Origin of the sequence: Streptomyces termitum, assembly GCF_014650175.1 — a bacterium.
Lineage (GTDB): Bacteria > Actinomycetota > Actinomycetes > Streptomycetales > Streptomycetaceae > Streptomyces > Streptomyces termitum.
In genome coordinates this window covers 170,729-227,171 of the sequence record NZ_BMUL01000004.1, presented here as the reverse complement: position 1 = coordinate 227,171, position 56,443 = coordinate 170,729, and the positions used below count along the sequence as shown (strand labels likewise).

Annotated in this window: 50 protein-coding genes; 27 read left to right on the top strand and 23 right to left on the bottom strand. The window is 74.8% G+C overall.

The window, feature by feature from the left end:
• Positions 1-101 precede the first annotated feature (101 nt).
• Positions 102-896, top strand: a complete 795-nt coding sequence (locus tag IE219_RS09570) for an aldo/keto reductase (RefSeq protein ID WP_189976410.1) — start codon at positions 102-104, stop codon at positions 894-896.
• Positions 897-967: 71 nt separating this feature from the next.
• Here IE219_RS09570 and IE219_RS09565 read toward each other — a convergent pair whose 3' ends face one another.
• Together IE219_RS09565 and IE219_RS09560 are read right to left on the bottom strand one after the other, a co-directional pair.
• Positions 968-1,930 carry a class I SAM-dependent methyltransferase gene (locus IE219_RS09565; RefSeq protein WP_189976165.1) on the bottom strand — a complete coding sequence of 321 codons (963 nt, stop codon included), beginning with the start codon at positions 1,928-1,930 and terminating at the stop codon, positions 968-970.
• Positions 1,931-2,079: 149 nt separating this feature from the next.
• A complete protein-coding gene (locus IE219_RS09560; protein WP_189976164.1) occupies positions 2,080-3,012 on the bottom strand; it encodes an AraC family transcriptional regulator in 933 nt (310 codons plus the stop codon).
• Positions 3,013-3,161: 149 nt separating this feature from the next.
• Here IE219_RS09560 and IE219_RS09555 point away from each other — a divergent pair, with 149 nt between their 5' ends.
• Together IE219_RS09555 and IE219_RS09550 are read left to right on the top strand one after the other, a co-directional pair.
• Positions 3,162-4,085 carry a Rossmann-fold NAD(P)-binding domain-containing protein gene (locus IE219_RS09555; RefSeq protein WP_189976163.1) on the top strand — a complete coding sequence of 308 codons (924 nt, stop codon included), beginning with the start codon at positions 3,162-3,164 and terminating at the stop codon, positions 4,083-4,085.
• Positions 4,086-4,273: 188 nt separating this feature from the next.
• Complete coding sequence (locus tag IE219_RS09550; protein WP_189976162.1) at positions 4,274-5,956, top strand: ABC-F family ATP-binding cassette domain-containing protein; 1,683 nt, start codon at positions 4,274-4,276, stop codon at positions 5,954-5,956.
• Positions 5,957-6,010: 54 nt separating this feature from the next.
• On the opposite strand, the gene IE219_RS09545 is transcribed toward IE219_RS09550, so the two are convergent.
• Both IE219_RS09545 and IE219_RS09540 read right to left on the bottom strand, forming a co-directional pair.
• Complete coding sequence (locus IE219_RS09545) at positions 6,011-6,745, bottom strand: class I SAM-dependent methyltransferase (protein WP_189976409.1); 735 nt, start codon at positions 6,743-6,745, stop codon at positions 6,011-6,013.
• A 44-nt stretch (positions 6,746-6,789) separates the two neighbouring features.
• A complete protein-coding gene (locus IE219_RS09540; protein WP_189976161.1) occupies positions 6,790-7,095 on the bottom strand; it encodes a 4a-hydroxytetrahydrobiopterin dehydratase in 306 nt (101 codons plus the stop codon).
• A gap of 76 nt (positions 7,096-7,171) precedes the next feature.
• Here IE219_RS09540 and IE219_RS09535 point away from each other — a divergent pair, with 76 nt between their 5' ends.
• Positions 7,172-7,975, top strand: coding sequence for a helix-turn-helix transcriptional regulator (locus IE219_RS09535; protein WP_189976160.1), 804 nt, complete (start codon positions 7,172-7,174; stop codon positions 7,973-7,975).
• Here the strand turns inward: IE219_RS09535 and IE219_RS09530 are convergent.
• From IE219_RS09530 to IE219_RS09520, 3 genes are all read right to left on the bottom strand, one after another.
• Positions 7,965-8,381, bottom strand: a complete 417-nt coding sequence (locus tag IE219_RS09530) for a hypothetical protein (RefSeq protein ID WP_189976159.1) — start codon at positions 8,379-8,381, stop codon at positions 7,965-7,967. The two genes, IE219_RS09535 and IE219_RS09530, sit on opposite strands and share 11 nt — an antisense overlap.
• A gap of 223 nt (positions 8,382-8,604) precedes the next feature.
• Positions 8,605-10,767 (bottom strand): phage holin family protein, encoded by a 2,163-nt coding sequence (locus IE219_RS09525; protein ID WP_189976158.1) that lies wholly within the window; start codon positions 10,765-10,767, stop codon positions 8,605-8,607.
• Between the two features lie 101 nt (positions 10,768-10,868).
• Positions 10,869-11,273: a recombinase family protein gene (locus IE219_RS09520; RefSeq protein ID WP_189976157.1), complete on the bottom strand. Its 405-nt coding sequence runs from the start codon at positions 11,271-11,273 to the stop codon at positions 10,869-10,871.
• Positions 11,274-11,381: 108 nt separating this feature from the next.
• Between IE219_RS09520 and IE219_RS09515 the strand changes: the two genes are divergently transcribed.
• Both IE219_RS09515 and IE219_RS09510 read left to right on the top strand, forming a co-directional pair.
• A complete protein-coding gene (locus IE219_RS09515) occupies positions 11,382-12,161 on the top strand; it encodes an MBL fold metallo-hydrolase (protein ID WP_189976407.1) in 780 nt (259 codons plus the stop codon).
• A complete protein-coding gene (locus tag IE219_RS09510) occupies positions 12,158-12,820 on the top strand; it encodes a DedA family protein (protein ID WP_229849681.1) in 663 nt (220 codons plus the stop codon). The genes IE219_RS09515 and IE219_RS09510 overlap by 4 nt, the downstream gene beginning before the upstream one ends.
• On the opposite strand, the gene IE219_RS09505 is transcribed toward IE219_RS09510, so the two are convergent.
• The 3 genes from IE219_RS09505 to IE219_RS09495 all read right to left on the bottom strand — a co-directional run bounded on the left by IE219_RS09505 (position 12,800) and on the right by IE219_RS09495 (position 16,423).
• The gene (locus IE219_RS09505; RefSeq protein WP_189976156.1) at positions 12,800-13,834 is read right to left on the bottom strand and encodes an MBL fold metallo-hydrolase; all 1,035 of its coding nucleotides are present in this window, start codon (positions 13,832-13,834) and stop codon (positions 12,800-12,802) included. The genes IE219_RS09510 and IE219_RS09505 overlap by 21 nt on opposite strands.
• 74 nt (positions 13,835-13,908) lie before the next feature.
• Complete coding sequence (locus tag IE219_RS09500; protein WP_189976155.1) at positions 13,909-15,144, bottom strand: aminotransferase class I/II-fold pyridoxal phosphate-dependent enzyme; 1,236 nt, start codon at positions 15,142-15,144, stop codon at positions 13,909-13,911.
• An 82-nt stretch (positions 15,145-15,226) separates the two neighbouring features.
• Entirely contained in the window at positions 15,227-16,423 is a 1,197-nt protein-coding gene (locus IE219_RS09495) for a sulfite oxidase (protein WP_189976154.1), read from the bottom strand.
• Positions 16,424-16,913: 490 nt separating this feature from the next.
• Between IE219_RS09495 and IE219_RS09490 the strand changes: the two genes are divergently transcribed.
• Both IE219_RS09490 and IE219_RS09485 read left to right on the top strand, forming a co-directional pair.
• Positions 16,914-17,735 (top strand): methyltransferase domain-containing protein, encoded by an 822-nt coding sequence (locus IE219_RS09490; protein ID WP_189976153.1) that lies wholly within the window; start codon positions 16,914-16,916, stop codon positions 17,733-17,735.
• A gap of 107 nt (positions 17,736-17,842) precedes the next feature.
• A complete protein-coding gene (locus IE219_RS09485) occupies positions 17,843-18,178 on the top strand; it encodes a DUF6204 family protein (protein WP_189976152.1) in 336 nt (111 codons plus the stop codon).
• Here IE219_RS09485 and IE219_RS09480 read toward each other — a convergent pair.
• The 3 genes from IE219_RS09480 to IE219_RS09470 form a co-directional block, all read right to left on the bottom strand.
• Entirely contained in the window at positions 18,159-18,719 is a 561-nt protein-coding gene (locus IE219_RS09480) for a GNAT family N-acetyltransferase (protein ID WP_189976151.1), read from the bottom strand. The genes IE219_RS09485 and IE219_RS09480 overlap by 20 nt on opposite strands.
• A gap of 156 nt (positions 18,720-18,875) precedes the next feature.
• Entirely contained in the window at positions 18,876-19,292 is a 417-nt protein-coding gene (locus tag IE219_RS09475) for a hypothetical protein (protein WP_189976150.1), read from the bottom strand.
• On the bottom strand, positions 19,289-19,540 hold the full coding sequence (locus IE219_RS09470) for a lipopolysaccharide assembly protein LapA domain-containing protein (protein ID WP_189976149.1): 252 nt from the start codon (positions 19,538-19,540) through the stop codon (positions 19,289-19,291). Before IE219_RS09470 ends, IE219_RS09475 begins: the two co-directional genes overlap by 4 nt.
• A 156-nt stretch (positions 19,541-19,696) precedes the next feature.
• Between IE219_RS09470 and IE219_RS09465 the strand changes: the two genes are divergently transcribed.
• The gene (locus IE219_RS09465) at positions 19,697-20,491 is read left to right on the top strand and encodes a GntR family transcriptional regulator (protein ID WP_189976148.1); all 795 of its coding nucleotides are present in this window, start codon (positions 19,697-19,699) and stop codon (positions 20,489-20,491) included.
• Between the two features lie 114 nt (positions 20,492-20,605).
• Complete coding sequence (locus IE219_RS09460) at positions 20,606-21,694, top strand: adenosine deaminase (protein ID WP_189976147.1); 1,089 nt, start codon at positions 20,606-20,608, stop codon at positions 21,692-21,694.
• Positions 21,695-21,709: 15 nt separating this feature from the next.
• On the opposite strand, the gene IE219_RS09455 is transcribed toward IE219_RS09460, so the two are convergent.
• Positions 21,710-23,476, bottom strand: a complete 1,767-nt coding sequence (locus tag IE219_RS09455) for a serine/threonine-protein kinase (protein ID WP_189976146.1) — start codon at positions 23,474-23,476, stop codon at positions 21,710-21,712.
• A 126-nt stretch (positions 23,477-23,602) separates the two neighbouring features.
• Between IE219_RS09455 and IE219_RS09450 the strand changes: the two genes are divergently transcribed.
• On the top strand, positions 23,603-24,304 hold the full coding sequence (locus IE219_RS09450; protein ID WP_189976145.1) for a GntR family transcriptional regulator: 702 nt from the start codon (positions 23,603-23,605) through the stop codon (positions 24,302-24,304).
• A 100-nt stretch (positions 24,305-24,404) separates the two neighbouring features.
• Here the strand turns inward: IE219_RS09450 and IE219_RS09445 are convergent, their stop codons facing one another.
• A complete protein-coding gene (locus IE219_RS09445) occupies positions 24,405-25,340 on the bottom strand; it encodes a carbamate kinase (RefSeq protein WP_189976144.1) in 936 nt (311 codons plus the stop codon).
• A gap of 136 nt (positions 25,341-25,476) precedes the next feature.
• Between IE219_RS09445 and IE219_RS09440 the strand changes: the two genes are divergently transcribed.
• The 4 genes from IE219_RS09440 to IE219_RS09425 are packed head-to-tail and all read left to right on the top strand — an operon-like array spanning position 25,477 to position 30,857.
• Complete coding sequence (locus IE219_RS09440; RefSeq protein ID WP_189976143.1) at positions 25,477-26,481, top strand: oxamate carbamoyltransferase subunit AllH family protein; 1,005 nt, start codon at positions 25,477-25,479, stop codon at positions 26,479-26,481.
• Complete coding sequence (gene fdrA, locus IE219_RS09435; protein WP_229849680.1) at positions 26,478-28,028, top strand: acyl-CoA synthetase FdrA; 1,551 nt, start codon at positions 26,478-26,480, stop codon at positions 28,026-28,028. The genes IE219_RS09440 and fdrA overlap by 4 nt, the downstream gene beginning before the upstream one ends.
• Positions 28,025-29,467, top strand: coding sequence for a YlbE family protein (locus IE219_RS09430; RefSeq protein WP_189976142.1), 1,443 nt, complete (start codon positions 28,025-28,027; stop codon positions 29,465-29,467). Before fdrA ends, IE219_RS09430 begins: the two co-directional genes overlap by 4 nt.
• A 34-nt stretch (positions 29,468-29,501) precedes the next feature.
• On the top strand, positions 29,502-30,857 hold the full coding sequence (locus IE219_RS09425) for a cytosine permease (protein ID WP_189976141.1): 1,356 nt from the start codon (positions 29,502-29,504) through the stop codon (positions 30,855-30,857).
• An 87-nt stretch (positions 30,858-30,944) separates the two neighbouring features.
• Here the strand turns inward: IE219_RS09425 and IE219_RS09420 are convergent, their stop codons facing one another.
• Genes IE219_RS09420 through IE219_RS09405 form a run of 4 tightly spaced genes read right to left on the bottom strand, consistent with a single transcriptional unit; the run spans position 30,945 to position 36,098 of the window.
• Positions 30,945-31,901, bottom strand: a complete 957-nt coding sequence (locus IE219_RS09420; RefSeq protein WP_189976140.1) for a S66 peptidase family protein — start codon at positions 31,899-31,901, stop codon at positions 30,945-30,947.
• Positions 31,898-33,898, bottom strand: a complete 2,001-nt coding sequence (locus tag IE219_RS09415) for a S9 family peptidase (protein ID WP_189976139.1) — start codon at positions 33,896-33,898, stop codon at positions 31,898-31,900. The genes IE219_RS09420 and IE219_RS09415 overlap by 4 nt, the downstream gene beginning before the upstream one ends.
• Positions 33,899-33,931: 33 nt before the next feature.
• The gene (locus IE219_RS09410) at positions 33,932-35,272 is read right to left on the bottom strand and encodes a M20/M25/M40 family metallo-hydrolase (protein WP_189976138.1); all 1,341 of its coding nucleotides are present in this window, start codon (positions 35,270-35,272) and stop codon (positions 33,932-33,934) included.
• Complete coding sequence (locus tag IE219_RS09405; protein ID WP_189976137.1) at positions 35,265-36,098, bottom strand: M55 family metallopeptidase; 834 nt, start codon at positions 36,096-36,098, stop codon at positions 35,265-35,267. The genes IE219_RS09410 and IE219_RS09405 overlap by 8 nt, the downstream gene beginning before the upstream one ends.
• Before the next feature lie 169 nt (positions 36,099-36,267).
• Between IE219_RS09405 and IE219_RS09400 the strand changes: the two genes are divergently transcribed.
• Positions 36,268-37,491, top strand: a complete 1,224-nt coding sequence (locus IE219_RS09400; RefSeq protein ID WP_189976136.1) for a hypothetical protein — start codon at positions 36,268-36,270, stop codon at positions 37,489-37,491.
• A gap of 13 nt (positions 37,492-37,504) precedes the next feature.
• Here IE219_RS09400 and IE219_RS09395 read toward each other — a convergent pair whose 3' ends face one another.
• Together IE219_RS09395 and IE219_RS09390 are read right to left on the bottom strand one after the other, a co-directional pair.
• Complete coding sequence (locus tag IE219_RS09395; RefSeq protein ID WP_229849679.1) at positions 37,505-40,006, bottom strand: MFS transporter; 2,502 nt, start codon at positions 40,004-40,006, stop codon at positions 37,505-37,507.
• Positions 40,007-40,244: 238 nt separating this feature from the next.
• Positions 40,245-40,688 carry an SRPBCC family protein gene (locus IE219_RS09390; protein WP_189976135.1) on the bottom strand — a complete coding sequence of 148 codons (444 nt, stop codon included), beginning with the start codon at positions 40,686-40,688 and terminating at the stop codon, positions 40,245-40,247.
• A 182-nt stretch (positions 40,689-40,870) separates the two neighbouring features.
• Between IE219_RS09390 and IE219_RS09385 the strand changes: the two genes are divergently transcribed.
• Entirely contained in the window at positions 40,871-42,016 is a 1,146-nt protein-coding gene (locus tag IE219_RS09385; protein ID WP_189976134.1) for an Rv2578c family radical SAM protein, read from the top strand.
• 83 nt (positions 42,017-42,099) lie between these two features.
• Positions 42,100-43,728, top strand: coding sequence for an alpha/beta hydrolase (locus IE219_RS09380; protein WP_189976133.1), 1,629 nt, complete (start codon positions 42,100-42,102; stop codon positions 43,726-43,728).
• 31 nt (positions 43,729-43,759) lie between these two features.
• Here IE219_RS09380 and IE219_RS09375 read toward each other — a convergent pair whose 3' ends face one another.
• Positions 43,760-44,395, bottom strand: coding sequence for a HEAT repeat domain-containing protein (locus IE219_RS09375; protein ID WP_189976132.1), 636 nt, complete (start codon positions 44,393-44,395; stop codon positions 43,760-43,762).
• Between the two features lie 405 nt (positions 44,396-44,800).
• Here IE219_RS09375 and IE219_RS09370 point away from each other — a divergent pair, with 405 nt between their 5' ends.
• The 9 genes from IE219_RS09370 (at position 44,801) to pssA (ending at position 55,827) form a co-directional block, all read left to right on the top strand.
• The gene (locus tag IE219_RS09370) at positions 44,801-46,582 is read left to right on the top strand and encodes a 3-hydroxyacyl-CoA dehydrogenase family protein (protein WP_189976131.1); all 1,782 of its coding nucleotides are present in this window, start codon (positions 44,801-44,803) and stop codon (positions 46,580-46,582) included.
• Positions 46,583-46,682: 100 nt separating this feature from the next.
• Entirely contained in the window at positions 46,683-47,567 is an 885-nt protein-coding gene (locus IE219_RS09365; protein ID WP_189976130.1) for a TetR family transcriptional regulator, read from the top strand.
• A 418-nt stretch (positions 47,568-47,985) separates the two neighbouring features.
• Positions 47,986-49,323, top strand: a complete 1,338-nt coding sequence (gene ccrA / locus IE219_RS09360; protein WP_189976129.1) for a crotonyl-CoA carboxylase/reductase — start codon at positions 47,986-47,988, stop codon at positions 49,321-49,323.
• A 14-nt stretch (positions 49,324-49,337) separates the two neighbouring features.
• Positions 49,338-51,389 (top strand): ethylmalonyl-CoA mutase, encoded by a 2,052-nt coding sequence (locus tag IE219_RS09355; protein WP_189976128.1) that lies wholly within the window; start codon positions 49,338-49,340, stop codon positions 51,387-51,389.
• Positions 51,386-52,408: an HpcH/HpaI aldolase/citrate lyase family protein gene (locus IE219_RS09350; RefSeq protein WP_229849678.1), complete on the top strand. Its 1,023-nt coding sequence runs from the start codon at positions 51,386-51,388 to the stop codon at positions 52,406-52,408. The genes IE219_RS09355 and IE219_RS09350 overlap by 4 nt, the downstream gene beginning before the upstream one ends.
• A gap of 4 nt (positions 52,409-52,412) precedes the next feature.
• Entirely contained in the window at positions 52,413-52,925 is a 513-nt protein-coding gene (locus IE219_RS09345) for a MaoC family dehydratase (protein ID WP_189976127.1), read from the top strand.
• Between the two features lie 2 nt (positions 52,926-52,927).
• On the top strand, positions 52,928-54,133 hold the full coding sequence (locus IE219_RS09340; RefSeq protein WP_189976126.1) for an acyl-CoA dehydrogenase family protein: 1,206 nt from the start codon (positions 52,928-52,930) through the stop codon (positions 54,131-54,133).
• Between the two features lie 169 nt (positions 54,134-54,302).
• On the top strand, positions 54,303-54,959 hold the full coding sequence (locus IE219_RS09335) for a phosphatidylserine decarboxylase (protein WP_189976125.1): 657 nt from the start codon (positions 54,303-54,305) through the stop codon (positions 54,957-54,959).
• A complete protein-coding gene (gene pssA, locus IE219_RS09330; protein ID WP_189976403.1) occupies positions 54,952-55,827 on the top strand; it encodes a CDP-diacylglycerol--serine O-phosphatidyltransferase in 876 nt (291 codons plus the stop codon). The genes IE219_RS09335 and pssA overlap by 8 nt, the downstream gene beginning before the upstream one ends.
• 78 nt (positions 55,828-55,905) lie before the next feature.
• Here pssA and IE219_RS31650 read toward each other — a convergent pair whose 3' ends face one another.
• The gene (locus IE219_RS31650; protein ID WP_229849705.1) at positions 55,906-56,415 is read right to left on the bottom strand and encodes a GNAT family N-acetyltransferase; all 510 of its coding nucleotides are present in this window, start codon (positions 56,413-56,415) and stop codon (positions 55,906-55,908) included.
• Between the last annotated feature and the right edge of the window lie 28 nt (positions 56,416-56,443).

Below are 56,443 nucleotides of genomic sequence, written 5' to 3'. Positions count from 1 at the left end.
GGGCCGCGCCCGTCCCCGTACGACCACGACGACGTAAGGATCCTTCCCACGTGAGCACGGACAACAAGGTCCCCTCTGTCCTCCTCAACAACGGCGTGGCGATGCCGCAGCTCGGCTTCGGCGTCTGGCAGGTGCCGGACGACGAGGCGGAGAAGGCCGTGGCCACCGCGCTGGAGGCGGGCTACCGCTCCATCGACACGGCGGCGATCTACGAGAACGAGCGGGGCACCGGCCGGGCCCTGGCCGCCTCCGGGCTCCCCCGCGAGGAACTGTTCGTCACGACGAAGCTGTGGAACAGCGAGCAGGGGTACGACTCCACGCTGCGCGCCTTCGACGCCTCGCTGGAGCTCCTCGGCCTCGACCACGTCGACCTGTACCTGATCCACTGGCCGGTGCCGGCGAAGGACGCGTACGTCGACACCTACCGGGCCCTGGAGAAGATCCTCGCCGACGGCCGGGCCCGCGCGATCGGCGTCTCCAACTTCCTGCCCGAGCACCTGGAGCGGCTGACCGGGGAGACCTCGGTGGTGCCGGCGGTGAACCAGATCGAGCTGCACCCGCAGCTCGCGCAGGCCGGGTCCCGCGCGGTCCACGCCGAGCTGGGCATCGCGACCGAGGCGTGGTCGCCGCTGGGCCAGGGCCGGGGCCTGCTGGACGTCCCCGCGCTCGTCGCCGTCGCCCGCAAGCACGACCGGACCCCGGCCCAGGTGGTGCTGCGCTGGCACCTCCAGCTGGGCAACGTGGTGATCCCGAAGTCGGTGACCCCGTCCCGCATCCGGGAGAACATCGACGTCTTCGACTTCGAGCTGGACGCCGAGGACCTGGCCGCGATCGCGGCGCTCGACGAGGGCCGCCGCCTGGGCCCGAACCCGGGCGAGTTCAACGTGGGCGCCTGAGCCCCGGACGACGGGAGGAGGGGGCACCGGCCGCGCCGGTGCCCCCTCCTCCCTTTTCCGCGCGCCCGCGCTCAGCCCTTGCGGGCGGTGTGGACCGTGTGGGCGGTGAGGTGGAAGAGGTCCGTGCGGTGGTGCAGGGACTGCTCGTCCGCCGGGTCGAGGAGCCGGTCCAGGGTGGCCCGGTCCTCGGCGCCGAGGCTGTCGCCGAAGCCCTCCCGCAGCCGGCCGAAGTGGCTGACGGCCAGCTCGCGGACGACCTGCGGGACGGGGGCCGGGACGTCCACGAGGAAGGTGCGGGTGCCGGCCGGGACGAGGCCGGCGGAGGCGAACAGGGCCCGCCAGTCGTCCGGCTCGCGGACCGCGCCGGGCAGCTCGGACCGCATCCGGGCGAACCAGTCGGCGTGCTCGGCGTCGAAGCGGGCCTCCAGGCCGGGGCGGCCGATGCCGATGTCCCGGGGCAGGTGCCGGGGGGTGAGCCCGCCCTCGACGAGGGCGACCAGGCCGCCGGGGCGCAGTACCTTCGCGAAGTCGGCGAGCGCGGCGCGCTGGTCGCCGATGTGGTGCAGCGAGTTGCCCGCCCACACCAGGTCGGCCTCGCCGAGCGCGGCGGCCTCGCCGGGGAGTTCGGCGCGCAGGGTGGTGACGCGGGCGCCGAGCCCCCGGGCCTCGGCGCGGGCGCGGGCGCGCTCCAGGAGTTCGGGGGTGCCGTCGACGGCGACGGCCTCGGCGTACGGGAACGCCTCGGCGAGCATCGCGGTGATGACGCCGGGGCCGCTGCCGACGTCGAGGAGGCGGCGGACGCCGCTCGCCGGGAGCAGGGTGCCGAGCCAGGCGGCGGCCTCGCGGTAGGCGGTGCCGGCGACCTCGGCCTGCCGCTCCAGGAGCGGGGCGAGCTCGCTCCAGGCGAGCCCGGTGTCGTGCCCGTGGCCGTGTCCGTGGCCCGGTCCGTGCCCGTGGCCCTCTCCGTGGCCGCCCTGGTGGCCGTGGCCGGAGTGGTCGCCGTGGTGGTCGTGGGGTGCGCGCTGCTGGGTCATGGCACCAGCGTGCGGGGAAGGTCGCCGAAAACGCGAGAAAAGTTGCCGGTACGGCAAACGTGTCGCGGCCCGGGAGCGACCGGGACCGGTCAGGGCCGGTCGGGGGCCGATCCGGGTCCGGGCCGGGTCCGGCCGGGGTCCGGGGCGGGTCAGGTGCCGGAGCGGTAGGTGCTCGGGCTGACGCCCCGGACCCGTTTGAAGGCGGCGCTGAGGGCGAAGGCGCCGCTGTAGCCGACCCGCCGGGCGACGGACTCCAGGGTGGCGTCGCCCTCGCGCAGCAGGTCGGCGGCGAGCGCGAGGCGCCAGTCGGTCAGGTACGTCATCGGGGGCTCCCCCACCAGGGCGGTGAAGCGGCGGGCGAGCGCCGCCCGGGACACCCCGGCCTTCGCGGCGAGCGAGGCCACCGTCCACGGATGGGCGGGATCGTCCTGGAGGAGGCGCAGGGTGCGGCCCACCACCGGGTCGGCCATCGCCCGGTACCAGGCGGGCGCCTCGGCGCCGGGCCGGGCGAACCAGGCGCGGACGGCGGCGATGAGCAGCAGGTCGAGGACCCGGTCGAGGACGGCGCTCTGGCCCGGCTCGTCGCGGGCGATCTCCTCCTCCAGGAACGGCATCAGCGGGCAGCGCCACAGCTCGGCCGGGAGGTGGACGAGGGGCGGCAGCGCGTCGAGCAGCCGCCGTCCGACCTCGCCGTCCACCAGGTAGGTGCCGACGAGGACGGTCGTGCCGCCGTCGAGGGCGTTGCCCCAGGTCCGTACGCCCAGGCGCAGGGTCTCGGCGAGCGGTTCGCCGGAGAGGGTGGCGCACTCCCCGCCGGGTCCGATGCGGGCGCGCGGCGTCCGGCCGGCGGCGTCCGCGACGGTGTACGGCTCCGGGCCGCGCGCGATGGCGAGGTCGCCGGGGCGCAGCGGGACGGGCTCGCCGGAGGGCGGCGTGATCCACGCCTCGCCCTCGGTGACGCACATCAGGCACAGCGGGGCGCCGTCCTCGATCCGCACCGACCACGGGGGCTCCATCACCATCCGCAGCAGGAAGGCGCCCTTGGCGCGGGGCCCGTCGAGGAGTCCGGCGAGTGCGTCCATGCCCGCAGCGTAGACGCACGCGCATGCGGCCGAGCCGCCGGAGCATGGGCGCGGGGGCCGCCGGGCGGAAGGCTGGAGGCAGCGGGGAGGACCCCGAAAAGGGAGCACGAGGGAGCGCGGCGAGCGGGCCGCGGGACGAGGAGCCGATCATGACGAACACCACGAACACCACGGGCACGACGGGCACGACGGGCACGACGGGCACGACGGGCACGACGGGCACGACGGGCACGACGGGGACGGACGCGGGGGCCGCGGCCGTGCGGACGGTCCTGGTGACGGGGGCGACGGGCAAGACGGGCCGCCGGGTGGCGGAGCGGCTCGCGGCGCGCGGAACGGCCGTCCTGGCGGGCTCGCGGTCCGGTCCGGTCCGCTTCGACTGGGAGGACCCGGAGAGCTGGGCGCCGGCCCTGGCGGGCGCGGACGCGGCCTATGTGAACTACTACCCGGACCTGGCCGCGCCGGGCGCGGTGGCCGCGATGACCGCCTTCGGCGGGGCGGCGGCCCGGGCGGGCGTGCGGCGGCTGACGCTGCTGTCGGGGCGCGGGGAGCCGACGGCGGTGGCGGCCGAGGAGGCGCTGCGGGCGGCGGCGGACGGCATCCCGCTGACCGTGGTCAGGGCGGCGTTCTTCGCCCAGAACTTCACCGAGGGGCTGCTCGCGGAGGGGGTCGCGGCGGGCGAGCTGGTCTTCCCCGCCGGGGAGACGGCGGAGCCGTTCGTGGACGTGGCGGACCTCGCGGACGTGGTGGTGGAGACGCTGCTGTCGGACGCGCACGCGGGCCTCGTCCACGAGCTGACCGGCCCCCGCCCGGTGACCTTCGCGGAGGTCGCGGCGGAGCTGTCCCGCGCCTCGGGGCGGCCGGTGGCGTACGTGCCGGTGGGGCGGGAGCGGTACGCGGCCCTGCTGACCGGCTTCGGTCTGCCCGGGCCGGAGGCGGAGTGGCTGGCGGACCTCTTCGCGACGCTGCTCGACGGCCACAACGCGTCGGCGACGGACGGCGTGAAGCGCGTCCTGGGCCGCGACCCGCGCTCCTTCGGGCGGTTCGCGGCGGAGGCGGCACGGGACGCCTGACCTCCGCCCCGGGGGGCGTGCGGGCGCCGGAGAAATCATCGGCGGGCGTACCGGGACGGCTGTTAGCCTCGATCCCATGGGCGCGTTGTACTTCTTCCTCTGATCCGGTTCACCGGCCCGGCCGCCCGCGCGGCCGAGGGCCGGTTTCGTGTGCCCTTCTTCCACGAACCCGTCAGAGGAACCCTCCCATGCGTGCTCGCGCCCAGCTCTCCCTCCGTTCCGTCGGCCTCGCCTTCGGGGACCGCCGCGTCCTCGACCAGGTCTCCTTCACCGTCCGGCCCGGTGAGAAGGCCGTCGTCGTCGGCGAGAACGGCTCCGGCAAGTCGACCCTGCTGCGGCTGCTCGACGGCGGCCTGACCCCCGACGAAGGCGAGCTCCTCGTCGACTTCCCGGGCTCCGTCGCCCGGCTCGCCCAGACGCTGCCGGAGACGTACCCGGTCGGCCCCGACCACACCGTGCGGGACACCGTCGATCTCGCGCTCGCCGAACTGCGCTCCATGGAAGCGGAGTTGCGGGCGGCGGAGGCGGGCCTCGGGGAGGCCGACGCGGACGGGCTCGCCGCGTACGGCGCGCTCCTGGACCGCTTCGAGGAGCGCGGCGGCTACCGGGCCGACGCCGGGACCGCCGCCGCCCTGCACGCCCTCGGGCTCGGGCACGTCACGCCCGGGCGGCGGCTCGGCTCGCTGTCCGGCGGCGAGCAGGCCCGGCTCGCGCTGGCCTGCGTTCTCTCCTCCGGGGCCGAACTGCTGCTGCTCGACGAGCCGACGAACCACCTCGACGGGGACGCCGTCGACTGGCTGCGCGGGCGGCTCGCCGCGCACCGGGGCACCGCCCTGGTCGTCACCCACGACCGGGCCTTCCTGTCCGGCTTCGCCACCACCGTCCTGGAGGTGGACCGCGACACCCGGTCCGTGCGGCGGTACGGGGACGGCTGGACCGGCTACCGGTCCGCGAAGGCCGCCGAGCGGCGCCGCCTGGAGCGGGAGCACCTGGAGTGGCGGGAGGAGGTGGACCGCACGGAGGAGCTGGTCGCGGCGGCGGGGCAGCGGCTCGCCGTGACCGGGAGGGACCCGCGCCAGGGCTTCGGCAAGCACCGGCGCTCCAGCGAGAACAAGCTGTCGGGGCAGGTGCGGGCGGCCCGCCGCAGGCTGGAGGAGCTGCGGCGGGAGCCGGTGGCGGCGCCGCCGGAGCCGCTCCGCTTCGGCGGCCGGTTCGCGGCCCCGGCCGGGCCCCCCGCGCCGCCCGGTGCCCCGGTCCCCGCCCCCGCTCCCGCTCCCGTCGGCGGGGTGGAGTTGGCGGGGGTGGTCGTCGGCGGGCGGCTGGCCGTGGCCGGGCTGCGGGTGGAGGCCGGGGAGCGGCTGCTCGTCTCCGGGCCCAACGGGGCCGGGAAGACGACCCTGCTGCGGGTCCTCGCGGGCGACCTGGTGCCGGACGAGGGCGCGGTGCGCCGTACCGGCCGGGTCGGGTACCTGGCGCAGGAGCTGCCCCACTCCCCCACCCGCCGGACCGCCCTCGCGGTCTGGGCGGCGGGCCGGCCGGGCCCGCCGGAGGAGCACGCGGACGCGCTGCTGGCGCTGGGGCTGCTGCGCGAGGAGGACCTGGCGGTGCCGGTGGCGGCCCTGTCGGCCGGGCAGCGGCGGCGGCTCGACCTGGCCCGGCTGCTGGACCGCCCAGCGGACCTGCTGGTCCTGGACGAGCCGACCAACCACCTCGCGCCCGCGCTCCTGGAGGAGGTCGAGGAGGCCCTCGCCGCCTTCCCCGGCACGGTGGTCGCGGTCTCCCACGACCGCGCCTTCCGCACGGCCTTCGCCGGCCGCCGGCTGGAACTGGCGGCGGGCCGGATCCGCGAGGAGGCGGCCCGGGGCGCGTGACCGGGGCCGTACGACCGGGAAGGCCCGGCCCCGGAAGGGCACCGCCCGGCGGGGTCAGTCCGTGCGGGTGTAGGCGCGCAGGCGGTAGACCGGGGCCGGTCGGGGGGCGGTCGGGCCGGGGAGGGCGGCCAGGGCGCGGGTCAGGGTCTCGACGGCGGCGGCGTCGCCCCGGAACCAGGAGGCGTAGTGCCCGGCGCGCAGCCGACGGGCGACGGCCTCGGGGGTGGCGCCCTGGCCGTGGCCGGTGAAGGCGGCGGTGCCGGCGGGGGCGAGGCCGTGGGCGGCGGCGAGGGCGTCGACCCGGCCGGTGCGGTCGTGGGCGGTGGCGGGCGTCCGGTACGGGCGGAGCAGGGCGTCGATGTCGCTGCCGACGTCGTGGCAGGCGTCCTTGTCGACGGTGGTGACGAGGACGCCGCCGGGGCGCAGGACGCGGGCGGCCTCGGCGAGGACCTCGCCGGTGAACGGCACCAGGTGGAGGAGCCAGACGGCGGTGACCGCGTCCAGGCTCGCGCCGGGGAGCGGGAGCCGGCGGGCGTCGGCGCGGACGGTGCGGCCGGGGAGCCGGCCGGCGGCGGTCCTGGCCATGGCGTGGGCGGCGTCGGCGCCGAGGACGCGCAGTCCGGGCCGGGTCAGCCGCTCGGTGACGAGGCCGGTGCCGCAGGCCAGGTCGAGGAGGGTGCGCGCGGCGGGCGGCACCAGCGTCAGGACGGCGGCGGCCGCCGCTCCGGCCCGGGGCACGCCGCCGCGCGTCTCGTCGTAGTGGGCCGCCTCGGTCTCGTAGTCGAGCAGGGTGTCCGCCATGCGGGGAGCCTACGGGGCGGGCGGCCCGGCGGTCAGCGGGCGCCGTGGGCGGTGGCGGCGGCCTCGACCCGTTCGGCGAGGGCGAAGTCCTTCTCGGTGAGGGCGCCCCCGGCGGAGTGGGTGTGGACGGAGAGGGCCACCGTGTCGTAGCCGAGGGTGAGGTCGGAGTGGTGGTCCAACTCCTGCTGGATCTGGGCGACGTGGACGACGAGGGCGGTGGCGGCGAAGTGGTCGGGGAGGCGGTAGGAGCGGGTCAGGCGGGCGTTCTCGACGGACCAGCCGGGGAGTTCCCGCAGTCGGTCCTCGATCTCCTTCTGCGACAGCGGCTGTACGGGCACGGGGGCGCTCCCTCCGGTCGGTGGTGCGGGGTACGGGGTTCGTACCCGGGTGGCTCCTCTGGGATACCGTCTGGGCATGGCGACGGTCGTGAGCGACACGGGTGTGGGGCCGCTGCTGCGCCGCTGGCGCGAGCGGCGGCGGTTGAGCCAGCTGGAGCTGGCGCTGCGGGCGGAGTCGTCCTCGCGGCACATCTCCTTCGTGGAGACGGGCCGGTCGCGGCCGAGCGAGGAGATGGTCCTGCGGCTGGCCGAGCACCTGGAGGTGCCGGTGCGGGACCGCAACGCGCTGCTGCTGGCGGCCGGTTACGCGCCCCGCTATCCGGAGTCGGCGCTGGACGCGCCGGAGCTGGAGACGCTGCGGGAGGGCATCGGGCGGCTGCTGCGGGGGTACGAGCCGTATCCGGCGCTGGTGGTGGACGGCTCGTACACGGTGGTGGCGGCCAACCGGGCGCTGGAGCGGCTGCTCGCCGGGCTGCCGGAGCACCTGCTGGCCCCGCCGGCGAACGCGATGCGGATCACCCTGCACCCGGAGGGGCTGGCGCCCCGGATCCGCAATCTGCGGGCCTGGCGGGGGCACCTGGTGGAGCAGATGGAGCGTCAGATCGCCTTCGGCCGTTCGGAATCGCTGCGGGCGCTCCACGCGGAGGTGACGGGGTATCCGCTGCCGCCGGAGCGGCCCGACGAGGAGCCGGCGGAGGAGCCGTACGCCTACTTCGCGCTGCCGCTGCGGATCGAGCACGACGGGCGGGTGCTGTCGTTCGTGTCGTCGATCTCGACCTTCAACACTCCGCTGGACGTGACCGTCGCCGAGCTGGCCATCGAGACGATGCTCCCGGCCGACCCGGCGACGGCGGAGTACCTGCGGACCCTCAGCGACTGACGGCCCGCAGGGCGGTCCACTGGAGGACGGCGAAGCCCGCGACGGTGGCGGCCTGGAGCGGGATCCAGACGGCTCCGGCGGTGGTGGGGTCGAGCCAGGCGGCGAGAGCGACGAGGCTGAGCACGACCCAGAGCAGATTGGCGTCCACGACCAGCTTCACGGCGGCGGCCGGCGGCTGCGGGCGGCTCGCCGGCCAGGCGACGCCGGCGGCGTAGGCGGTGAGGAAGAGGCCGAGGCCGAGGAGGAGGCCGGACCCGACGCCGAGGAGTTCGCCGAGCGGGCCGGGGGCGAGGGCGTAGGCGAGGCCGTTGGCGCCGGTGACGACCGCGTCGAGGGCGAGGAGGCGGCGGATCGTCGCGTCCGGCCGGGTGGTGCGAGTGAGACCGGCGAGCAGGTTCCGGGACATGGCGGATCACCCTCCTGGGGGTCGTGCGCGGGATGGGCCCGGTCCCCGGGCGGAGTGCGCCGCCCGGGTCCCGGTGCCCCGAAGCCTGCCGCCGGACCGGGGTCCGGGTCGATTACCCCGGAGGTCATGGCGGAGAGGGACGGGGGGGCGCGGGCGCCCGGGTCACGCCTCCCCCGGCGGGGGGCGTCCTCCTCTGCGGGACGGTGGCGACGGGCAGCCCGGATCAGCGGTTCTCGTCCGGTACGGCCGCCCCCTCGGCCGGAAGGACTGATTCCGTCTTTCCCTCGGGCAGGGAGGTCTCCGGTACCCCCGCCCGCCGTTCCACCGGCACCTGCGGCCCCTCGCCGCCCTCGCCCAGCCAGCGCCGCAGCACCCGGTGGACCTGTTCGGCGCCCACCGGTTCCGCCCCTTCCGGGACCGGCGGCGACAGCTCCGGCGGTGACAGCAGGAAGGGCCGCGTCTGCTCGCCGCCGAGGCCGCCGTGCGAGCCGATCTGCTCCTCGAAGGCGTGCACCGCCCCGGTCGCCGGGTCGTACATCGAATTGACCATCACGTCGGCGACGTGCGGGAAGCCGTCGGTGCGCCGCACCGCGTCGGCCGCGCCGGGACCGAAGACCGCGAGCGGCCCCTCGCCGTCCGCCAGCTCCGCCACCGGCACCTCCACCCCGTCCGCGGCCAGCACCACCGAGCCGTGCCGCTCGCTCGCCACCAGCAGGAAGCCGACGCCCGGGTGCTGGGCGAGGGCCCGCAGCAGCGCCGGGTGGCGCCGGTCGATCTCCTCCCGCGTCAGCCGGTGCGGCACGTCCGGGAAGGAGACCAGGCCCAGGTTCCCGGAGGCCAGGACGATCGGCTCGGACGGCCGGGCGGGCAGCTCCCCGGTGTGCTCGCCGCCCGGGTCCACCGGCCGGTGCAGGGCGCTGCGCAGCGCGTCCCGGGCGGCGTCCCGGGCCTCCGCGCCGCTGCGGGTGCGGCGGACCCGGCGCGGCACCGGCAGCCCGCAGCCCGCCCGTACCAGCTCCTTCAGCGTCAGCCCGTACGCCCCCTCGAAGGTCTCCCCCGGGCTCTGCCCGTGGTCGGAGAGGAGCACGATCCGGTACGGCCGCGGGGCGTGCTCGGCGACCGTCGCGATCAGGCCGACCGCCCGGTCGAGGCGGCGCAGCACCTGGTCGGTGTCGCGCCCGCGCGGCCCGGAGTGGTGGGCCACCTCGTCGTAGGCCACCAGGTCGGCGTAGACCGCGGTGCGGCCCGCGAGCATGTCGCCCATCACCGCGGCCACCACCACGTCCCGCTCGACGACGGTGGCGAAGGCACGGACCAGGGGGTAGGTGCCGCCGCGCGGGACGCGGGGGGTCTCGTGGCGCAGCCGGGCGCGGAGCGACTGGAGGACCTCGCGCACCACCTCGTTGACGAAGGAGCCGGCGGTGCGGACGCCGTTGGCCGGGTCGGCGAAGTAGGCGAAGTAGCCGGCCCGTGAGCGGTTGCGCCGGCCGCGCCGGGCGGCGACCGTCAGCACCAGCGCGACCTCGTCGGCGCCGCCGCTGAAGAGGTTGCCGCGCGAGGCGCCGTCGAGGGTGAGCAGCCCGCCGTCGCCGGTGCGGCGGACCGCGCGGCGCTGGAGCTCGACGGCGGAGGCGGGCCGGTTCGACACCATCAGGCGGCCGGTGTCCTTCTCGTACCAGCGGAAGGCGGGCACGTCCTCGTTGCTGCCGTGCAGGATGCCGAGCTGGCTGGCGCCGGTCTGGCTGGACCAGTCGGTGCGCCAGCCGGTGAGCCGGTGCCCGTCCTCCAGCCATCCGGCCACCGTCGGCATCAGCCCGGCGTCGACGGCCTCGCGCAGCACCGCGTGGCCGACGCCGTCGAGTTGGAGGAAGACCGTGCCGGGCGCGGAGCCGGAGCCCGGGTCGCGGGGGCGGGTGCGGCCGGTGAGCCGGTAGAGCCGGCGGCGGTACGCCTCGTCGTCCCGGACGGCCAGCGCGGTGGAGGTGGCGGAGGCGACGGCCGACATGACGGCCGCGACGACGACCGCCGTCTCGGGGTCGGCGGCGCCCCGGCCGTCCGGGATCAGCCAGAGCGCGAACAGCAGCAGCGAGCCGTTGAGGAAGAACGAGAGCAGGCCGAGCACCAGGGCGGGCACCAGCAGCAGGGCCCGTACCAGGAGCGGCCAGACGAGGGCGGTGAGGAGGCCGAAGGCCCCGGCGGCCCAGGCGGCGGTCAGGGCCGTCCGGGTGAGGCTGTCGCCGTCGGCGGACTGGAGCTGGAAGGCCGGCAGGAGGCCGGCGAGCACCAGCAGGGTGAGGGTGGACACCGCCCACACGACGACCACCCGCAGGGCCGTCCGGCCCGCCGTGCGCCAGCGTCCGGCGCCTCCCCCTCGACCCTCGGCCACGCCCGTGTCACCTTTCGCCCGGATCCTCCCCCCAGCGTGGCACACCGGCACCCGGCCCGCGCCCACCGGGCGCGGGAGCGTGTTCCCCGGGGCGGAGGGGGTCAGCCGCCGTCGTAGCCGGCGGTGGGCATGGAGAGGCGGCGGTGGACGGCGGCGCGGGAGGCGGCGTCGTAGCCCGTCCCCTCGACACCGGCGGTCTCCAGCCGGACGCCGCGCCGGGCGCACTCGGCGCGGAAGTCCGGCACCGAGGTCAGCGCGCGGGCGAGGACCCGCTCGTTGGCGGCGACGAAGAGGTCGACCTCGCCGGACTCCACGTCGGCCCACAGTTCGTCGTGGTCGGGGCGGATGCCGTAGAAGAGGAGCTCGCGGGCGAGGACGTAGCCCCGCTCGTCCGCCCAGCGGGCGCACGCGTCGCGCTGGCCCCGGGTGTCGACGAGGAAGGGCGCGGAGTCGAGTTCTTCGAGCGGGGTGAGGCTGGCGATCGCCGCCACCCGGACGTCGTTCATGCGCCGAACCCTACTGCTCCGGCGGGGGCGCGGGGAGGTGGGGGAACGCGCCGGACGGCCCTACCCTCGGGGGGAAGGCCCGTGCGGGGCACCCCTGAGGAAGGACGGCTGCCGGTGGAGGTCACCTGGTGGGGGCACGCGACCTGCACGGTCGAGGACTCCGGGGTCCGCGTCCTGACCGATCCGCTGTTCGCGCGGCGGCTCGCGCACCTGCGCCGCCGGCGGGGTGCTCCGCCGCCGCCCGAGGCGGCCGTCGCGGAGGCGGTCCTCGTCTCGCACCTGCACTCCGACCACCTGCACCTGCCGTCGCTGGCCCGGCTGGCGCCGGGGACCCGGCTGGTGGTGCCGCGCGGCGCGCCGGACGCGGTGCCGGGGCTGCGCCGGCTCGCCGCGCGCGGGCTGCGGCTGACCGAGGTGGAGGCCGGGGACGCGCTGGTCGTGGAGGGGGTGACGGTGCGGGCGGTGCCCGCGCTGCACGACGGGCGGCGGCTGCCGGTGGGGCGGCACCGCTCCCCCGCGCTGGGGTACGTCGTCGAGGGCGAGGCGCGGACGTACTTCGCCGGGGACACCGGTCTCTTCGACGGGATGGCGGAGGCGGTCGGGCCGGTGGACGTGGCGCTGCTGCCGGTCGGCGGCTGGGGGCCCTACCTGGGGCACGGGCACCTGGACGCGGGGCGGGCGGCGCAGGCGCTGGCGGAGCTGGCGCCTGCGGCGGCGGTGCCGGTGCACTACGGGACGTACTGGCCGATCGGGCTGGACGGGGTGCGGCCGCACGAGTTCCACGCGCCGGGCGACGAGTTCGTCAGGAAGGCGGCCCGGCTGGCGCCGAAGGTGGCGGTGCACCGGCTGGGGCACGGCGAGCGGGTGCGGCCGGAGGTCGCCCGGTGACCGGTGGTCTGCTGGCGGCGGTGCGGGACCTGCCGCCGGAGTCGACGCAGCAGGCGGTCGGCTATCCGTCGCTGTTCCTCCTGGTGGCGCTGGGGGCGCTGGTGCCGGTGGTGCCGACCGGGGCGATCGTCAGCTCGGCCGCGGTGGTGGCCTTCCACCAGTCGTCGCCGTTCGCGCTCCTCGTGGTCTTCCTGCTGGCCTCCTCGGCGGCCTTCCTCGGCGACCTGGCGCTGTACGGGCTGGGGCTGCGCGGGGTCCGCTCCCGCAACGGCTCGCGGTGGCTGGACGCGCTGCGGGCCCGGGCGGCGCCGGACCGGCTGGCGCACGCCCAGGAGCGGCTGGACACCCACCAGGTGTCGGTGCTCGTGCTGTCCCGGCTGGTGCCGGCCGGGCGGATCCCGGTGATGCTGGCCTGTCTGCTGTCGCGGATGCCGCTGCGCCGGTTCGCGCGGGGCGACGCGGCGGCCTGTCTGGCGTGGGCGGCGACGTACCAGCTGATCGGCGTCCTGGGCGGGTCGCTGTTCCCGGAGCCGTGGCAGGGCGTGGTGGCGGCGGTGGGGCTGACGGTCCTGGTGAGCGGGGCGCCGGCGGTGTGGCGGCGGCTGCGGGGCCGCCGCCGCGACGGGAAGCGCGGGGGGCTACGGCGCGAGGACGCGTGACCCGCCGACCGGCAGGTCCCACAGGTCGTCCCGGGGCAGTCCGGCCCGCTGCCAGGCGGCCCGGACCCGGGTGAGGGGTTCGAGGACGGGCTCGCAGGAGAGGACGAAGGTGGCCCAGTGCATGGGGGCCATCCGGCGGGCGCCGAGGTCCTGGTGGGCGCGGACGGCCTCCTCGGGGTCGGTGTGGACGTCGCGGAGCCACCAGCGGGGGTCGTAGGCGCCGATGGGCAGGAGCGCCAGGTCGATGCCGGGGTGGCGGCGGCCGATCTCGGCGAACCAGTGGCCGTATCCGGTGTCCCCGGCGAAGTAGATCCGCCGGCCGGCCGGGTCGGTGAGGACCCAGCCGCCCCACAGGGAGCGGCAGGTGTCCAGGAGGGTCCGCTTGGACCAGTGGTGGGCGGGGACGAAGTCGAAGCGGACGCCGTCGAGTTCGGCCGCCTCCCACCAGTCGAGCTCGGTGACGCGGGTGAAGCCGCGGCGGGTGAACCAGCGGCCGAGGCCGGCCGGGACGAGGACGGGGGTGGCGCGCGGGAGCCGTTTGAGGGTGGGGGCGTCGAGGTGGTCGAAGTGGTTGTGGCTGATGACGACCGCGTCGACGGGCGGCAGGTCCTCCCAGCGGACGCCGACGGGGGTGAGCCGGGCGGGGGTGCCGAAGATGCGGCGGGACCAGACGGGGTCGGTGAGGACGGTGAGGCCGCCGACCCGCAGGATCCAGCTGGCGTGCCCGGCCCAGGTGACGGCGAGGGTGCCGGGTCCTGCGGGCGGCGGCGGGCCCGGTTCGAAGGGCAGCAGCGGCACGTCCCGCAGTCCTTCGGGGCGGGGGCGTACGGCTCCTTCGCGGGCGAGCCGGGCCAGGGCCCGGACGCCGGGCAGGGGGGCGGTGAGCCGGTCGGCGAAGCTGCGGGGCCAGTCGTGCCGGAGCCGGCCGAGCGGCCGGAGCACGGAGGGGGCCGGGGCGGGGGGCGGGTACGGGGCCCCGGCCGCCGGGGCGGGGCGGGCCGTCCGTTCGGTCATCTGCGGGCTCCGTTCTGCGCGGTGGGGCGTCTGCCCGGGGGCTTTCCCGGGCGGCTTTCCGGGGACGGGTTCGGTCAGGCGGGGCCGGTCAGGGCGGCGGTGATCTCCGCCAGACCGCGAACGGCCGCGGGGAGGGTCTCGGGGGCGCGGGCGGCGAGGGCGTCGGCGCGTTCGTGCGGGGTGGGGCCGAGCAGGGGCGCGGTGTCGAGGCGGACGCGCAGGGCGCCGGGTTCGTCGCCGAAGCGGTGGCCGCCGGGGACGGGGCGGCCGAGGCGGGCGGTGAGGTGCTGTTCGAGTTCGGGGGAGTCGGTGACGCCGCGGGCGGCGAGGGCGTCGCGGAGCGGTCCGAGGTCGGCGTAGAGGTGGCGGCCTGCCCTCGGCGGGCGGGCGAGGGCTCCGGCGGCGAGGACGGTGCGGTGCAGGGCGGCGGCGAGCCGGCCGTGGGCGGCGGCGGCGCGCAGGGCGGGGACGGCGACGTCCTCGGGTTCGTCGAGGGCGTGGGCGGCGGCGGGGGCGACCGGGCCGGGCAGGAGCGCGCCGAGGGCGGTGAGGACGTCGAGGGCGCGGGCGCGGGGGTCGCGGTAGCGGTCGGCGCGGTCGGCCCCGGCGGGCGGGAAGCGGGCGACGGCGCAGGGCCAGGCGGCGGGGACGAGGCCGCCGCCGGCGAGGTCGGCGAGGACGGTGACGTGGTCGGGGTGGGTCTCGGCGGGGCTGACGAGGACGGTGCCGCGCGGGTCGTGGAGGGTGTCGCGCCAGGTCTCGTCGCTGATGACGTGGAGTCCTTCGGCGACGGCGGCCTCGCAGCTCTCGCGGACCAGTTCGGGCGGGGCGACGGTGGCGGTGGGGTCGTCGGCGACGCAGAGCAGCAGGACGCGGGGGTCGCCGCCCTCGGTGCGGATGCGGCGGACGGTCTCCAGGAGGGCGTACGGGTCGGGGACGCCGCCCGCCTCGGCGGGGGTGGGCACGTGGTAGGCGGGCCGGCCCAGGAGGCGGATCTGCGGGGTCCACCAGGCGGGGCAGGGGCGGGGCAGCAGCACGTCGCCGCCGTGGGCGGCGAGCAGGGCGAGGAGCAGGGCGGGGGCGCCGGGGGCGGCGAGGGCGTCCTCGGCGTGGCCGCGCAGGCCGCGGCGCCACCAGTAGCCGGCGGCGGCCTCGCGCAGCACGGGTCCGCCGCCGGGCGGTTCGGGGGCGGTCCGGCCGGCGGCGGCCGCGAGGAGGGCGGCGAGTCCCGGGGGGACGGGCCGGCCGCTCTCGGGCGCGGGAGGGCCGTAGCGCACCGGGCCGCGGCCTTCCGGAGCCGTCTCCCGCATGTCCCGTACCTCCTGAGCGCGGGGGGCGCCGGGCACGGCGTCCCCGTGTTCTTTATACGGAGGTTCGCGGTGGTTCGCCCGCTCAGACGACGGTGACCGGGTGACGGACGACGGCGTCGAAGAGGTAGCCCTGGGTGTTGGGGACGGCGGTGTCGGGCTGGGTGTGGCCGACGGCGTCGGTGGTGCGGGAGAGGAGGGTGGCGGGGCCGGGGCGGTCGGGGCGCCAGGGCAGTGACCAGCGGACCCAGGCGCCGCGCCGGGGGCCGTCGTGGAGGCGGGCGGGGCGCCAGGTGGCGCCGCCGTCGGTGGAGACGTCGACGGCGCGGACGGGGGCGTGGGCGGACCAGGCGCGGCCGGTGAGCCGGTGGGTCCGGCCGGCCTCCAGGGTGGCGCCGAAGGGCAGGTGGTGGGCGGACTTGAGGGTCTGCCGGGTGAGCGGGGCGCTGCCGCCGGCCGGGTGGGCGGCGCCGAAGAGGCGGTACCAGTCGGTGGACCAGGGGCTGGTGAGGGGGCGGGTGGAGACCTCGATGTCGCCGAGCCACTTGATGGAGGCGATGCCGATCCAGTGCGGCACGATGAGCCGGACGGGGTGCCCGTGGTCGTACGGGAGGGGCTCGCCGTTCATCTCGTACGCGAGGATCACGTCGTCCAGCGCCTTGGCGACGGGCAGCGGGCGGCGGACCCGGCCGTGGTCGGTGCCGCCGGAGATGTACGGGTCGTCGAGGCCGCGCGGCAGCAGGTCGACGGCGTCGTGGGCGAGTCCGGCGCGGTGCAGGACGTCGGCGAGGCGGACGCCGCGCCAGCGGGCGGCGCCGACGGCGCCGAGGGTCCAGGCGGTGCCGGAGACGGTCTGGCCCTGCTGGGTGGTGTAGAGGCCGCGGCCGTTGCCGGCGCATTCGACCAGGGCCGTCCGGGTGACGGAGGGCAGGGAGCGGAGCTGTCCGTAGCCGAAGGTGACGGGAGCGCGGCCGTGGAGTCCGTCGCCCCAGAGGGTGAGCTTCCAGTCGGCGGCGTCGAGGACGGGGGTGGAGGTGTGGTTGCGGACGAAGAAGCGGTCGGCGGGGGTGAGGGGGCCGGTGTCGGCGAAGGTCTCGAAGCGGGCCTCGGCGTTGGTGCCGCGCACGGTGAAGTACGCCTCGGGGAGCGGCTTGACGATGCCGGGGGCGGCGGGTGCGGCGGCGGCCGGGGTGGCGGCGAGTCCGCCGAGCGCGGCGGCGGCCGGTCCGGCGGCGAGGGCCTTGAGGAGGGAACGGCGGGCGGGCGCGGGCGGGTGCGGCACGGGACTCCTCGGCGCGGTCGCGGGTCGGGCCGCCGGGCGGCGGCGGGCCGATCGTAGGGGCGCGCGGGGCGTCCGGCCGGGTTCCGGGCGGCCTGTTCACGAGGCTGTCACGTGGACGGGCGTCCGGGCGGGGCGCGGGAGGGGCCGCGGGAGGGGTACGGATACCGGTACGGGAGCGGCGGGGGTACGGGAGCGGCGGCGGGCCGGGAAGCACGGCGGCGGTCCGGTCTCCCCAGGAAACCGGACCGCCCCGCGGTACGCGCCCCCCGTTGCGCGTCCCCCCGGGCGGAAAGATATAGAAATCTTTTCTAGAAACCAACTTCAATCCGTTCCGCTTCCGGGCCGGACCCCCCGCCCCTCCCCCGAACTCCCGCCCGCGCTTCCGCCGTTCACCCCCCTCCCTATGTCCATATCCCAAGACGCCCATCTCACGATTCGGCGTTTGGCCCTACCGTGGAGGACACGCACCCACACCGAGGGAGTCGCTTCCATGACGCACGCCCGTGAGACCGCCGTCTACACCCACGGCCACCACGAGTCGGTCCTGCGCTCGCACAGCTGGCGCACCGCCGCCAACTCGGCGGCCTACCTGCTGGACGAGCTGCGCCCGGGGCTCGACGTCCTGGACATCGGCTGCGGCCCCGGCACCATCACCGCCGACCTGGCCGCCCTGGTCGGTCCCGGCGGCCGGGTGACCGGCGTGGACGCCGCCGAGGACGTCCTCGCCAAGGCGCGCGCCACGGCGGACGGACGGGGGCTTGAGAACGTGGAGTTCGCGGTCGCCGACGTCCACGCCCTGGACTTCCCCGACGACTCCTTCGACGTCGTCCACGCCCACCAGGTGCTCCAGCACGTGGGCGACCCGGTCCGGGCGCTGCGCGAGATGCGCCGGGTGTGCCGGCCGGGCGGGGTCGTCGCCGCCCGCGACAGCGACTACGGCGCCTTCACCTGGTACCCCGAACTCCCCGTGCTGGACGGATGGCAGGAGCTGTACCGGCGGGTGGCCCGCGCCAACGGCGGCGAACCGGACGCCGGGCGGCGGCTGTTCGCCTGGGCGCGGGAGGCCGGCTTCACCGACGTCACCGCCTCGGCGGCCGCCTGGTGCTTCGCCGCCCCCGACGAGCGGGCCTGGTGGAGCGGCCTGTGGGCGGACCGCACCGTCGCCTCCTCCTACGCGGGCCTGGCCGTCGAGGGCGGCCACACCACGCGCGCCGCGCTGGAGGAGATCGCAGCGGGCTGGCGCGCCTGGGGCGAGCGGGAGGACGCCTGGTTCATGGTCCCGCACGGCGAGATCCTCTGCCGGGTCCCCTGACCCGGGACCCCGCGCTTAATCACGGGCGCCCCGGCGGGATCGGTGCCTAGGGTGGAGGGTCGCCCGCCGCCGTGGCGGGCGGCGGGAGCGAGCACGGGAGTACGAGGATGGGCACGCCGCACACCTACCGGGTCATCGTCCGGGGCACCTTCGACGGGCTGTCGGAGGCGAGCCGGACACGGCTGCTGGCCGAGGTCGAGGAGCACGGCATGGCCGCGATGCGGTTCACCGAGGAGGGTTCGCTCGCCTACGACCGGACGCTCAAGCACTTCTCGTACCGGCTGGTCGTCGAGTCGGACGCCGAGGACGGCGACGAGATGGCGGGCGCGCTCGCCGAGGAGCGGGTGGAGGCGGCGCTGGCCGCCCTGGGGCACGGCTACAAGGGCCTCAAGTCGAAGGTGACCGACCTCGACACCATGAAGATCAACCGCAAGGGGCGGTGACCGCCCAGCGCTCGTGGTCCCGCCAGGCGCCGTCGATGAACAGCATCGCGGGCGAGAAGCCCTCCAGGCGGAAGCCGGCCCGGCGGACCAGGGCGCGGGACGGGGCGTTGCCCGGCTGGATGTTCGCCTCCAGCCGGTGCAGGTCCATCGGCCCGAAGGCGTGCGCCAGGAGCAGGCCGAGCGCCTCGCCCATCAGCCCGCGCCCGGCGGCGTGCGCGAAGGCCCCGTAGCCGAGGGCGCCGCTGCGGAAGGCGCCCCGGACGATGTTGTTGACGGTGAGGAAGCCGGCGATCGGGCCGCCCGCGCCCGGGTCCCCGCCGTGCTCGCAGACGAGGAAGCCCGCGCGGGACGGGTCGCCGGTCAGCGCGCCCGCGTAGGCGGCGTACCGCTCGGCCGTCAGCGGCGGGAACAGCCACGGCCGGTGCAGTGCGGTGCTCTCCGCCGCGCGGGCGGTGAACTCGGCGGCGTCGCCGGGGGTGAAGGGCCGCAGCCCCACCCGGGGCCCGGCCGTGACGTGGGGCGTGGGGGCGTCGATCGGCACCGGTCCAGGTTAACGGCGCACCGGAACCGATCCGTTCGGCCCCGCCGGGCCCGGCCCTGTTCGATCCGGTCCGGTCCGCTCCGGTGGTCCCGGTCCGGTCCGCCCCGGCGGTTCCCGTCCGTTCCGCCCCGGCGGTCCCGGTGGTCCCCGTCCCGTTCAGCGGCGCGCCGTCGTCACCCGGACGGGGCAGGGTTCGCCCTTGCGGAGGACGCCGATCACGACCGTCGTACGGCGGTCGAGGCCCTCGCCCGCGGCCGGGTACTGGGTGCAGACCCGCCAGTGCGGCGGCCACAGCACCCGCCGGTCGCGGCCGCTCGCATCGTGGACATCGAGCCGGGTGCGGTGGTCCAGACGGGTGAAGACCCGCCACAGGCCCCGGCCCCGGAAGTCCGGCATCCGCGGCCACCCGGGGACGGCCTCGCGGGCCCGCCGGGCGCGGGCGCCCGCGCCGGTGGCGCGGGGCCGCGCGCGGCCGCCGGCCCGTCCGGTGTCCGTGCCTCCGGTCGCGCCCGCCGCCGCGGCCGCGGCGGCGGCCAGCGCGGCCCCGGCTCCGATCAGCGCCCCGCGTCTCACTTGCGCCCCCTCGCGCCCCTCCGGCCCACGTACCAGCCGCAGGCCGCGCCCAGCAGGGCGGTGCCGAGCAGCGCCAGGTAGAGCGGCATCGTGACCTCGGGGATCAGCAGCCGGATCTTGACGTCGCGGGTGTTCTCGAAGATGAAGACGAGCAGGAGGACCGCGACGACCGCCATCCCGATCCGTCCGGGCGTGATGCCTCCGAACCGGTCTCCCCTGCGCGTGCCTGCCGTGTCCTTGGGACTCATGCCCGGTCCTCCTCCGTCGTCCGTCTCGGGCGTACCCGTGGGACCAGAATGGGGGGACCGGCCCGCCGAGGGGCGGTGGACGACTCCGTCCGGGTGACTTGTCAGACAACGTGCGGCCGCTACGGTGGAGGCCGGACCACAGTACGAGGAGGGGCCTTGGCGGTCAGCGGGCACCGGCGGCGGCCGGTGGTGGCGCTCTACGAGCGGATCGCGGACGCCGTCCACGACGGCACCTACCCGCCCGGCTCGACCCTCCCCTCCGAGCCGAGGCTCGCCGCCGAGCTGGGGGTGAGCCGGCCGGCCCTGCGGGAGGCGCTGCTGCTGCTCCAGGAGGACGGGCTGCTGACGGTGCGCCGGGGCGTGGGCCGGACGGTGAACGCCCGGCCGCCGCGCCGCGGCTTCGAGCACCTCCAGCCGCTGGAGGACCTGATCGGCGGCGGTACGGGTCCCCGGGTACGGGCGCTGCTGCGCACCCTGGAGGAGCCCACCGACTTCACCACCCAGCACCTGCTGGCCCCGGCCCGCGCCGAGCTGCGGTTCTGGGAGTCCCTGCTGGGCGGGGAGGCGGGCCCGGCGGCGCTGTGCCACGAGTGGGCGGCGGCCGACGAGGTCCTGGACCGGGTCCATCCGGCCTTCGCCCGCGCCCTGCGCGCGACCGGGGCGGACGGGGCCGCCGAGGCGCACGGCGGGGCGGACGGCGGGGCGGACGGCGGGGCGGTCTCCATGCTGTCGGTCCTGCTCGGGGCCTCGCGCGAGGTGGCGCTGCGGGCCGGCGGCGGGATCACGGCGACGCTGCTCGGGCGGCGGCGCGGCGAGCAGCTGGGCCGCCCGGCGGACACCCCGGCGGTGCTGGTCACGCAGGTGGTGCGGGTCGGGGACGTCCCGGTGCTGGCCGCCAAGCACATGCTTCCGACGGGCTCTCCGGCGCTCCCCGTGCTCCAGTCCCACTGAGACCGGGGCGGGGCCGCGCGCCGCCGGACGCCGCGCGGCCCGGGCCCCCGCCCTCGGAGCCGTACCTCTGCGTCCTCTCCCCCGGGCGGTGGTGATGACGTACACTTCCCGGCCATGCACTTGTCTGACAACTCTGCCGTTCCTGCCCCGGTCGCCGTCTCCGACTGGATCCGCCGCGCGCCGAAGGCCGTCCTCCACGACCACCTCGACGGCGGGCTGCGCCCGGCCACCATCGTCGAGCTGGCCCGCGCGTGCGGCTACACGGCGCTGCCCACCGAGGACCCGGCCGCGCTGGCCGTCTGGTTCCGGGACGCCGCCGACTCCGGCTCCCTGGAGCGCTACCTGGAGACCTTCGCCCACACCTGCGCCGTCATGCAGACCCGCGAGGCGCTTCTCCGGGTCGCCGCCGAGTGCGCCGAGGACCTGGCCGAGGACGGCGTCGTCTACGCCGAGGTGCGCTACGCCCCCGAACAGCACCTGGAGGCCGGACTCACCCTCGAAGAGGTCGTCGAGGCCGTCAACGAGGGCTTCCGCGAGGGCGAGCGGCGGGCCGGCGGCCGGATCACCGTCCGCACCCTGCTCACCGGCATGCGGCACACCGACCGCTCCCTGGAGATCGCCGAACTGACCGTCGCCCACCGCGACAACGGCGTGGCCGGCTTCGACATCGCCGGCGGCGAGATCGGCAACCCGCCCGCCCGCCACCTGCCCGCCTTCCAGCACCTGAAGCGGGAGAACTGCCACTTCACCATCCACGCGGGCGAGGCCGTCGGCGCCGAGTCGATCCACGAGGCGGTGCAGGTCTGCGGCACCGAGCGGATCGGGCACGGCGTGCGGATCACCGACGACATCGCCGAGGACGGCACGCTCGGCCGGCTGGCCGCGTACGTCCGCGACAACCGGATCGCGCTGGAGGTCTGCCCGACCTCCAACCTCCAGACCGGCGCGGCCAAGGACTACGCCTCGCACCCGATCGACGAGCTGCGCCGCCTCGGCTTCCGCATCACCCTCAACACCGACAACCGCCTCGTCTCCGGCACCACCATGAGCGAGGAGTTCCAGCACATGGCGGACGCCTTCGGGTACGGCCCCGAGGTCTTCGAGGAGTTCACGGTCGCCGCCCTGGAGGCCGCCTTCCTGCCGCTCCCGGAGCGCCTGCGGCTGATCGAGGAGACCGTGCGCCCGGGGTACGCGGCGCTGTAGCCGCGGGGGCGGCGGCTACCGCCATCTCTGGTAGTCGCCCGTGTTGGACACGTGGGTGTAGACCTCCCCGTAGGCGTTGGAGTCGAGGAAGAAGCCGGTGGCCTTGTTCTCGAAGCGGTACGCGCCGTCGCTCCGGCGGAGGTACCACTCCTGGTAACTGCCGTCGTTGCAGGGCAGCGTGTAGACCTCCTGGTCGGCGTTGCTGTCCAGGCACCGGGAGGTGGCCACGTCCTCCAGGGCGTACTCGCCCGCGTCCCGGGCGACCACCCGCCACCGCTGGTAGTCGCCGCCGTTGCAGTCGAGGGTGTACACCCGCCCGTAGGCGTCGCTGTCCAGGCAGAGGCCCGTGGCGACGTCCACGAACTCGCCCTCGCGGGGGACGGCGGGCCGCTGCGCCGGGGGCGGCGGGGTGGTGGTGTCCGGGTCCGGCTCCCCGCTCGTCGACGGGGCCGGGGGCTCGGACGCCGGGGTCGTGGCCGGGGTGGTCGTGGGCGCGGGCTCGGTCGTCGGGTCCGGGGACTCCGTGGACGGCTCGACGGAAGCCGGGGTTCCGGTGTCCGGTGCGACGGTGCCGGTGCGGCTCGCGGTGCCGCCGGGGCGGCCCGCGGCGCCGTCCTGGTCGGTGAGGCCGAGGGGCGCCAGTTTCCAGACGGCGAGGGCGAGTACGGACACGACGGCCGCCGCCGCGACGGGCGCGAGCGCCTTCCGCCCCGACCGGACCGCCGGGACCGGACCGGTCGGCGCGGGGGCGGCCGGGACGGGGGCGGTCGGGACGGGGGCGGTCGGCGCGGCGGGGGCGGGACGGGGCCCGGGGCCGGCCGCGTCCTCGGGCGGTGGGGCGGCGGGCGCGCGACCGGGCGGTGGGACGGCGGGGGCCGGACCGGGGGGTGGGACGGGTGTCGGGGTGCGGGGCCGGGCGGGCGGCGGTCCCGTGACCGTCCGGGTCGCCGCCGCGGTCCGCATCGCCCGCAGCCGGCGGGCGACCTCCCGCGCGTCGCCCGGCCGGTCCCCGGGGTCCTTGGCCAGCAGTTCCGCGACCAGGGCGTCCAGCGCCGCCGGGAGCCCGGGGCGTAACGCGCTGGGGACGGGAGGTTCGGCCGTGGTGTGCCGGACCCACAGCTCCTGCCACTCGCCCTCCGGGAACGGCAGGCGTCCCGCGCAGAGTTCCATGAGCACGCAGCCCAGCGCGTACAGGTCGGCCCGGCCGTCGACGCTCTGCCCGGTCCACCGCTCGGGGGCCATGTAGGGGAGCGAGCCGACGATGGTGCCCTCGGTCGTGACCCGGGGCGCGTCGGGCCGTTCGACCTGCTGTCGGGCGAGGCCGAAGTCGAGGATCCTGACCTCGCCGGAGCGCGTGATCATCACGTTCGCCGGCTTCACGTCCCGGTGGACGATCCCCGCGTCGTGCGCGACGGCCAGCCCCTCGCAGATCTGCTCGGCCCACGTCAGCGCGGTCTCCAGCGGCGGCGGGCCCTCCTGGAGGACGTCCGCCAGCGGGGCGCCGTCCACGAGCTCCATGACCAGGTAGAACGTGCGCCGCCCGGCGTGCTCCGTCTCGCCGAAGTCGTACACCGTCGCGATGTACGGGTGGCGCAGACCGCCGCTGAGGCGGGCCTCCCGCACCATCCGCAGCCCCTCGACCGGGGAGCGGGGCACCATCGTCTTCACGGCGACGTCCCGCTGGATCCGCGGGTCGCGGGCCCGCCAGACGATCCCGAACCCCCCGGCGCCGAGCCGCTCCTCCAGCCGGTACCGCCCCGCCAGCACCTCACCCCGCCGCATGCGCCCCCCCAGCTCTCGACAGTGCTCCCAGCGTACTTCTCCCGGCGGTCCGCCGGAGGGGGCGCGACGGGGACGGACGGGCAGGTGGCGGCCGGTGCGGCGGCGGACCGGTGGAAGAATGACCGCATGACAGGTGCTGAGGAGTTCAAACCCGAATCGGAGCGGGTCACGCGCACGCTGCGCGACCAGATCATCGACGGAACCCGGGCACCCGGCAGCAAGCTGGTGGAGCGCGAGATCGCGGCCGAGCTGAACGTGAGCCGGCTGCCCGTCCGCGACGCCCTGCGGGACCTGGTCGCCGAGGGGCTCGTGACGCCCCGCCCGCGCACCTGGGCCGTGGTCCGCGAGTTCTCTCCCTCCGACATCGCCGACCTCGTGGACGTCCGGTCCGCCCTGGAGGTCCTCGGGTTCCGGCTGGCCGCGCAGCGCCGCACCCGGGCCGGGCTCGCCAGACTCCGCGCCGACCTCGACGCCGAACTGGCCGCCGCCGCCCGGGGCGACGGGCCGGCCGCCCGGCGGGCGGCGGCCGACTTCCACGAGACGGTGACCGAGCTCGCCGACAACGTGCTGCTCAGCGAGTTGAACTCGACGCTGAGCAGCCGGATGCGCTGGCTGCTGGGGCAGCACGACGCCTTCGCCGCCGTCGCCGAGGAGCACGAGGAGCTCTACCGGTGCATCGAGGCGCGGGACGTGGAGCGGGTCGAGAAGCTGGCCCTGCGTCACCTGGAGACCAGCCGGAGCGAGGCGACCGCGCATCAGTTCCGTACGGCGCCCGAGACGGAGGCGGAGTCCGGAACCGGGTCCGGGTCCGGGTCCGGGTCCGGGTAGACGGGAGGACGGGGCTCCCCGCTCGTACCCGTGAACGGCCGGGGGTTCCGGCATACGGACCGGCCGGAGAATGGCATACCAAACGATCTAGGCGCGTCCGTCACTCACCGACGTAGACGACGCCGCCCGGGACGTCGGCGCGGATCTCGGTGCCGACCCGGCGCTCCATCAGGTCGTCGAGGCGCTCCAGCGGGCCGATGAGGGTACGGCCGCCGGCCCGGGCGACGCGGATCGCGGCGTCCACCTTCGGCTTCATCGAGCCCTCGGCGAAGGCGAGTTCGGCCAGGCCCTCGGGCGAGGCGGTGAGGATGTCCCGCTGCTCGGGCGTGCCCCAGTCCTGGCTGACGAAGTCACCGTCGGTCAGCATGATCAGCATGTCGGCGTTCAGGTCGGCGGTGAGCGCGGCGCTGGCGGCGTCCTTGTCGACGACGGCCTGCATGCCGATCTGGCGGCCCTTGGAGTCGGTGCGCACCGGTACGCCGCCGCCGCCCACGCAGACGACGAGGGTGCCGCCGTCGAGCAGGCGGGAGACCAGCGGGGCCTGCATGACGCGCAGCGGCTCGGGGGACGGCACCACCCGGCGGAAGGCGCCGCCGTCACGGGCGATCGTCCACCGGTACTCGGCGGCGGCTTCGGCGGCGTCCCGCGCCGAGTAGGTCGGGCCGATGAGCTTGGTCGGGCGCTCGAAGGCCGGGTCGGCCTCGTCGACCTCGGTGGTGGTGAGGACCGCGGCGACCTCGCGCTCACCCGCCAGGGCGTTGGACAGCTCCTGCTGGATGACGTAGCCGATCATGCCCTGGGTCTCGGCGCCGAGGATGTCCAGCGGGTAGGCCGCGACGTCCTGGTAGGCGAGGTTCTGGAGGGCGAGGAGGCCGACCTGCGGGCCGTTGCCGTGGGTGATGACGACCTCGTGCTCGCGGGCCAGCCCGGCGAGGGCCTGGCAGGCGCCCCGCACGTTGGCGCGCAGCCGGTCGGCGGTCATGGGCTCCCCGCGGCGGGCGAGGGCGTTTCCTCCGAGTGCGACGACGATGCGCATGCGTTTTCCCTTGTGACTCTTGCGTTCGCTTATGGGACTCAGAATGGTATACCAATAGAGGTACACCGGAAGGAGTACCGCCGACCGCGCCGACCGCGCGACGGTCGTACGACAGCCACAGGACGAGGAGGACGAGGTGGAGGACCCCATCGGCGCCCCCTCGATCCCGGTGCTCTCCGGCGACGGCCGCCTGCTCGACCTGCTGTCCTCCTTGCGGGGCACGGGTTCCGTCCACTCGGTCTTCACCCGCGTGGTGAACCTGCTGACGCCCGGCGGGACGCTGATCGCCCTCGCCGCCCGCGGTTCCGGCGACGCGCCCCGCACCCTGGTCGCCGACGTCGCCGCCTGGTCGGCATACCAACTGGGCGCCGGCCTGGGTGTGACGTTCGCGACCGGGAACATCGCGCTCGACCGCTCCCCGGCCCTCCGCCGTCCGCTGCGCCTGGCCACCGCCGGGGCGCGCGCCTGGCGTCCCGCCGCCCCCTCCCTCGCCCCGCTCCCCCCGGGCGCCCTCGCCCGCGCCGCCGACGCCGTCGCACGGATCTGCCGCGTCCACGGCCCGCTCGGCGGCATGCTCGGCGCCCGCCCCGGCGCCGGCCCGATGGAGGCCGCCGTCGTGCGCGCCCTGCACACCGGCCGGGACCTCCTCCTCGCGGGCCTGCGGACCGGCGAGGAGGAGCGGACCCGGGACGGCGTCCTCGCCCTCCTCGGCCTGGGCCCCGGCCTCACCCCCGCCGGGGACGACTTCCTCACCGGCCTCGTCCTCGTCGCCGCCCTCCCCGGCAGCCGGCTCGACGGCTTCCCGCCGCTGCTGCGCGACCTCCTCGCCGTCCGGGGCGACCGGACCACGGCCCTCTCCCTCGCCACCCTGAGCGAGGCCGCCGAGGGCCGGGTCCGCTCCGAACTCCTCGGCCTGGTCGCCCTGCTGGCGCACGGGAACCCCACCGGCGCCGGCCCCGCCGCCACCGGCCCCCGGCCCGGCACGGCCCCCGCCGCCACCCCCGGCGGCGGACCCCGCCCCGGGGAACTCCACGCTTCCGTCCGCGAGGTGCTGGCCATCGGCCACAGCTCGGGCGGGGACCTTCTGTCCGGCCTGGTGGCCGGGCTCCGTCTGGAAGAAGAACTGCGAGGTCCGCTGTGAGTACCACCACAGCCGTCGTACGAAAGAACACGTACTTCGACTCCGTGTCCCTGATGTCCGTCTCGACCAAGGCCAACGGCCTGGACGGGGTGGAGCAGGCGTTCACCGCCATGGGCACCGAGATGAACAAGGGGGTGCTGGAGAACCTGGGCCTGCTCACCGACGAGCTGCGGGCCGCCGAGAGCGGCGACCTCATGATCGTGGTGGTGGCCGCGGACGGCTCCGACACCGAGGCGCTGCTCGCCGAGGTCGAGGACCTGCTGACCCGCAAGGCCCCCGCCTCCGCCGGCGCCGCCGAGGTCACCTACCGGACCGTCGCCTCCGCCGCCGCCGGCATCGAGGGCGCCAACCTCGCCGTGATCGCCGTGAACGGCGCGTACGCCGCCCGCGAGGCCCGCAAGGCCCTCGAAAGCGGCCTGCACGTGATGATGTTCAGCGACAACGTCGCCGTCGAGGACGAGATCGCGCTCAAGAACCTCGCCCACGACAAGGGCCTGTTCATGATGGGCCCGGACTGCGGCACCGCGATCATCAACAACGTCGCGCTCTGCTTCGGCAACAAGGTCCGCCCCGGCTCCGTCGGCATCGTCGCCGCCTCCGGCACCGGCTCGCAGGAGGTCTCCGTCCGCGTCCACGCGCTCGGCGGCGGCGTCTCGCAGCTCATCGGCACCGGCGGCCGCGACCTGTCCGAGCGGGTCGGCGGCATCATGATGGTCGACGGCATCCGCGCCCTCGCCGCCGACCCGGCCACCGACGTCATCGTCCTGGTCTCCAAGCCGCCGGCCGCCTCGGTCGAGAAGAAGGTCCTCGCCGAGGTCGCCGCCGCCGGCAAGCCGGTCGTCGTCTGGTTCATCGACGGCTCCGAGGAGGCGGTCACCGCCGCCGGCGGCCACTTCGCCGCCGACAGCCTCCAGGCCGCCCGCAAGGCCGTCGAACTCGCCGGGATCACCGGCCCCGCCGTCGAGGAGTTCGACGCCGGGGCGGCCGCCGCCGAGGTCGTCGCCCGCCTCGCCGAGGGCCAGAAGTACGTCCGCGGCCTGTTCTGCGGCGGCACCCTCTGCGACGAGACCATGTACGCCGTCCGCGACGCCGGGCTCGACGTGTGGTCGAACATCCAGAAGGACCCCGGCTTCCGCCTCCCGGCCGGCTCCGCCTCGCGCGGCCACACCTTCCTCGACTTCGGCGACGACGACTTCACCAACGGCCGTCCGCACCCGATGATCGACCCCGCCCTGCGCATCGAGCGGATCGTCGAGGAGGCCGGGGACCCCGAGGTCGCCGCGATCGTCCTGGACTTCGTCCTCGGCTTCGGCTCCCACGAGGACCCGGTCGGCACCACCCTGCCCGCCCTCCGGGAGGCCCGGCGGATCGCCCGGGAGGCCGGCCGCCACCTGGAGATCGTCGCGTACGTCCTCGGCACCGACCTGGACACCCCGTCGGTCGTCGCCCAGAGCGACGCCCTGCGCGCCGCGGGCGTCACCGTCACCCTCAGCTCCACCGAGACGGGCCGGTTCGCCCGCGAGATCGCGAAGAAGGCACAGGCATGAGCACCGAGAACACCGAACCCACCCCGGCCGCCCGGCTGTTCGCCTCCGACCTGAGCGTCGTCAACGTCGGCCTCGCCCTGTTCGACGCGGACATCGCGGCCCAGGGCGCCCAGGTCTCCACCCTGGACTGGACCCCGCCCGGCGGCGGCAACGCCGACGCCGTCCGCGCCCTCGACGCCCTGGAGCGGGCCGGGGTCGCCGAGCGGATCGAGGCCGCCAACGCCGAGGCCGTCGAGCGCGTCATGGCCGCCCGCCCGATGCTCGTCGGCTTCGACCGCGCCCTCGACGTGGTCCCCGGCATGACCCCGACCACCATCCTCCACTCGGGCCCGCCCATCGCCTGGGAGGACATGAACGGCCCGATGAAGGGCGCCGTCACCGGCGCGATCGTCTTCGAGGGCCTGGCGAAGGACCTGGAGGAGGCCGCCGAGGTCGCCGCCTCCGGCCGGATCACCTTCAAGCCCTGCCACGAGGCGGACTCCGTCGGCTCGATGGCCGGCGTGACCTCCGCGTCGATGTACGTGCACATCGTGCGCAACGAGACGCACGGCAACACCGCCTTCACCAACCTGTCCGAGCAGATGGCGAAGATCCTGCGGATGGGCGCCAACGACCAGAGCGTCATCGACCGCCTGGTCTGGATGCGGGACGTCTTCGGCCCGATGCTGAAGGAGGCCGTCGAGTTCACCGGCCCCGTCGACCTGCGCCTGCTGCTCTCCCAGGCCCTCCACATGGGCGACGAGTGCCACAACCGCAACGGCGCCGGCACCCTGCTCCTCTTCCAGGCGCTCGCCCCGGGCCTGCTCCGGTCGTCCTTCACGACCGAGCAGAAGAAGGAGGTCTTCGACTTCGTCGCGTCCTCCGACTACTTCTCCGGCCCGACCTGGATGGCGATGGCCAAGGCCGCCCTCGACGCCGCCAACGGCGTCGCGGACTCCACCGTCGTCACCACCATGGCCCGCAACGGCGTCGAGTTCGGCATCCGCGTCGCCGGTCTGCCCGGCCAGTGGTTCACCGGCCCGGCCCAGCGGGTCGTCGGCCCGATGTTCGCCGGCTACAAGCCCGAGGACTCCGGCCTCGACATCGGCGACAGCGCCATCACCGAGACCTACGGCTTCGGCGGCTTCGCCATGTCGGCGGCCCCGGCCATCGTCGCCCTCGTCGGCGGCACCGTGGCCGACGCCATGGGCTACACCCGGGACATGGGCGAGATCACCACCGCCCGAAACCCCAACGTCACCATCCCCGCGCTCGACTTCCAGGGCATCCCGACCGGCATCGACGTCCGCAAGGTCATCGACACCGGCATCCTCCCGGTCATCAACACGGCCATCGCCCACAGGGAAGCCGGCATCGGCATGATCGGCGCCGGGATCACGCACCCGCCCGCCGAGGCGTTCACCAAGGCAGCCACCGCCCTCGCCGCCGCCCTCGCCTGATCCGCGACGGCCCTCCCGGAAACCCGCAGAAACGATGAACACACAGCGCACCCCCGCGGCGGACCCCGCGGGGGCCGGCGGGGAGCAGGACTCCCCGACCGGCCTCGAACCCGACTCGGAGTTCGAGCACGGCCCCGTCCCGGCCGGCAGCCGCAAGTCGCTCCTGACCGTCTCGGCGGTCTGGTTCGGATTCCCCATGATCCTGACCAACGCCGTCCCGGGCGGCGTGGTCGTCGCGCTCCTGGGCTTCTGGCGGGGGCTGGCCGCCATCGCGGTCGCCAACCTGGTGATGCTCCTGTACGTCGGCGTCCTCAGCCACCGCGCGGGCAGCAGCGGCGAGAGCTTCTCGCTCCAGGCCACCCGCACCTTCGGCCGGACCGGCTACATCGTCGCCTCGGCGTTCCTCGCCACCATCGTGGTCGGCTGGTTCGCCTTCAACACCGGCGCCACCGGCGCCACCCTGCACAAGGCGTTCGGCTGGCACGAGCGGCTCGTCGCGGTCCTCGCCGGCCTCGGCTTCATCGCCCTGACCTATCTGGGCATCAGGGCGCTGTCGTGGCTGGGCGCGGTCGCCGCCCCGCTCTTCGTCATCGCCGGCGGCGCCGCCCTGATCATCGCCGCGAAGGACCACGACCTCGGCGCGGTCTTCTCGTACCAGGGCGTGGGCGGCGACGCCACGCTCACCTTCGGCGCCGCGATCTCCATGATCATGGCGACCTTCGCGGACTCCGGCACCATGACCGCCGACTTCACCCGCTGGTCGAAGAACGGCCGGCAGGCCGTCCTCGCCACCGTCAGCGCCTTCCCGGTGGCCAGCGTCATCGCCCAGGTCACCGGCGGTCTGGTGGTCGCGGCGGGCGCGGTCGCCCTGCCGGCCACGGCGGGCGGCGACTTCCTGCCGATCCTCACCGGCGAGGGCTCCTCGGCGCTCGACGTGCTGGCGGCGGTCTTCGTCTTCGTCAACCTCGGCTCGGTGTGCAGCCACTGCCTGTACAACGGCGCGCTGGGCTGGTCCCACCTGACCGGCCGCACCATGCGGCTGATGACGGTGGTCCTCGGCCTCATCGGCACGCTCGCCGCGCTCGCGGGCGTCTGGAACCACTTCCTGGACTGGCTGGTCGTCCTGAGCGTCTTCGTCCCGCCGCTGGGCGGCGTGCTCATCGCCGACCAGTTCTTCGCCCGGGGCGGCCGGGGCGCCATGGACCGCCGCCCCACCGCGAAGGTCCGGCCCACCGCCTTCCTCGCCTGGGCCGTCGGCGCGGCGGGCGCGGGCATCGCCCACTGGTTCGCCCCCCAGCTCTCGGACGCCGTCACCGGCCTGGTCGTCGCGATCGCCGCGTACGCCGTCCTGGAGCGGGCCCTCCCGCGGGCCGGGGTCGCGGCGGCCTGAGCCCCGCCTCCCCGGCCGCCGAGTGCCCCCGTCCCCCGTCCGGGCCGGGGGCACTCCCTTTCCCCCGATCCCGTACGGCTCCGATCCTCACCGCCCCGCCCCGTGCGGGCCCGTCCCGTCCGGGTCCGGGGCGGCCGGGGCGAGGGTCCCCGCGTCGGCGTCGAGCACGGCGGGGACCCCGAGCGGAACGGTGAGGGCACCGGGCCCGTGGCCGAAGCCCAGCTCCTCCACCACCGGGACGCCGAGCCCGCCGAGCCGGTCGGCGAGGAGCGCCCGCACCTCCTCGTAGGGCCCGCACTCCGCCCAGGAGCCGAGGGCGATCCCGGCGACCCCGTCCAGCCAGCCGGAGCGGAGCAGCTGGGTGAGGACGCGGTCCAGGCGGTACGGCTCCTCCCCCACGTCCTCCAGGAGCAGCAGCCCGCCCGCGGCGGACGGCCGGGCGTGCGGGGTGCCCAGCTCGGCGGCGAGGAGGCTGGCGCAGCCGCCCAGGGTCACCCCCTCCGCCCGGCCCGGCACCAGCGCCCGGCCCCGGCCCAGGGCCCGCACCGTCTCCGGCGCGAGGAGCGCGGCCCGCAGGGACTCCCGGGCGGCCGGCTCGTCGAGGAAGGAGGCGGTCGCGGTCATCGGCCCGTGCAGGGTGGCGAACCCGGCGCGCCGGGCGAACGCCTCGTGCAGGACGGTGACGTCGCTGAAGCCGACGAAGGGCTTGGGCCCGGCCGCCCGGACGGCGGCCCAGTCGACCAGGTCCACCATGCGCTGGGCGCCGTAGCCGCCGCGCGCGCAGAGGACGGCGGCGACGGAGGGGTCCGCGTACGCCTCCGTCAGGTCGCGGGCGCGGTCCCGGTCGGCGCCCGCGAGGTGGCCCAGCGGATGGGTGTCGAGGACGTGCGGGGCGACGACCGGGTCGAGGCCCCACTCCCGCAGGTGGCCGAGCCCGGCGAGCAGCCGGTCCTCGGCGACGGGACCGCAGGGGGCGACGACGGCGACGCGGTCGCCGGGCCGCAGCCGGCCGGGCCGGACCAGGGCGGGCACCGCGGCGGTCACGTGCGCAGCTCCAGCTCCGGCACGTCCGGCCGGTCGAAGCCGAACACTCTGGCGTAGAGGGCGAGTTCGGCCTCCAGGGCGCGGACCATGGTGTCGGCGCCGCGGAAGCCGTGGCCCTCGCCGGGGAAGGAGAGGTAGGCGTGCGGGACGCCCCGGCCGGCGGTGCGGGCGAGGAAGCGCTCGGCCTGGGCGGGCGGGCAGATAACGTCGTCGAGGCCCTGGAGGAGCAGGAAGGGGGCGGTGATCCGGTCGACGTGCTCGATCGGCGAGCGCTCCGCGTACCGCTCGGGGACCTCGTCGAGGGGGCCGACGAGCCCGTCGAGGTAGCGGGACTCGAAGTCGTGGGTCTCGCCGGTGGCCCAGCCCTTCAGGTCGAGGACGGGGTAGATGATCGTGCCGCAGGCGTAGACGTCGGTGCGGACGAGGGAGGCGGCGCTGGTCCAGCCGCCGGCGCTGCCGCCGCGCACGGCGAGCCGGGCCGGGTCGGCGGTGCCCTCGGCGGCGAGGGCGAGGGCGACGGCGGCGCAGTCCTCGACGTCGACCACGCCCCACTCGCCGCGCAGCCGCTCCCGGTAGGCGCGGCCGTAGCCGGTGGAGCCGCCGTAGTTCACCTCGACGACGCCGATGCCCCGGGAGGTGAAGTAGGCGATCTCCAGGTCGAGGACGAGGGCGGCGTGGCCGGTGGGGCCGCCGTGGGCGTGGACGACGTAGGGCGGGAGGGCGCCTTCGGGGCCGGTGAAGGCGGGGTTGCGGGGCGGGTGGACGTGGGCGTGGACCTCGCGGCCGCCGGGGCCGGTGAAGACGCGGGCGGTGGACTCGGGGTAGTGGGCGGGGTCGACGGGGTCGGTGTGCGGGGAGCCGACGACACGGGTGCGGCCGGTGGCGGTGTCGAGTTCGACGATCTCGGCGCCCCGGTGGATCCCGGCGGCGACGCCGTACACCCGGGTGCCGTGCGCGGCGAGGGTCGGGGACCAGGCGGTCCAGGGGCCGGGGGCGTCGGCGAGGGTGCCGGTCTCGGGGTCGAGGAGGCCGAGGACGGCGTCGCCGCGCCCGTGCAGGACGGCGACGGGTCCGCTGTCGAGGGCGCGGAACCAGGTGAGTCCGGTCTGCCAGAGCGGTCCGGCGAACTCCTCCTCGCGGGGGCAGAGGGCGCGGGCCGGGCCGAGGGTGCCGTCGGCGGCGAGTTCGGCGCGGTAGAGGTTCCACCAGCCGCCGCGGTCGGAGGCGAGGAGGAGCCGGCCGGCCGCGTCCCAGTCGGCCTGCGGCACGGATTCCTCCGGCCCGCCGGCGACGGTCCTGGCGTTCTCCAGGCGGCCGTCGGGGGTGACGTCGGCGAGGATCGCCTCGGTGCCGTCCCAGGGCATCCGGGGGTGGTCCCAGCCGAGCCAGACGGCGTGCCGGCCGTCCGGGGAGAGCCGTGGTCCGGTGACGAAGCGGTGGCGGCCGTCGGAGAGTTCGCGGACGGCCGCGCGGTCCTCGGCGGCGGAGCCGTCGAGGGGGACGGCGGCCAGGACGCGGCGGACGTCGCCGGGGCCCGGTCCGGTGTACTCCTCCAGGACGCACCAGACCTCGCCGAGCGCGGGCACCGGCAGCGGGTCGGACCAGCGCAGGCCGCCGCCGACCGGGGAGACGGGGGTGAGCGGGCGGGGCGCGGCGTCCGGTCCCGCGTCCGGCTCGTACGCGTAGAGCCGCTGGTCGGGGAAGTGACAGAAGACGGCGAGCGGTCCGGTGCCGGGCCGGTCGAGGGCGGCCCAGGGTCGGCCGCCGTATTCGAGGACCCGGCTGCGCACGTTCCACGGCGGGGGCAGCAGGGTCCGCGCGGTGCCGTCGGCGTGCCGCCGGACGAGGGCGCGGCGGCCGCCCTCGGCCGGGCGGGGCTCGGTCCACCACACCTCGTCGCCGACGGTGCCGAGGAAGTCGGGGCGTCCGTCGTGGGCGGCGGCGAGGGCGGCGTCGACGGGTGAGGCCCAGCTGCCATGGGCGGCCTGGTGCTGCATGTGCGTGTGTCCCCCCGGGGTCGGTGCGGTCGGTCAGGCGTTCTTCAGGTAGTGGTCGAGGACCCGGACGCCGAAGTGGAGGCCGTCGACGGGGATGCGCTCGTCGACGCCGTGGAAGAGGCGTCCGTAGTCGAGGCCGGGCGGCAGCTTCACGGGCGAGAAGCCGTAGCCGGTGATGCCGAGGCGGGAGAACTGCTTGGCGTCGGTGCCGCCGGACATGGTGAAGGGGACGGCCCGGCCGTCGGGGTCGAAGCGCTCGACGGCGGCGCGGAGCTTGGCGAAGGTCGGGGAGTCGACGGGTGCTTCGAGCGGGATCTCGCGGTGGTGGAACTCCCAGTCGACGTCGGGGCCGGTGAGCTCGTCGAGGGTGGCGGCGAACTCGTCCTCGGCGCCGGGCAGCATCCGGCCGTCGACGTACGCGACGGCCTGGCCGGGGATGACGTTGCACTTGTATCCGGCCTGGAGCATGGTCGGGTTGCTGCTGTTGCGGACGGTGGCCTCGACGAGGGCGGCGGCGGGGCCGAGCTTGTCGAGGAGGAGCCGCACGTCGAGGTCGGGGGCGGCGGTGTCGATCTCGATGCCCTGGAGGGCGGCGAGTTCGGTGAGGGCGGCGCGGACGGTGGCGGTGAGCCGGATCGGCCACTCGTGGGCGCCGATGCGGGCGACGGCGGCGGCAAGCCGGGTGACCGCGTTGGCGTCGTTGACCTTGGAGCCGTGGCCGGCGCGGCCCCGGGCGGTGAGCCTGAGCCAGGCGGTGCCGCGCTCCCCCGCGCCGATGGGGTAGAGCGTGGTGCCGGGCTGGGCGTGGAAGCTGTAGGCGCCGGATTCGCTGATGCCCTCGGTGCAGCCCTCGAAGAGGACGGCGTGCCGGTCGGCGAGGAAGCCGGAGCCGTCCTCGGCGCTGTCCTCCTCGTCGGCGGTGTAGGCGAGGACGATGTCGCGGCGCGGCCGGACGCCCTGGCGGGCCCAGGAGCGGGCGACGGCGAGGACCATCGCGTCCATGTTCTTCATGTCGACGGCGCCCCGGCCCCAGACGACGCCGTCGCGGACCTCGCCGGAGAAGGGGTGGACGGTCCACTCGGAGGGGTCGGCGGGGACGACGTCGAGGTGGCCGTGGACGAGGAGGGCGGGGGCGGTGGGGTCGGTGCCGGGGATGCGGGCGACCACGTTGGTCCGGCCGGGGCTGCGCTCCAGCAGGGTCGGTTCGAGGCCGCTGTCGGCGAGCCGTTCGGCGACGTACTCGGCGGCGGGGCGCTCGCGGCAGTCGCCGCCGCCCCGGTTGCTCGTGTCGATGCGGATCAGGTCCGAGGTGAAGGCGACGACCTCGTCGAGCGCCCGCGCGTCGGGTCCTGCGGGGGTGGTGCTGCTAGCCATACTGCTCCTCCACGGCGGACGAGACGATCGTCGTCACCGCCTTGAACGTGCGGATCGCCTCGTACATGGTCGCGCTGGTGTAGGCGACGCGCCGCTCGCCGCTCCGCGCCACGCCGGGAACCACCGTGGCGGCGGCACCCAGGTGCTCGGCGTCGAACTCGACCTCCACCGTGTGGGGTCCGGCGTGGACCGGCGCGCGGCGGCCGGCGAGGGCGGTGGCCTCGCGGGCGGCGGCCCGGATGTCGGCGGCGGTGCGGGCGGGGGTGCGGCAGACCGCCGCGTACCGCGAGACGTGGTCCTTGACGGCGACCTTGAGGGCCTCGGGGGCGTATCCGAGGGCGTCCTCGCAGGTGAGGTCGTCGCCGGTGACGAGGACGACGGGGACGCCGTACTCGGCGACGACCCGGGCGTTGAGCACGCCCTCACCGGCTCTGACGCCGTCGAGCCAGACGCCGGTGATCGAGTTGGCGAGGTAGGTGTGGGCGAGGACGCCCTCGGCTCCGGCGCCGGTGTGGTAGCCGACGAAGGCGATCGCGTCGACGTCGCCGTGCTGGACGCCCTCGACCATGGAGAGCGCCTTGTGCCGTCCGGTGAGCATCTGGACGCGCTCGTCGAGCCGCTCCAGGAGGAGGTTGCGCATGGTCCAGTGCGCCTCGTTGACGAGGACCTCGTCGGCGCCGCCGTCGAAGAAGCCGAGCGCCGCCGCGTTCACGTCCGAGGTGAAGAACGCGCGGCAGCGCTCCCACTGGGGCGTGCCGGGGAGCACGTCAGCGGGCCAGGTCACACCGGTCGCGCCCTCCATGTCGGCGCTGATGAGGATCTTCATGTGAGGCACCGTACGCGCCGTCGCCCGCCGCTACCACCCCTGTGGACAACCGCCGCGGGGCGGGACCACGGGCACGCTTTTCCGGTCATCGATATGACCCAAACGAGGCCAAGAGGTGCGTATAGGCTGACGGCCGCAGTTCGTCGTACCCGACCTTCGGAGAGCCTCGGTGACCCTCGCCCTCGATCCGTCCGCCACCCCTCCCGCCGCCGGACCGGAGGAGAACTTCTGGGTTCCCGACGGCGCCCCCTCCGCCGACGCGGACGTCACCGGCGTCGACGCCGATACCGACACCGGCGCCTCCGGTGACGCCCCCGCCGGAGCCGACGCCGAGGCCGAGGCCGACGCCGGGATCGATCCGGGGGACGAGGCCGACGACGCGGCCGACCCCGCCGACCACGATCCCGTCGTGGTGCGCGACGCCCGGGACTTCGGCGTCTACGCCCGGACCGGCGGCTGGGCCTTCGCGCTCAAGGTGGCGCGCAGCGTCCGGCCGGGCGGGCAGCCGGCCGAGGGACCGGCGGCCCGGAAGGTGTCGGCGCGGGCCTTCGCCGCGCTGGCGGGGTGCTCGCCGGAGCGGGTGATGCGCCACTACAAGGCGTGGGACATGGCCGCCGACGACGGTCTGGTCCCGCAGTTCGAGGTGCTGGAGCCGGGCGCGGACGTCGAGCTGCCGGACGCGGACGTGTGGCTGTCGTACTACGCCTCCCGCAACAGCGCGTCCTCGGTGCGCGGCCGGGCGATCAGCGCGGCGGCCGAGGCGGAGGGCATCCGGCCGACGAAGGCACTGGAGGTGGCGGAGAACCCGACGGCGCTGCGGGCCGCGATCCTGGCCGACCCGGGCACGGCCGAGGCGGCGCGCGGGGCGCTGCTGGACCGGATGCGGGAGGACCCGGAGCTCCAGACGGAGATGGCGCGGGCCATCGCGCGCACCGACGGCCTGAAGAAGGCGGTGGCGAGCGAGGCGAAGGTCGCCGACCGGATCGGCTACGTCCGCCAGATCGTGGAGAACGGGCAGGTCAAGACGCCGGCGGGGCAGACGGTGGAGGCTCCGGCGGAGGTCCGGGCGGAGGCCGAGCGGCATCTGTCGCTGCTGGACGAGCTGGACGACTCGGAGGAGGCCGGCGAGTGGGCCGGTGAGGCGTACGAGGCGGTGAAGGGGCTGGTGGCGCGGGCCGTCGAGGAGGATCCGGCGCTGCGGGTGCAGGAGCGCCGGACCCGTTTCTACAGCAGTCTCCAGAAGGCCACGAAGGTCTTCGAGGAGCTGACCCTCGACGAGGTGATGGAGGAGGAGATCTACGAGGAGGACATGCTCCAGCGCCTCGTGGCCCTCCAGGAGGCGATCGGCGGCTGCATCGCCGCGCTGCGCAAGGCGGCGCCGACCGGCTCCTGAGGGGTCCGGGCCGTCAGTCCTGGTGGCCGAGCTGGAGGTCGCGTTCGGTGCGGCCGCCGCCGGCCACCTGGAGGACGGTGGCGACGGGCGGGTATCCGGCGGCGATGACCGTGTACTCGCCGGAGGAGAGGTCGACGAAGCGGAAGGTGCCGTCGGGGCCGGTGGTGAGGGTGTCGACGACGTTCCCGGCGGCGTCGAGGAGGGTGACGCGGGCGTCCTCGACGGGCCGCCCGCCGCCGGCCCGGACGGTGCCGCGCAGCACGGCGCCGCCCGCGAGCTCGATGTCCTGCCGGGTCTCGCGGGAGGACTGGACGCTGACCTGGACGGCGGCGGGCCGGAAGGCGGGGGCGCTGGCGGCGAGGGTGTACTCCCCGGCGACCAGTTCGGTGATCACGTACCCGCCCTCGCGTCCGCTGCGGGTGGAGGCGACGACCTCGCCGCGCACGTCGGTGAGGGTGACGGCGGCGTCCCGGACGGGGCTGCCGTCGGCGGTGAGGACGCAGCCCGCGAGGCGCCCGGCGCCGCCGAGGACGACGTCGAGGTCGACCGGCCGGTCGCCGACGGTGACGGAGACGGCCTGCGGCTGGTGGCCGCCCGCCGCGGCGATGAGCACGTACGAGCCCGCGCCGGGGACGCTGAGCGCGTAGCGGCCGTCCTCGCCGCTGGCGCCCCGGCCGATCTGCCGGCCGCCGACGTCGATGAGGGTGAGCGCGGCGCGCGGGACGCGGCTGCCGTCGTGGTGCCGGACGGTGCCGCAGACCGGCAGGCCGCCCCGGGACGGCGCGGGGGCGGGCGCGGGGTCGAAGTCGGCGTGGCGGGCCTGCGGCACGCCCTGGAGGCCCTGGGTGCCGGGGTCGTGGGGGAGGTCGGTGGCCTCGGGGGCGGGGGTGTGGTGGGACACCAGCGGTTGCTCCTTGAGGAAGAAGGCGAGGACGAGGCCGAGCACGAGGACCGGCACGAGGTAGAGGAAGATGCGCGGCATGGCGTCCGCGTACGCCTGCACGTAGAGGTCGCGCAGGGCGGGCGGCAGGGCGTGCACCGTCTGCGGGGTGATGGCCTCGGCGGGCGGCAGGGCGGCGCCGGTCTGCGGGAGCGCCGGGAGCCGCTCGGCGAGGGCGTCGTCGAGGCGGGCGGCGAAGAGGGTGCCGAAGATCGCGGCGCCGACGCTGCCGCCGATCTGGCGGAAGTAGTTGTGGGCGCTGGTGGCGGTGCCGAGGTCGGCGGGGCGGACGCTGTTCTGCACGGCGAGGATGAGGACCGGCATGATCAGGCCGATGCCGGTGCCGAGGACGGCCTGCCAGAGGCTGTGGGTGAGGCGGGGCGTGCCGATGTCCATGCGGGAGAGCAGGGCCATCCCGGCGGTGGCGAGGGCGGCGCCGATCACCGGGTAGATCTTGTAGCGGCCGGTGCGGCTGATGAGCTGGCCGGAGACGACGGAGGCGACGACGATCCCGCCCATGAGCGGCAGCATGAGGAGGCCGGACTCGGTGGCGGTGGCGCCCTCGACCATCTGGAGGAAGCTCGGCAGGTAGCTGGCGGCGCCGAAGAGGGCGATGCCGACGACGGCGCCGACGAGGGCGGTGACGGCGAAGACCCGGTCGCGGAAGAGGCGGAGCGGGATGAGGGGTTCGGGCGCGAGGCGCTCGACGACGAGGAAGAGGAGGGTGGCGCCCGCGGCGCCGCAGCCGAGGCCGATGATGACCCGGTCGCCCCACGCGTACTCGGTCCCGCCCCAGCTGGTCAGCAGGACCAGGCAGGTGGAGGCGGCGGCGAGCAGCAGGGCGCCGAGGACGTCGAAGCGGGCGCGGACGGCGGGCTTGGGGAGCTTGAGGACGGCGGCGACGACGGCGAGGGTGACGAGCCCGAAGGGGACGTTGAAGTAGAAGCACCAGCGCCACGAGACGTGGTCGGTGAAGAAGCCGCCGAGCAGGGGTCCGGCGACGGAGGCAAGGCCGAAGGCGGCGCCGATCAGGCCCATGTAGCGGCCGCGTTCGCGGGGCGGGACGATGTCGGCGATGATCGCCTGGACGCCGATCATGAGGCCGCCGGCGCCGATGCCCTGGACCGCGCGGAAGGCGATGAGCTGGTCCATGGTGCGCGACCAGCCGGCGAGTCCTGAGCCGATGACGAAGACGACGATGGCGAAGAGGAAGACGGGCTTGCGGCCGAGGAGGTCGCCGAGCTTGCCGTAGACCGGCAGGCCGATGGTGGAGGTCAGCAGGTAGGCGGTGATCGCCCAGGACATCCGGTCGAGGCCCTGGAGTTCGCCGACGATCTTCGGCAGGGCGGTGGCGACGATCATCTGCTCCAGCGCGGCGAGGAGCAGCGCGAGCATGAGGCCGAAGAAGACGAGCCGGACGCGGCGGGGGTCGAGCGGGGTCCCGGCGGGGGCCGGGGTGTCGGCGGGCGGTCCGTCGGCGGCGGGCGCCTCGGGGGCCGCCGTCCCTTCCGCGCCTGCCGCTCCCTCCTCCCCCTCCGCCCCTTCCGCGTTCTTCACCAGCGTGATCGCACCCACGTGCTGCTCCCCTCGTCACGGCCTCTGCGCCGGGCCATTCTTCGCATCGGGCGCGAAGCGGGAGCAAGTCGGGCGGTACGGGCGGGCGGTGGGGCACGGGGCGGTGAACGGCCCCGGCACGCGGCGCACTTGGGGCGCTCATCAGCGCGTTTGCGGAACTCCCCGCGCCCCCCGGGCGCGCCGGGCGCCGGTACGGGGGCGGCGGGGAATCCACCCGAATCGGTGAACGCCCCCGGCGTTACTTCTCCGTCTCGGCGGCCAGCCTGTCGAGCACGGCGTCGTAGATCCGGGCGAGGCCCTTGGGGGCGAAGGTCCGCTCGAAGAAGCCGCCGACGCCGCCGGCGCCGTTCCAGACGGTGGTGACGACGGCGCGGGACTTGCCGTCGCCGGCCGGGGTGACGGTCCAGGTGGTCACCATGGAGGAGTTGCGGTCCTTCTCGACGAGCTGCCCGTCGGTGGGCTCGGTGACGTCGAGGAGGCAGTCGCGGACGCGCTTGCTGGTGGCCTGGAGCTTCCAGTGGACGAGCGTGCCCTCGCCGTCGCCGCCCTCGCGGACCTCGTACTCGCTGAAGTGCTCGGGCAGCAGCTTCGCCCGCGCGCCGCTGTAGTCGGCCAGCGTGTCGAAGACGGTCTCCGCGTCCGCCGCGATGATCCGTTCCGTCGTGGCCTCGACCTGCGCCATCGCTTCTCCTCCAGCTCGTGGTTCTTCCGTGTTCCCAAGGGGTGCGGCCCTAGCGAACCATGCGGGCGGCGGGGCGCGAAATCCGGGTTGCGACGATCAAGGGAACAGTTGTTCTATTCTCTTGGCGACCAGGTGAACGGGTGGCCCGCCGGGTCGTCCCACGGGCCGGGAGAGGGGCGTCCATGCGCGCGCGACAGCCGGACGACACCCCGTACGCGCCCACCGTCCGCGCCCTGTTCGGCACCGACGCGGTCACCGCCCGCACCCTCGACGCGCCCGGCTTCCACGGCACCACCTTCCACGAGATCCGGGCCCGCTCCGTCCTCGACCGGGTGCCCGGGGCCTCCCGGATGCCCTACGAGTGGACGGTGAACCCCTACCGGGGCTGCGCGCACGCCTGCGTCTTCTGTTTCGCCCGCAAGTCCCACGACCGGCTCGGCCTCGACACCGGACCCGGCTTCGACACCCAGATCCTGGTCAAGGTCAACGCGCCCGAACTGCTCGCCCGCCAGCTCGCCTCCAGCCGCTGGCAGGGCGCGCACATCGCGATGGGCACCGACGTCGACTGTTATCAGCAGGCGGAAGAACGCTACCGTCTCATGCCCGGCATCCTGACCGCGCTCCGGGACCGGGCCAACCCCTTCTCGCTGCTCACCAAGGGCACCCTGATCCTGCGCGACCTGGAGCTGCTCGCCCAGGCCGCCGAGGTGGCCGAGGTCGGCGTCTCCGTCTCGGTCGGCTTCACCGACGAGGCGCTGTGGCGCGGCCTGGAGCCCGGCACCCCCGCCCCGCACCGCCGCCTGGACGCGGTCCGCGCCCTCGGCGCGCGCGGCATCCCCTGCGGGGTCCTGATGGCCCCCGTCGTCCCCTTCCTCGGCGACTCCCCCGAGCAGCTGCGGGCCACCGTCCGCGCCATCGCCGAGGCCGGCGCCGTCTCCGTCACCCCGCTCGTCCTGCACCTGCGGCCCGGCGCCCGCGAGTGGTTCACGGCGTGGCTCGGCCGCCACCACCCGGGCCTGCTCGGCCGGTACGAGCGGCTGTACGGGAGCGGTCCCTACGCCCCGCACTGGTACCAGCGCCGGATCACCCGTCAGGTGCACGAGCTGGCGGCCGAGTTCGGCATCGGCCCGGTCCACCGGAGCGCTCCCCCGGCCCCGCCCGCTCCCCTCCCACCGCCCGGTCCGGTCCACCCGCCCGGCGCCCACCAGCACCCCGCGGCCGTACCGCCTCCCGGCGCCGTCCCGCCGTCCGACGTCCTCCGGCCGCGGGTGCCGCCGCAGCCCACCCGGCTGCGCCCGGCCGTGCCGACACGCCGGAAAGTCACCTGACGCGCCGTCTCCGCGCCCGCCATTCGGGTCGTCCGGCGGCCGGACAGGTCGTGTCCCGCGCCCCACCGGGCACTCCACGCTCCATGACCACCCGCGCAGGAATGCTGATCGCCGCTGGGGCGCTGGTCGCCGGGACCTTCACTGTCCTGCCCGCGTCCGCCGCGGACACCGGTGCGCCGGCCCCCCGCCCGCTCCCCCCGCTCGCCTGGACCGACTGCGGCACCCAGGCGTACCCGAGACTCCAGTGCGCCACCCTCCCGGTGCCGCTCGACCACGACGACCCGGCCGGCCGGAGCATCCGGCTCGCGCTCACCCGGGTCCCGCACACCGCGAAGACCTCCCAGGGCCCGCTCCTGGTCAACCCCGGCGGTCCGGGCGGCAGCGGCCGGGGCATGGCGGGCTACGTGGCCGCCGCGCTGCCGCCCGGGGTGTCCGCCGCGTACGACGTCATCGGCTTCGACCCGCGCGGGGTCGGCAGGAGCGAGCCCGCGCTCGACTGCCGGCCCGGCCACTTCGACCCGGTGCGCCCCGACTCGGTGCCGCGCGGCCGGGACGCCGAGCGGGTCTCGGTGGACCGCGCCCAGGCGTTCGCCGCCGCCTGCGGGAAGAAGCACGCGGACGTGCTGCCGTACATCGACACCGTCAGCACCGCCCGCGACCTGGACCTGATCCGGCGGGCGCTGGGCGCCGAGCGGATCAACTACCTCGGCTACTCGTACGGCACCTACCTGGGCGCGGTCTACGCCCGGCTGTACCCCGAGCGGGTCCGGCGGATGGCCCTGGACTCGGTCGTCAACCCGCACGGCGTCTGGTACGAGGACAACATCGCGCAGGACCTCGCCTTCGACTCCCGGCACAAGGACTTCATGGCCTGGATCGCGAAGAACGACGCGAGCTACCACCTGGGCGGGGACCCGGCGGCGGTGGAGGCGGCCTGGTACCGGATGCGCGCGGAGCTGCGCGACTCCCCGGTGGACGGCGAGGTCGGGCCGGGCGAGCTGGAGGACACCTTCCTGCCCGGCGGCTACTACGACGGCTACTGGCCCGCGCTGGCGACCGCGTTCGCCGCGTACGTGAACGACGGGGACCCGGAGCCGCTGAAGGCCGCCTACGAGCGGTACGGCGAGGCGGACGCCGCCGCCGACAACGGCTACTCGGTCTACACCGCCGTCCAGTGCCGCGACGCCCCCTGGCCCCGGGACTGGAACGTGTGGCGGAAGGACACCTGGGACGTCCACGCCAAGGCGCCCTTCTCCACCTGGAACAACGCCTGGTACAACGCGCCCTGCGCCTTCTGGCCGGTGGAGCCGCTCAGCCCGCCGGACGTCAGCAACGACCAGCTCCCGCCGGTCCTCGTCCTCCAGGCCACGAACGACGCCGCCACCCCGTACGAGGGCGCCCTCGCCCTGCACCGGATGCTCCGGGGCTCCAGCCTGGTCGTCGAGGAGGGCGGCGGGAACCACGGCGTGACCCTCGCGGGCAACACCTGCCTCGACGACCGGCTGGCCGCCTACCTCGCCACCGGCGCCGTGCCGCGCGCCGAGGACGGCGGCGAGGTCGACGCGACCTGCGCGGCCCTCCCGGCCCCGAAGCCCGACCCGGCCACGCCCGCGAAGTCCGGCGCGCGGAAGAACTCCGGGGAGGGGGTCCGCGCCTCCGTCTCCCGGGCCGCCGGGACCACCCTGCACGGCCTCCTCGGCCACGTCCGCTGACCCCGCCCCGACCCGCTCGGCGGCCCCGGCCTCAGAGGTCGGGGCCGCCGAGCAGCGTGAGGGAGCGCTCGGCGGCGCGGCCGAGGCGCGGGTGCGGCAGCGCCGCTTCGAGAACCCCCCGGGCGCTCGGGTCGCCGAGCGCGCCGAGGCCCTCGGCGCAGGCGAGGCCGACCCGCCAGTGGGGGTCGCCGGCCGCCAGGCGGCGCTCCAGGACGGTGATGAGCGCCGGGGCGGACTCGGGGGCCCGCAGGTCGGTGAGGAGCCGGACCGGCAGGAGCGCGTAGGCGGCCCGGAGTTCGTTGGTCGCGAGGGCGGCGGCGGCGCGGGCGGTGCGCGGGTCGCCGAGCCGCCGCAGGGCGTGGGCGGCGCTGACGCAGCGCTCGGGGTCGCGGTGGTTGAGGAGGAGGACGAGGGCCTCGAAGGCGCGGCGGTCGCCGGTGACGCCGAGCCGGTAGGCGGCGATCTCGCGGGCCCAGAGCGGCTGTCCGGGGGCGGTGAGGAGCCGGTGGAGTTCTTCGGGGTCGGGGGTGCGGACGACTTCCGCGAATACGGCGGGAAGGGCCCCTCCCCCGTTCTCGGCTCCGGCGGAGGCAACGCCCTCTTCGCGCAATCGATCGATCATCGAGCAGAATTCGGGATCTCCGGCCATGCCTTCCGCGATTTCCATGAATCCGAGGCTATCCGCGATCCACATCACATTTTCTCGACTTCCCGGGACTGGCGCGCTCGTTACCGGCCGGTTAGTCTCAAGTGAGCGGGGAACCCCCGCACTTCCCGCCGCGGCCTGGTGACGCAGCCGTGGCGGACGCTGGTCGGTTCGGTGGTTCTCGGCGCGGCTCAGGGACAGAGCCCGCTTCCTCTCCCTTCTTTCCAGGCCCTCGCCGCCGTGCGCCGGGCCCGTATCCCGCACCCTCGGCGCCGCCTTCGCGCGGCCGGCCGGGCTCCCGGTATTTCCGCGCCCTCCTCGAATTCCCGCGCGTTCCCGCACGGCCTCGCGCGTTTCCGTGCGTTCTCGCGCGTTTCCCCGTGCGCACCGCTCTCAGTCGTCACTCTTCCTCCCAGGAGTCTCCTGATGGACACCCCTCTCTCCACCATCGCCGTCGTCGGTCTCGGCACCATGGGCACCGGCATCGCCGACGTCCTCGTCCGGGCCGGCCGCGAGGTCGTCGGCATCGACGCCGACGAGACCGCGGGCGCCCGCGCCGTCGCCGCCCTGGAGGCGTCCACCGCCCGCGCGGTGGCCCGCGGCCGGCTCACCGAGGACGAGCGGCGGGAGGCGCTGGCGCGCTTCCGCGTCGGTTCCGGCCTCGCCGACGCCGCCCCGGCCGACCTCGTCGTCGAGGTGGTGCCGGAGTCGTACGAGACCAAGCGGGAGGTGTTCCGGGCGCTGGACGGCATCGTCCGCCCGGACGCGATCCTCGCCACCGGCACCAACGCGCTCTCGGTGACCCGGCTCGCCGCCGACTCGGCGCACCCCGAGCGGGTCCTCGGCCTGCACTTCTTCGCGCCGGTCCAGGCGATGAAGCTGGTCGAGGTGGTCTCCTCGGTGCTCACCGACCCGCGGGCGGTCGACGCGGTCACCCGGCTCGCCCAGGACCTCGGCAAGGAGCCGGTCGCGGTCGGCGACCGGGCCGGCTTCATCGCCGACGGCCTCCTCTTCGGCTACCTGAACCAGGCCGCCGCCATGTACGAGGCCCGCTACGCCTCCCGCGAGGACATCGACGCCGCGATGAAGCTGGGCTGCGGCCTGCCGATGGGCCCGCTGGAACTGCTCGACCTGGTCGGCATCGACACCGCCCGGACCGTCCTGGACGCCATGTACCAGGCGTCGCACGACCGGCTGCACGCCCCGGCGCCGATCCTCAAGCAGCTCTCCGAGGCCGGGCTGACCGGCCGCAAGGCGGGCCGCGGCTTCTACACCTACGCGGCCCCCGGCGCGGCCGAGAAGGTCGCGGACGCGCGGACCCCGGCCGCCCCGGGCGCGGACGGCGCGGGCCGCGAGGTCCGCTCGGTGGGCGTGGCCGGCTCCGGGACGATGGCCTCCGGCATCGCGGAGGTCTTCGCCAAGGCCGGGTACGAGGTCGTGCTCGCCGCCCGCTCGCAGGAGAAGGCGGACGCGGCCAAGGCGTACATCGGCTCCTCGCTGGCCCGCTCGGTGGCCAGGGGGCGGCTGACCGAGGAGGCCCGCGAGGAGACGCTGGCCCGGATCTCCCCGGCCGGTTCGCTGGACGCCTTCGCCGGGGTGGACCTGGCGGTCGAGGCGGTCGCCGAGGACCTGGCGGTCAAGCAGGAGCTGTTCGGCCGCCTGGACAAGGTCTGCAAGCCGGGCGCGGTGCTGGCCACCACGACCTCCTCGCTGCCGGTCGTGGCCTGCGCCCGCGCGACCTCCCGGCCGCAGGACGTCATCGGCATGCACTTCTTCAACCCGGCGCCGGCGATGAAGCTGGTGGAGATCGTCCGGACCGTGCTGACCGCCGACGACACGCACGCCACCGTCCGCGAGGTCACCGCGAAGATCCGCAAGCACGGGGTGGACTGCGGCGACCGGGCCGGCTTCATCGTGAACGCGCTGCTGTTCCCGTACCTGAACAACGCGGTCAAGATGGTGCAGGAGCACTACGCGACGCTGGACGACATCGACGCGGCGATGAAGCTGGGCGGCGGCTACCCGATGGGGCCGTTCGAGCTCCTGGACGTGGTCGGCCTGGACGTCTCGCTGGCCATCGAGAAGGTGCTGCACCGCGAGTTCCGCGACCCGGGCCTGGCCCCGGCGCCGCTCCTGGAGCACCTGGTGGCGGCCGGCTGCCTGGGCCGCAAGACGGGGCGCGGCTTCCGCGAATATGCCCGGCGCTGAGCCCCCGGAGGGTCCGAGGGGGTGGGGCGGGCTGCTGGAGCCCCCCGGCGGCCCGCCCCCACGGGCGCACGCACCTGCGCGGATGCAGTACGTTCGGGTCATGCCCAAGGCCGTGAAGACACCCCGTGCCACCTCCCCGTCCGACGCTCAGGAGAGCCCGGCGGGCACCCGCGCCGCCGCGCAGCGGCTGAAGATGCGGCGGGAGCTGGCCTCCGCCGCGATGGAGCTCTTCGCGACCAAGGGGTACGAGGCCACCACCGTCGACGAGATCGCGGCGGCGGCCGGGGTGGCCCGGCGGACCTTCTTCCGCCACTTCCGGTCCAAGGAGGAGGCGATCTTCCCGGACCACGACGACACGCTGGTGCGCGCCGAGGCGGTGCTGAACGCGGCGCCGCCGCACGAGCACCCGCTGGACACCGTGTGCCGGGGCATCAAGGAGGTCATGAAGATGTACGCGGGCGCCCCCGCGATCTCCGTGGCCCGCTACCGGCTGACCCGCGAGGTGCCGACCCTGCGCGAGCGGGAGATCGCCTCGGTGGCCCGCTACGAGCGCCTCTTCACCCGCTATCTGCTCGGCCACTTCGACGAGCGCGACCACCACGACGGCAACGACGATCCGCTGCTCGCCGAGGTCGCGGCCTCGGCCGTGGTCACCGCCCACAACCACGTGCTGCGGCGCTGGCTGCGGGCCGGCGGGCAGGGCGACGTGGAGGCCCAGCTGGACCGCGCCTTCGCGATCGTCCGGGAGACCTTCGGCACCGGCATAGGCGCGGGCCGTCCCGGCCCCGCCATCCCCTCCGCCGCCTCCGCGTCCGCCGTTCCCGGCGCGCCGTCCGCGGCCCCCTCGCACGCCCCCGCCCCGGCGGACCGCGGGCCGGCCGTGACGGCCGCCGCGTCGGGCGACGTGGTGGTCGCCGTCGCCCGGACGGACGCACCGCTCGACGAGGTCATGCGGACCATCCAGCGGGCACTCGCCCACGGCTGAAGCACGGCTTCCGGCCTCCGACACGAGGGCCGCTCCCCGATCACGGGGAGCGGCCCTCGTCGCGTTCGCCCAGCTCAGGGCGGTTTTCAGCGGCGATTCGATCGATCATCGCTCATTCGTGAACACCTTTTTACATCTGAGAGAAATTGTTGGCACGCAGTGCCTTGTCACGTGACACGGCGTGCCATACGTTGAGGGTGTCCGGGCGGCCGGAGCACCGGGAAACCCCGCGCTCCGACTGTCCCCGCGGCCCCTGCGGCCGCGCGCCCGGACGCCTGCGTCACAGGCACCCCTCACGCCCCACCCGGGCGTCGCCAGCAACACCCCGCCGAACCGACGGCACACCTCCACAGCAGCAGCACTCCCCGACGCAACCCTCAGCGTCCGCGCAACGGACGTTCACCGCCGGAGGCACCCCGTGAAGGACATCCTGGACGCGATCCAGTCGCCGGACTCCACGTCCGCCGACTTCGCGAACATCAAGCTCCCCGAGTCGTACCGGGCCGTCACCGTCCACAAGGACGAGACGGAGATGTTCGCCGGCCTCGCCAGCCGCGACAAGGACCCCCGCAAGTCGCTCCACCTCGACCAGGTCCCGGTCCCGGAGCTCGGCCCCGGCGAGGCCCTCGTCGCCGTCATGGCCAGCTCCGTCAACTACAACTCGGTCTGGACCTCGATCTTCGAGCCGATGTCGACCTTCGGCTTCCTGGAGCGGTACGGGCGCCTCTCCGAGCTCACCAAGCGGCACGACCTGCCGTACCACGTCATCGGCTCCGACCTGGCCGGCGTCGTCCTGCGCACCGGCCCCGGCGTCAACGCCTGGACCCCCGGCGACGAGGTCGTCGCCCACTGCCTGAGCGTCGAGCTGGAGTCCTCGGACGGCCACAACGACACCATGCTCGACCCCGAGCAGCGCATCTGGGGCTTCGAGACCAACTTCGGCGGCCTCGCCGAGATCGCCCTGGTCAAGTCGAACCAGCTGATGCCCAAGCCGAAGCACCTCAGCTGGGAGGAGGCGGCGGCCCCCGGCCTGGTCAACTCCACCGCGTACCGCCAGCTCGTCTCCCGCAACGGCGCCGGCATGAAGCAGGGCGACAACGTCCTCATCTGGGGCGCCAGCGGCGGCCTCGGCTCGTACGCCACCCAGTTCGCCCTGGCCGGCGGCGCCCACCCGATCTGCGTCGTCTCCTCCCCCGAGAAGGCCGACATCTGCCGCTCGATGGGCGCCGAGGCGGTCATCGACCGCAACGCCGAGGGCTACCGCTTCTGGAAGGACGAGCGGACCCAGGACCCGCGCGAGTGGAAGCGCTTCGGCTCCAAGATCCGCGAGTTCACCGGCGGCGAGGACATCGACATCGTCTTCGAGCACCCCGGCCGCGAGACCTTCGGCGCCTCCGTCTACGTCACCCGCAAGGGCGGCACCATCACCACCTGCGCCTCGACCTCGGGCTACATGCACGAGTACGACAACCGCTACCTGTGGATGTCGCTGAAGCGGATCATCGGCTCGCACTTCGCCAACTACCGCGAGGCGTGGGAGGCCAACCGCCTGATCGCCAAGGGCAAGATCCACCCCACCCTCTCCAAGGTCTACTCCCTGGAGGAGACCGGCCAGGCCGCCTACGACGTCCACCGCAACCTCCACCAGGGCAAGGTCGGCGTCCTCGCGCTCGCCCCCGAGGAGGGCCTCGGCGTCCGCGACGAGGAACTGCGGGCCGAGCACCTCGACGCCATCAACCGCTTCCGCAACATCTGAACCCGGGGCCACACATGACTGAGCGTCAGAAGGACCGGCCGTGGCTCATGCGGACCTACGCCGGCCACTCCACCGCCGAGGCGTCCAACGAGCTGTACCGGCGCAACCTCGCCAAGGGCCAGACCGGTCTGTCGGTCGCCTTCGACCTGCCGACCCAGACGGGTTACGACCCCGACCACGTCCTCGCCCGCGGCGAGGTCGGCCGGGTCGGGGTCCCCGTCTCGCACCTCGGCGACATGCGGCGGCTGTTCCAGGACATCCCCCTGGAGCAGATGAACACCTCGATGACCATCAACGCCACGGCGATGTGGCTCCTGGCGCTCTACCAGGTGGCCGCCGAGGAGCAGGGCGCGGACGTCGCCCTGCTCCAGGGCACCACCCAGAACGACATCGTGAAGGAGTACCTGTCGCGCGGGACGCACGTCTTCCCGCCCGGCCCCTCGCTCCGCCTCACGACGGACATGATCTGCTACACGGTCAACAACATCCCGAAGTGGAACCCCATCAACATCTGCAGCTACCACCTGCAGGAGGCGGGAGCCACCCCGGTCCAGGAGATCGCCTACGCGATGTCCACCGCGATCGCCGTGCTCGACTCCGTCCGCGACTCGGGCCAGGTGCCCGAGGAGCGGTTCGGCGAGGTCGTCGCCCGCATCTCGTTCTTCGTGAACGCGGGCGTCCGCTTCATCGAGGAGATGTGCAAGATGCGCGCCTTCGGCCGCATCTGGGACACCATCACCCGCGAGCGGTACGGCATCCTGGACGCCAAGCAGCGGCGGTTCCGCTACGGCGTGCAGGTCAACTCGCTCGGCCTCACCGAGGCCCAGCCGGAGAACAACGTCCAGCGGATCGTCCTGGAGATGCTGGCCGTCACCCTCTCCAAGGACGCCCGCGCCCGCGCCGTCCAGCTCCCCGCCTGGAACGAGGCCCTCGGCCTCCCCCGGCCCTGGGACCAGCAGTGGTCCCTGCGCATCCAGCAGGTCCTCGCCCACGAGTCCGACCTCCTGGAGTACGAGGACATCTTCGCCGGCTCGCACGTGATCGAGACCAAGGTCGACGCCCTCGTCACCGAGTGCCTCGCCGAGATCGAGCGCATCCAGGAGATGGGCGGCGCCATGGCCGCCGTCGAGTCCGGCTACCTCAAGGCGCGGCTGGTCTCCTCGCACGCCGAGCGGCGGGCCCGGATCGAGTCCGGCGAGGACAAGATCGTCGGCGTCAACGTCTTCGAGTCGACCGAGCCCAACCCGCTCACCGCCGACCTCGACACCGCGATCCAGACCGTCGACCCGGCCGTCGAGGCCCGCGTCGTCGCCGCCGTCGGCCGCTGGCGCGCCGAGCGGCAGGAGTCCACCGACCGGCAGGGCAACGGCGACCCGTTCGTCTTCCCCACCACCCAGCAGGCCCTGGAGCAGCTCAAGGAGGCCGCGCGCGGCACCGAGAACCTCATGGAGGCCACCCTGGAGTGCGCCCGCGCCGGCGTCACCACCGGCGAGTGGGCCGGGGCGCTGCGCGAGGTCTTCGGCGAGTACCGGGCCCCCACCGGCGTCTCCTCCGCCCCCGTCGCCGTGCCGGTCGAGGCCGGCTCCCCGCTGGCCGAGGTCCGCGGCCGGGTCGAGCGGACCGCCGCCGACATGGGCGTCGGCAAGCTCCGCTTCCTCGTCGGCAAGCCCGGTCTGGACGGCCACTCCAACGGCGCCGAGCAGATCGCCGTGCGCGCCCGCGACGCCGGGTTCGAGGTGGTCTACCAGGGCATCCGGCTCACCCCGGCGCAGATCGTGGACGCCGCCCTGGAGGAGGACGTGCACGCGGTCGGCCTGTCGATCCTCTCCGGCTCCCACGCCCAGCTGGTGCCCGATGTCCTCGACCTGCTCCGGGACGCCGGCGCGGCCGACATCCCGGTCGTGGTCGGCGGCATCATCCCGAACGCCGACGGCGAGGAACTGCGCCGGGCGGGCGTCGCCGCCGTCTTCACCCCGAAGGACTTCGGCATCACCGAGATCATCGGCCGTATCGTCGACGAGATCCGGAAAGCGAACAAGCTCGACTCCCTGGAGGTCCCCGCATGACCAGCACCGCCCACCCGTCTCCCGCCTCCGTCCCCACCGGAAGCGGCTACGCGGCGGCCCCTTCCGTGAACCGGCTGCGCCCCCGCCGCTCCTGCCTCGCGGTGCCCGGTTCCAACCCCCGCTTCCTGGAGAAGGCCCAGGGCCTCGCCGCCGACCAGGTCTTCCTCGATCTGGAGGACGCCTGCGCCCCGCTGGCCAAGCCCGAGGCCCGGCACACCATCGTGAAGTTCCTGAACGAGGGCGACTGGACCGGCAAGACCCGCGTGGTCCGCGTCAACGACTGGACGACCCACTGGACGTACCGCGACGTCGTCACCGTCGTCGAGGGCGCCGGCCAGAACCTCGACTGCATCATGCTGCCGAAGGTCCAGGACGCCCAGCAGATCGTCGCCCTCGACCTGCTCCTCACCCAGATCGAGAAGACCATGGGCTTCGAGGTCGGCAAGATCGGCATCGAGGCGCAGATCGAGAACGCGCAGGGCCTGAACAACGTCAACGCCATCGCGCAGGCGTCCCCGCGCGTCGAGACGATCATCTTCGGCCCGGCCGACTTCATGGCCTCCATCAACATGAAGTCGCTGGTCGTCGGCGAGCAGCCGCCCGGCTACCCGGCGGACGCGTACCACCACATCCTGATGAGCATCCTGATGGCCGCCCGCGCCAACAACCTCCAGGCGATCGACGGCCCCTACCTCCAGATCCGCAACCAGGAGGGCTACCGGGCGGTCGCGCGGCGCGCCGCGGCCCTGGGCTTCGACGGCAAGTGGGTGCTCCACCCGGACCAGGTCGCCGCCGCGAACGAGATCTTCTCGCCCTCGCAGGAGGACTACGACCACGCCGAGCTGATCCTCGACGCGTACGAGTACCACACGTCCGAGGCCGGCGGCAGGAAGGGCTCCGCGATGCTCGGCGACGAGATGATCGACGAGGCCAGCCGCAAGATGGCGCTGGTCGTCTCGGGCAAGGGCCGCGCGGCCGGCATGCAGCGCACCAGCAAGTTCGAGATCCCGGAGGCGTAGGACCATGCAGTTCGGACGTACCTACGAGGAGTTCGAGGTCGGTGCGGTCTACAAGCACTGGCCGGGAAAGACGGTCACCGAGTACGACGACCACCTCTTCTGCCTCCTCACCATGAACCACCACCCGCTCCACATGGACGTGAACTACGCGGAGAACACGACCGACTTCAAGCGGAACGTGGTGGTCGGGAACTACATCTACTCGCTGCTGCTCGGCATGTCCGTGCCGGACGTCTCCGGCAAGGCCATCGCCAACCTGGAGATCGAGTCGCTGCGGCACGTGGCGCCGACCTTCCACGGCGACACGATCTACGGCGAGACGACCGTCCTCGACAAGACCCCATCGAGGTCGAAGACCGACCGCGGCATCGTGTACGTCGAGACCAAGGGCTACAAGCAGGACGGCACCCTGGTCTGCGTCTTCCGCCGCAAGGTGATGGTGCCGACCGCCGAGTACATCGACGCGCGCGGTGGCGAGCAGCCCGGCCGCCCCGAACTCAAGCAGCAGGAGAAGTAGCCATGGCGCGACTCGCCCAGACCCACGGCCTGACCGACGTCCAGCAGGAGATCCTCGCCACCGTGCGGGACTTCGTCGACAAGGAGATCATCCCGGTCGCGACGGAGCTGGAGCACCGCGACGAGTACCCCCAGCAGATCGTGGACGGGCTCAAGGAGCTCGGCGTCTTCGGCCTGATGATCCCCGAGGAGTACGGGGGCCTGGGCGAGTCGCTGCTCACCTACGCGCTGTGCGTGGAGGAGATCGCCCGTGGCTGGATGTCGGTCTCCGGCATCATCAACACCCACTTCATCGTGGCGTACATGCTCAAGCAGCACGGCACGCGGGAGCAGAAGGAGCACTTCCTGCCGCGGATGGCGGCCGGCGAGACGCGCGGCGCCTTCTCGATGTCGGAGCCGGGCCTCGGCTCGGACGTGTCGGCGATCACCTCCAAGGCGGTCAGGGACGGCGACGAGTACGTCCTCAACGGCCAGAAGATGTGGCTGACGAACGGCGGTACGTCCACCCTGGTCGCCGTCCTGGTGCGAAGTGACGAAGGCCACCCCGAGGGCACCGCGCCGCACAAGTCGATGACGACCTTCCTGGTGGAGAAGGAGCCGGGCTTCGGCGAGGTCCGTCCGGGCCTGACCATTCCCGGCAAGATCGACAAGATGGGCTACAAGGGCGTCGACACGACCGAGCTCATCATGGACGGACTGCGCATTCCGGCCAATCGGGTCCTGGGCGGGACCACCGGCCGAGGGTTTTACCAAATGATGGACGGCGTCGAGGTCGGCCGTGTGAACGTGGCGGCCCGTGGCTGCGGCGTCGCGCAGCGTGCTTTCGAACTCGGTGTCCAGTACGCCCAGCAGCGTCACACTTTCGGCAAGCCCATCGCCCAGCACCAGGCCATCCAGTTCAAGCTGGCCGAAATGGCTACCAAGGTCGAGGCCGCCCATGCGATGATGGTCAATGCAGCACGCAAAAAGGACTCCGGGGAGCGAAACGACCTCGAAGCGGGGATGGCGAAGTACCTCGCCTCCGAATACTGCAAGGAGGTCGTGGAGGATGCCTTCCGCATCCACGGTGGTTACGGGTTCTCGAAGGAGTACGAGATCGAGCGTCTCTACCGCGAGGCGCCGATGCTGCTCATCGGTGAAGGTACCGCCGAGATCCAGAAAATGATCATTGGTCGCCGGCTCCTGGAGGAGTACCGCTTCCAGGGCTGATTGTCGGCTTTGAGTCGATTCGGCCGCGAAGAAGATCACACCCCGTGTTCGTCTTCCGGCCGTCGACTCGGTTCCTGGCTTGCCCAGTTGCGCCCCGCAACCGATAGCATCGCCGGAAAGCCGCCGTCCCCCGTTGCCAGCGCGGCATCATCCGCTACGAAGGTCATCCATGCCCCACAGCCCAAACTCTGCACACCGCGACAGCCTCAAGGGCGTACGCATCGCACGCGGAGCGTCGCCGTGGCTCCTGCCGACCGTCGCCACCGCGGCGCTGAGCCTCGCGCGCGCGCGCACGTCGCCGCGCGCCCGTGCGCTCGCCGTGCCGGTCACCGCTCTCGCGGCCGGCATGCTGTGGTTCTTCCGCGACCCCGAGCGCGAGATCGCTCAGGGCCGGGTCATCTCCCCCGCCGACGGCGTGGTGCAGAGCATCATGCCGTGGAAGGACGGGCGGACCCGGGTCGCCATCTTCATGAGCCCGCTGAACGTGCACGTCAACCGCGCTCCCCTCGCCGGGACCGTGACGTCGGTCGAGCACGTCCCCGGCGGCTTCGTGCCGGCGTTCAACAAGGAGAGCGAGAACAACGAGCGCGTCGTCTGGCACTTCGACACCGAGCTCGGCGACATCGAGATGGTGCAGATCGCGGGTGCCGTGGCACGGCGCATCGTGCCGTACATCCCGCAGGGGACGAAGGTCGAGCAGGGTGACCGGATCGGTCTGATCCGCTTCGGCTCGCGGGTCGACATCTACCTCCCGGAGGGTGTCGAGGTCGCCGTCGAGGTCGGCCAGACCACGACCGCGGGGGTGACTCGCATTGACCGTGATTGATCCCGACACACGGGCCGCCGACTGGGCTGCGGGCCCCGAGGCCGAGTCGGCCGAAGAGGCCGAGGAGATGCCTCTCTCGTTGAGGCTGTCCATAGCGGACGCCCTCACGCTCGGTAACGCCACGTGTGGCTTCATGGCGGTGTACTTCACCACCACGGGCATCCTCATCCCGCACCTCACCGGCAGCACGGAGACGGGGATGGCGCGCAACAGCGCCGCCACCGCCGTGATACTGATGCTGTGCGCGGCGATCTTCGACCTCTTCGACGGCATCGTGGCGCGCAAGCTCCGCAGCTCGCCGATGGGCGCCGAGCTCGACAACCTCTCGGACCTGATCAGCTTCGGTCTGGCCCCGGCGTACTTCGTGCTCGTCTACGGCATGGTCGCGGACGACGCGCAGCAGAAGGTCTCGGCGGTCGCCGCGATCGTGGTGCTGCTCGCGGTGGTGCTGCGGCTGGCGCGGTTCTCCTGCGTGACGATGAAGGACGGCATGTTCCAGGGCATGCCGAGCCCCTTCGGCGCGCTGACGGTGGTCTCGATCATCCTCCTGGAGCTGCCGTTCATCCCGACGCTGCTCGCGATCATCGGCACCGCGTGGCTGATGGTGAGCCGGGTCGAGTACCCGAAGCCGCGGGGCGTCCTCGCGGCGGCGATGCTCAGCTGGATCGTCGGCGCCATGGCCATGCTGGCCGCCTGGGCCTTCGACGCGCCGGGCGGGGCGTTCCTGCTCCAGACCGGCTGCGCCCTCCAGGTCGTGCTGGGCGCCGTGATCCCCCTCTTCGCGACGGCCCGGCGGGTGAACACCTTCCGCGGCAACCGGCGCGAGAGCCGGGAGGCGCGGCAGGCGGAGGCGGCGCAGCTGCGCTGACCCGCCGGTCACGGACAGGGCGAAGGGCCCGGAAGCTTTCCGCTTCCGGGCCCTTCGGCGTTCCCGGGCCCGGCCCCCTCAGCCGAGGCGCTTGTAGTAGAGCGTCGTGGCGCGCGGGGTGCCGGCCGGATCGGAGGCGTACTCCGGGATCGTCCCGGCGGCGGTCCAGCCCGCGCCCCGGTAGAGCCGCTCGGCGGGGCTGCCCGTCCGCGTGTCCAGGACGAGGAGGGTGAGGCCGGTGGCGGCCGCGTGGGCCTCGGCGGCGGCGAGCAGGCGGCGGCCGAGCCCCCGGCCGCGGGCGGAGCGGTGCACGAGGAGCCGGGCGACCTCGCCCCGGTGGCGGCCGTTGGGGGTGGTGGTGCGGACCAGCGTGACGACACCGGTGAGGGCGCCGTCGGGGCCGTGCGCCGCCCACACCTCGCGGACGCCGCGCGCGGTCTCCCGCGCCGCCGAGGTCCACCAGTCGGCGGCCCGCGCCGGGTCGAGCGGCGCCAGGAAGCCGACGGAGGCGCCGTCGTCGACGGCGTCCACGAGGAGGTCCGCGAGGCCGCCCGCCGCGTGCGCCCGTACGTCCCTGGGCGCGAGCATCCCGATCCGGTCCGCGAGCGGCTTCTCC

What these genes read in the sequence shown, in the direction of transcription:
- IE219_RS09370 (WP_189976131.1), top strand. Translation starts at nt 44,801, where the DNA reads ATGGACACCCCTCTCTCCACCATCGCCGTCGTCGGTCTCGGCACCATG.
- IE219_RS09450 (WP_189976145.1), top strand. Translation starts at nt 23,603, where the DNA reads ATGACAGGTGCTGAGGAGTTCAAACCCGAATCGGAGCGGGTCACGCGC.
- IE219_RS09490 (WP_189976153.1), top strand. Translation starts at nt 16,914, where the DNA reads ATGACGCACGCCCGTGAGACCGCCGTCTACACCCACGGCCACCACGAG.
- IE219_RS09505 (WP_189976156.1), bottom strand. Translation starts at nt 13,834, where the DNA reads ATGACCGAACGGACGGCCCGCCCCGCCCCGGCGGCCGGGGCCCCGTAC.
- IE219_RS09345 (WP_189976127.1), top strand. Translation starts at nt 52,413, where the DNA reads ATGCAGTTCGGACGTACCTACGAGGAGTTCGAGGTCGGTGCGGTCTAC.
- IE219_RS09560 (WP_189976164.1), bottom strand. Translation starts at nt 3,012, where the DNA reads ATGGACGCACTCGCCGGACTCCTCGACGGGCCCCGCGCCAAGGGCGCC.
- IE219_RS09455 (WP_189976146.1), bottom strand. Translation starts at nt 23,476, where the DNA reads ATGCGGCGGGGTGAGGTGCTGGCGGGGCGGTACCGGCTGGAGGAGCGG.
- IE219_RS09365 (WP_189976130.1), top strand. Translation starts at nt 46,683, where the DNA reads ATGCCCAAGGCCGTGAAGACACCCCGTGCCACCTCCCCGTCCGACGCT.
- IE219_RS09430 (WP_189976142.1), top strand. Translation starts at nt 28,025, where the DNA reads ATGAGCACCGAGAACACCGAACCCACCCCGGCCGCCCGGCTGTTCGCC.
- IE219_RS09375 (WP_189976132.1), bottom strand. Translation starts at nt 44,395, where the DNA reads ATGGAAATCGCGGAAGGCATGGCCGGAGATCCCGAATTCTGCTCGATG.
- IE219_RS09425 (WP_189976141.1), top strand. Translation starts at nt 29,502, where the DNA reads ATGAACACACAGCGCACCCCCGCGGCGGACCCCGCGGGGGCCGGCGGG.
- IE219_RS09445 (WP_189976144.1), bottom strand. Translation starts at nt 25,340, where the DNA reads ATGCGCATCGTCGTCGCACTCGGAGGAAACGCCCTCGCCCGCCGCGGG.
- IE219_RS09500 (WP_189976155.1), bottom strand. Translation starts at nt 15,144, where the DNA reads ATGCGGGAGACGGCTCCGGAAGGCCGCGGCCCGGTGCGCTACGGCCCT.
- IE219_RS09350 (WP_229849678.1), top strand. Translation starts at nt 51,386, where the DNA reads ATGACCAGCACCGCCCACCCGTCTCCCGCCTCCGTCCCCACCGGAAGC.
- IE219_RS09390 (WP_189976135.1), bottom strand. Translation starts at nt 40,688, where the DNA reads ATGGCGCAGGTCGAGGCCACGACGGAACGGATCATCGCGGCGGACGCG.
- IE219_RS09460 (WP_189976147.1), top strand. Translation starts at nt 20,606, where the DNA reads ATGCACTTGTCTGACAACTCTGCCGTTCCTGCCCCGGTCGCCGTCTCC.
- IE219_RS09380 (WP_189976133.1), top strand. Translation starts at nt 42,100, where the DNA reads ATGACCACCCGCGCAGGAATGCTGATCGCCGCTGGGGCGCTGGTCGCC.
- IE219_RS09355 (WP_189976128.1), top strand. Translation starts at nt 49,338, where the DNA reads ATGACTGAGCGTCAGAAGGACCGGCCGTGGCTCATGCGGACCTACGCC.
- IE219_RS09410 (WP_189976138.1), bottom strand. Translation starts at nt 35,272, where the DNA reads ATGGCTAGCAGCACCACCCCCGCAGGACCCGACGCGCGGGCGCTCGAC.
- IE219_RS09570 (WP_189976410.1), top strand. Translation starts at nt 102, where the DNA reads ATGCCGCAGCTCGGCTTCGGCGTCTGGCAGGTGCCGGACGACGAGGCG.
- IE219_RS09385 (WP_189976134.1), top strand. Translation starts at nt 40,871, where the DNA reads ATGCGCGCGCGACAGCCGGACGACACCCCGTACGCGCCCACCGTCCGC.
- IE219_RS09520 (WP_189976157.1), bottom strand. Translation starts at nt 11,273, where the DNA reads ATGAACGACGTCCGGGTGGCGGCGATCGCCAGCCTCACCCCGCTCGAA.
- IE219_RS09555 (WP_189976163.1), top strand. Translation starts at nt 3,162, where the DNA reads ATGACGAACACCACGAACACCACGGGCACGACGGGCACGACGGGCACG.
- IE219_RS09565 (WP_189976165.1), bottom strand. Translation starts at nt 1,930, where the DNA reads ATGACCCAGCAGCGCGCACCCCACGACCACCACGGCGACCACTCCGGC.
- IE219_RS09335 (WP_189976125.1), top strand. Translation starts at nt 54,303, where the DNA reads ATGCCCCACAGCCCAAACTCTGCACACCGCGACAGCCTCAAGGGCGTA.
- IE219_RS09470 (WP_189976149.1), bottom strand. Translation starts at nt 19,540, where the DNA reads ATGAGTCCCAAGGACACGGCAGGCACGCGCAGGGGAGACCGGTTCGGA.
- IE219_RS09535 (WP_189976160.1), top strand. Translation starts at nt 7,172, where the DNA reads ATGGCGACGGTCGTGAGCGACACGGGTGTGGGGCCGCTGCTGCGCCGC.
- IE219_RS09405 (WP_189976137.1), bottom strand. Translation starts at nt 36,098, where the DNA reads ATGAAGATCCTCATCAGCGCCGACATGGAGGGCGCGACCGGTGTGACC.
- IE219_RS09530 (WP_189976159.1), bottom strand. Translation starts at nt 8,381, where the DNA reads ATGTCCCGGAACCTGCTCGCCGGTCTCACTCGCACCACCCGGCCGGAC.
- IE219_RS31650 (WP_229849705.1), bottom strand. Translation starts at nt 56,415, where the DNA reads ATGCTCGCGCCCAGGGACGTACGGGCGCACGCGGCGGGCGGCCTCGCG.
- IE219_RS09415 (WP_189976139.1), bottom strand. Translation starts at nt 33,898, where the DNA reads ATGCAGCACCAGGCCGCCCATGGCAGCTGGGCCTCACCCGTCGACGCC.
- IE219_RS09340 (WP_189976126.1), top strand. Translation starts at nt 52,928, where the DNA reads ATGGCGCGACTCGCCCAGACCCACGGCCTGACCGACGTCCAGCAGGAG.
- IE219_RS09550 (WP_189976162.1), top strand. Translation starts at nt 4,274, where the DNA reads ATGCGTGCTCGCGCCCAGCTCTCCCTCCGTTCCGTCGGCCTCGCCTTC.
- IE219_RS09485 (WP_189976152.1), top strand. Translation starts at nt 17,843, where the DNA reads ATGGGCACGCCGCACACCTACCGGGTCATCGTCCGGGGCACCTTCGAC.